The sequence below is a fragment of the Pseudoalteromonas sp. SG43-1 genome (assembly GCF_014164415.1).
In the GTDB taxonomy this organism is placed as follows: domain Bacteria; phylum Pseudomonadota; class Gammaproteobacteria; order Enterobacterales; family Alteromonadaceae; genus Pseudoalteromonas; species Pseudoalteromonas distincta.
Genome location: NZ_JACJFD010000010.1, coordinates 57,672 through 99,420 on the forward strand (window position 1 = coordinate 57,672; position 41,749 = coordinate 99,420).

General features: G+C 38.7%; 40 protein-coding genes and 6 tRNA genes (1 of these 46 running past the window's edge). 29 read left to right on the forward strand and 17 right to left on the reverse strand.

Annotated features, from left to right (window positions below; genetic code table 11):
* The 5 genes from H5159_RS09335 to H5159_RS09355 form a co-directional block, all read left to right on the forward strand.
* On the forward strand, positions 1–33 hold the 3' portion of the coding sequence (locus tag H5159_RS09335; protein ID WP_182780193.1) for a Na+/H+ antiporter NhaC family protein. 1,344 nt of this gene lie to the left of the window's left edge; the window shows 33 of its 1,377 coding nt (coding positions 1,345–1,377); the start codon falls outside the window, past its left edge; the stop codon is at positions 31–33.
* A gap of 103 nt (positions 34–136) precedes the next feature.
* On the forward strand, positions 137–1,003 hold the full coding sequence (locus tag H5159_RS09340; RefSeq protein WP_182780194.1) for a hypothetical protein: 867 nt from the start codon (positions 137–139) through the stop codon (positions 1,001–1,003).
* A 203-nt stretch (positions 1,004–1,206) separates the two neighbouring features.
* Positions 1,207–1,914, forward strand: a complete 708-nt coding sequence (locus H5159_RS09345) for a hypothetical protein (protein WP_024599053.1) — start codon at positions 1,207–1,209, stop codon at positions 1,912–1,914.
* Positions 1,915–2,217: 303 nt separating this feature from the next.
* Positions 2,218–3,960, forward strand: a complete 1,743-nt coding sequence (locus H5159_RS09350; RefSeq protein WP_182780195.1) for a potassium/proton antiporter — start codon at positions 2,218–2,220, stop codon at positions 3,958–3,960.
* A gap of 368 nt (positions 3,961–4,328) precedes the next feature.
* The gene (locus H5159_RS09355) at positions 4,329–5,096 is read left to right on the forward strand and encodes a hypothetical protein (protein ID WP_182695425.1); all 768 of its coding nucleotides are present in this window, start codon (positions 4,329–4,331) and stop codon (positions 5,094–5,096) included.
* Positions 5,097–5,259: 163 nt separating this feature from the next.
* Here the strand turns inward: H5159_RS09355 and H5159_RS09360 are convergent, their stop codons facing one another.
* Genes H5159_RS09360 through H5159_RS09370 form a run of 3 tightly spaced genes read right to left on the reverse strand, consistent with a single transcriptional unit; the run spans position 5,260 to position 7,107 of the window.
* Entirely contained in the window at positions 5,260–5,892 is a 633-nt protein-coding gene (locus H5159_RS09360; RefSeq protein ID WP_182695424.1) for a hypothetical protein, read from the reverse strand.
* A complete protein-coding gene (locus H5159_RS09365; protein WP_259395070.1) occupies positions 5,879–6,457 on the reverse strand; it encodes a sigma-70 family RNA polymerase sigma factor in 579 nt (192 codons plus the stop codon). The genes H5159_RS09360 and H5159_RS09365 overlap by 14 nt, the downstream gene beginning before the upstream one ends.
* A 14-nt stretch (positions 6,458–6,471) precedes the next feature.
* The gene (locus H5159_RS09370) at positions 6,472–7,107 is read right to left on the reverse strand and encodes an energy transducer TonB (protein ID WP_165724215.1); all 636 of its coding nucleotides are present in this window, start codon (positions 7,105–7,107) and stop codon (positions 6,472–6,474) included.
* Between the two features lie 156 nt (positions 7,108–7,263).
* Between H5159_RS09370 and H5159_RS09375 the strand changes: the two genes are divergently transcribed.
* From H5159_RS09375 to H5159_RS09385, 3 genes are all read left to right on the forward strand, one after another.
* Positions 7,264–7,770, forward strand: coding sequence for a DUF3087 domain-containing protein (locus tag H5159_RS09375; protein WP_002961927.1), 507 nt, complete (start codon positions 7,264–7,266; stop codon positions 7,768–7,770).
* Positions 7,771–7,804: 34 nt separating this feature from the next.
* Positions 7,805–8,254: a low molecular weight protein-tyrosine-phosphatase gene (locus H5159_RS09380; protein ID WP_182674006.1), complete on the forward strand. Its 450-nt coding sequence runs from the start codon at positions 7,805–7,807 to the stop codon at positions 8,252–8,254.
* A gap of 99 nt (positions 8,255–8,353) precedes the next feature.
* Complete coding sequence (locus H5159_RS09385; RefSeq protein ID WP_182749510.1) at positions 8,354–8,863, forward strand: hypothetical protein; 510 nt, start codon at positions 8,354–8,356, stop codon at positions 8,861–8,863.
* A 67-nt stretch (positions 8,864–8,930) separates the two neighbouring features.
* Here the strand turns inward: H5159_RS09385 and H5159_RS09390 are convergent, their stop codons facing one another.
* On the reverse strand, positions 8,931–10,046 hold the full coding sequence (locus H5159_RS09390) for an energy transducer TonB (protein ID WP_182780196.1): 1,116 nt from the start codon (positions 10,044–10,046) through the stop codon (positions 8,931–8,933).
* A gap of 249 nt (positions 10,047–10,295) precedes the next feature.
* Between H5159_RS09390 and ribA the strand changes: the two genes are divergently transcribed.
* The 6 genes from ribA (at position 10,296) to csrA (ending at position 16,368) form a co-directional block, all read left to right on the forward strand.
* Positions 10,296–10,919: a GTP cyclohydrolase II gene (gene ribA / locus H5159_RS09395; protein WP_182780197.1), complete on the forward strand. Its 624-nt coding sequence runs from the start codon at positions 10,296–10,298 to the stop codon at positions 10,917–10,919.
* Between the two features lie 81 nt (positions 10,920–11,000).
* Positions 11,001–11,789, forward strand: a complete 789-nt coding sequence (locus tag H5159_RS09400) for a BPSS1780 family membrane protein (protein WP_024595741.1) — start codon at positions 11,001–11,003, stop codon at positions 11,787–11,789.
* A complete protein-coding gene (locus H5159_RS09405; protein WP_002961933.1) occupies positions 11,789–12,241 on the forward strand; it encodes a regulatory protein RecX in 453 nt (150 codons plus the stop codon). Before H5159_RS09400 ends, H5159_RS09405 begins: the two co-directional genes overlap by 1 nt.
* Positions 12,242–12,260: 19 nt before the next feature.
* Positions 12,261–14,861, forward strand: coding sequence for an alanine--tRNA ligase (gene alaS / locus H5159_RS09410; protein WP_182780198.1), 2,601 nt, complete (start codon positions 12,261–12,263; stop codon positions 14,859–14,861).
* A 6-nt stretch (positions 14,862–14,867) separates the two neighbouring features.
* Entirely contained in the window at positions 14,868–16,085 is a 1,218-nt protein-coding gene (locus H5159_RS09415) for an aspartate kinase (RefSeq protein ID WP_024597680.1), read from the forward strand.
* Between the two features lie 91 nt (positions 16,086–16,176).
* Positions 16,177–16,368, forward strand: coding sequence for a carbon storage regulator CsrA (gene csrA, locus H5159_RS09420; protein WP_004587515.1), 192 nt, complete (start codon positions 16,177–16,179; stop codon positions 16,366–16,368).
* Between the two features lie 50 nt (positions 16,369–16,418).
* Here the strand turns inward: csrA and H5159_RS09425 are convergent, their stop codons facing one another.
* From H5159_RS09425 to H5159_RS09435, 3 genes are all read right to left on the reverse strand, one after another.
* Positions 16,419–16,886, reverse strand: coding sequence for a YcxB family protein (locus H5159_RS09425; RefSeq protein ID WP_165744115.1), 468 nt, complete (start codon positions 16,884–16,886; stop codon positions 16,419–16,421).
* Between the two features lie 133 nt (positions 16,887–17,019).
* On the reverse strand, positions 17,020–17,211 hold the full coding sequence (locus tag H5159_RS09430; RefSeq protein ID WP_002961938.1) for a hypothetical protein: 192 nt from the start codon (positions 17,209–17,211) through the stop codon (positions 17,020–17,022).
* A gap of 58 nt (positions 17,212–17,269) precedes the next feature.
* On the reverse strand, positions 17,270–17,443 hold the full coding sequence (locus H5159_RS09435; protein WP_002961939.1) for a DUF1328 domain-containing protein: 174 nt from the start codon (positions 17,441–17,443) through the stop codon (positions 17,270–17,272).
* 519 nt (positions 17,444–17,962) lie between these two features.
* On the opposite strand from H5159_RS09435, the gene H5159_RS09440 reads away from it, so the two are divergent.
* The 5 genes from H5159_RS09440 to H5159_RS09460 all read left to right on the forward strand — a co-directional run bounded on the left by H5159_RS09440 (position 17,963) and on the right by H5159_RS09460 (position 22,450).
* A complete protein-coding gene (locus H5159_RS09440) occupies positions 17,963–18,208 on the forward strand; it encodes an OadG family protein (protein WP_002961940.1) in 246 nt (81 codons plus the stop codon).
* 11 nt (positions 18,209–18,219) lie between these two features.
* Positions 18,220–20,001: a sodium-extruding oxaloacetate decarboxylase subunit alpha gene (gene oadA, locus H5159_RS09445; protein WP_149603191.1), complete on the forward strand. Its 1,782-nt coding sequence runs from the start codon at positions 18,220–18,222 to the stop codon at positions 19,999–20,001.
* A 13-nt stretch (positions 20,002–20,014) separates the two neighbouring features.
* On the forward strand, positions 20,015–21,145 hold the full coding sequence (locus tag H5159_RS09450) for a sodium ion-translocating decarboxylase subunit beta (protein ID WP_002961942.1): 1,131 nt from the start codon (positions 20,015–20,017) through the stop codon (positions 21,143–21,145).
* 143 nt (positions 21,146–21,288) lie between these two features.
* A complete protein-coding gene (locus H5159_RS09455) occupies positions 21,289–22,260 on the forward strand; it encodes an aldo/keto reductase family oxidoreductase (RefSeq protein WP_024597683.1) in 972 nt (323 codons plus the stop codon).
* A gap of 13 nt (positions 22,261–22,273) precedes the next feature.
* Complete coding sequence (locus H5159_RS09460) at positions 22,274–22,450, forward strand: hypothetical protein (protein WP_170072950.1); 177 nt, start codon at positions 22,274–22,276, stop codon at positions 22,448–22,450.
* Between the two features lie 74 nt (positions 22,451–22,524).
* On the opposite strand, the gene H5159_RS09465 is transcribed toward H5159_RS09460, so the two are convergent.
* On the reverse strand, positions 22,525–23,838 hold the full coding sequence (locus H5159_RS09465; protein ID WP_182711831.1) for a peptidoglycan DD-metalloendopeptidase family protein: 1,314 nt from the start codon (positions 23,836–23,838) through the stop codon (positions 22,525–22,527).
* Between the two features lie 323 nt (positions 23,839–24,161).
* On the opposite strand from H5159_RS09465, the gene tyrS reads away from it, so the two are divergent.
* Positions 24,162–25,361, forward strand: a complete 1,200-nt coding sequence (tyrS, locus tag H5159_RS09470) for a tyrosine--tRNA ligase (protein ID WP_007585427.1) — start codon at positions 24,162–24,164, stop codon at positions 25,359–25,361.
* Positions 25,362–25,425: 64 nt separating this feature from the next.
* On the opposite strand, the gene H5159_RS09475 is transcribed toward tyrS, so the two are convergent.
* From H5159_RS09475 to folE2, 4 genes are all read right to left on the reverse strand, one after another.
* Positions 25,426–26,370 (reverse strand): regulatory signaling modulator protein AmpE, encoded by a 945-nt coding sequence (locus H5159_RS09475; protein ID WP_182780199.1) that lies wholly within the window; start codon positions 26,368–26,370, stop codon positions 25,426–25,428.
* On the reverse strand, positions 26,371–27,078 hold the full coding sequence (gene mtnN / locus H5159_RS09480) for a 5'-methylthioadenosine/S-adenosylhomocysteine nucleosidase (protein WP_024597687.1): 708 nt from the start codon (positions 27,076–27,078) through the stop codon (positions 26,371–26,373).
* Positions 27,079–27,200: 122 nt separating this feature from the next.
* Positions 27,201–27,797 carry a DUF2726 domain-containing protein gene (locus H5159_RS09485; RefSeq protein ID WP_182780200.1) on the reverse strand — a complete coding sequence of 199 codons (597 nt, stop codon included), beginning with the start codon at positions 27,795–27,797 and terminating at the stop codon, positions 27,201–27,203.
* A 115-nt stretch (positions 27,798–27,912) separates the two neighbouring features.
* The gene (gene folE2, locus H5159_RS09490; RefSeq protein WP_182780201.1) at positions 27,913–28,833 is read right to left on the reverse strand and encodes a GTP cyclohydrolase FolE2; all 921 of its coding nucleotides are present in this window, start codon (positions 28,831–28,833) and stop codon (positions 27,913–27,915) included.
* A gap of 231 nt (positions 28,834–29,064) precedes the next feature.
* Between folE2 and arcB the strand changes: the two genes are divergently transcribed.
* On the forward strand, positions 29,065–31,383 hold the full coding sequence (gene arcB / locus H5159_RS09495) for an aerobic respiration two-component sensor histidine kinase ArcB (protein WP_182780202.1): 2,319 nt from the start codon (positions 29,065–29,067) through the stop codon (positions 31,381–31,383).
* A 16-nt stretch (positions 31,384–31,399) separates the two neighbouring features.
* Here arcB and arcA read toward each other — a convergent pair whose 3' ends face one another.
* From arcA to trmB, 4 genes are all read right to left on the reverse strand, one after another.
* Complete coding sequence (gene arcA, locus H5159_RS09500; protein ID WP_002962549.1) at positions 31,400–32,116, reverse strand: two-component system response regulator ArcA; 717 nt, start codon at positions 32,114–32,116, stop codon at positions 31,400–31,402.
* A 507-nt stretch (positions 32,117–32,623) separates the two neighbouring features.
* Complete coding sequence (locus H5159_RS09505; protein WP_182671521.1) at positions 32,624–34,228, reverse strand: sensor histidine kinase; 1,605 nt, start codon at positions 34,226–34,228, stop codon at positions 32,624–32,626.
* 151 nt (positions 34,229–34,379) lie between these two features.
* On the reverse strand, positions 34,380–35,405 hold the full coding sequence (gene rsmC, locus H5159_RS09510) for a 16S rRNA (guanine(1207)-N(2))-methyltransferase RsmC (protein ID WP_024605357.1): 1,026 nt from the start codon (positions 35,403–35,405) through the stop codon (positions 34,380–34,382).
* A gap of 62 nt (positions 35,406–35,467) precedes the next feature.
* Positions 35,468–36,193 (reverse strand): tRNA (guanosine(46)-N7)-methyltransferase TrmB, encoded by a 726-nt coding sequence (gene trmB, locus H5159_RS09515; RefSeq protein WP_007582957.1) that lies wholly within the window; start codon positions 36,191–36,193, stop codon positions 35,468–35,470.
* 161 nt (positions 36,194–36,354) lie between these two features.
* Here trmB and mutY point away from each other — a divergent pair, with 161 nt between their 5' ends.
* A complete protein-coding gene (gene mutY, locus H5159_RS09520; RefSeq protein WP_165744105.1) occupies positions 36,355–37,416 on the forward strand; it encodes an A/G-specific adenine glycosylase in 1,062 nt (353 codons plus the stop codon).
* A 35-nt stretch (positions 37,417–37,451) separates the two neighbouring features.
* Positions 37,452–37,724: an oxidative damage protection protein gene (locus H5159_RS09525; protein WP_002962543.1), complete on the forward strand. Its 273-nt coding sequence runs from the start codon at positions 37,452–37,454 to the stop codon at positions 37,722–37,724.
* A 47-nt stretch (positions 37,725–37,771) separates the two neighbouring features.
* On the opposite strand, the gene H5159_RS09530 is transcribed toward H5159_RS09525, so the two are convergent.
* Complete coding sequence (locus tag H5159_RS09530) at positions 37,772–40,549, reverse strand: hybrid sensor histidine kinase/response regulator (RefSeq protein WP_182715612.1); 2,778 nt, start codon at positions 40,547–40,549, stop codon at positions 37,772–37,774.
* A 331-nt stretch (positions 40,550–40,880) separates the two neighbouring features.
* On the opposite strand from H5159_RS09530, the gene H5159_RS09535 reads away from it, so the two are divergent.
* From H5159_RS09535 to H5159_RS09560, 6 genes are all read left to right on the forward strand, one after another.
* Positions 40,881–40,956, forward strand: a tRNA-Phe gene (locus H5159_RS09535).
* Positions 40,957–41,027: 71 nt separating this feature from the next.
* Positions 41,028–41,103, forward strand: a tRNA-Thr gene (locus H5159_RS09540).
* 51 nt (positions 41,104–41,154) lie between these two features.
* Positions 41,155–41,230 (forward strand) — tRNA-Phe (locus H5159_RS09545).
* Between the two features lie 57 nt (positions 41,231–41,287).
* Positions 41,288–41,363 (forward strand) — tRNA-Thr (locus H5159_RS09550).
* Positions 41,364–41,495: 132 nt separating this feature from the next.
* Positions 41,496–41,571 (forward strand) — tRNA-Phe (locus tag H5159_RS09555).
* A 102-nt stretch (positions 41,572–41,673) separates the two neighbouring features.
* Positions 41,674–41,749: transfer RNA gene (locus tag H5159_RS09560), tRNA-Thr, on the forward strand.

Sequence of the window (41,749 nt, forward strand, 5' to 3'; positions counted from 1 at the left end):
GCGTACTTAGTAACAAGCATAATTGTTTTGTAAGAGCGTACTATAGAAGTAATGCTTTAATAAACGAGCAATAATAATTACCTAAAAGCCTGCAACTATGCAGGCTTTTTTAGAGCATAAAACAAGGATTGTTTAAATGAAAAATAAAGCTTTTGTCTTTTTTAGTTTTTTATTATTTCTGAACGCATGCTCTTACCTAGAAAGTGAAATAGAACAAGCTAATAGACTAGCAAAAACATATCAGCTCGATATTAAGGCTGGCGATACTCGTTTATTTTTTCCTGAACAATTTTTAGGAATTGGAGGCAAGCCGCCTACACTTGAAATGGAAAGCACTTCTTTGGAGGATTCTTCAGAGTCACTTGATGGCATTGAAACCGCGCTGGAGGTTTATCCTGAAGGCTTTGTTTCCAAATTTATTAATGCTATTTATATTTCAGGACCAATGCTCATGGAGGGGGCTGAAGCGGGGGGAACATATTCAAGAAATTCTATAATATTATCAAATATCTCAGATAAGAACGGTACTAACTTCAATTATGAAAATTCGTTACGGGGAGTTCATCACGAACTTAGTTCTTTGATTTATTTACGCTCCCCTTTTGTAAATCTTGCATGGCAAGGTCTGTTGCCTGAAAGTTGGAGTCCTGCCTCCTCAAACTATGAGGCGTTAACGCAAGATAGGAATATAGGGCCTGATTATAAAAATGGCTTTCTATCTACCTACGGTAAAACTAATATTGAGAACGACTTTAATATTTTCGCTGAATTTGCTTTTTCTGAGCCTGAAAAGCTACGAGACCTTGCAGCTAAGTATCCAACTATAGCTAAAAAGCTGAGTTTATTTATTACTGCATATAAGCAGGTTCTTCCTGAATATCAGCAGGGCTTCGAAGAGTATTTCACTAATACGGGTTTAAGCGATATTGCTATAAAACCTGATAATGTAAAGATTACGATTAACAGTGATTTTAGTAATGTTAAGCCGCAGATAATTCACTAAGTTACCCTAGTGAAGGGCTTATTTTTACAGATAGTGATTGTTTAAATATAAGGTATTTCTCAGTTAAAGAAACTCAAGTTAAATACTCAAAAAGTAATTTTTCTTATACCTAAAATCATTACAGAAATTAACTTCTTAGGATTTCTCTACCTAACTTTAAATGATATGATTTCGACAATTAAATAATAAATAAGGACATTTTTATGGATATTATTATCGGTCAACATGCGCTAAAGAAAAAAACACAGCTAACGCAACTTTCTGAACGTGCAATTGGTAAAGCCTTTAAAGATCAAGCTGCTTTAGCAATACAAATGACGCAATGTAGTGCAGCTGTTTATCGTCGATTACAACGAACTTATAAATCAACTGTAACACCACGCGATGAAAAAAGAGTTAAAGCAGGTGGCTTAAGTACACAATCAGTTACTTTTTCAACAAGTAATAGTAGCCAAAAATCCTTTAATAGCTTACTTCCTGCAATGCGAGGAAGAGGTGCACCTACAAATACTTCAAAAACGTCAAATGATGTTGCAGTTGCTTCTAATCAGCCACAAGCAGTTAACTTGTTGGCTTTGCTACATCCTGTTATAAGCGGCGACATAATGAAGACAGGTAATGCTGTTGAAAAAACAGCGACTATATTAGGGCTAGTAACAACGACTGTTGGTTTTGTAGTTCCAGGCGGTGGAGCTGTTTCATCAATTGTTAGTTGGGTAGGAAGTGGTGCTACGTATTCAGGTTTTTCAATGTCTAGAATTCGCTCTGATGCGCCAGACCGAGCTTATCACCAACTAACAAATTATATTACATGGCTAGCCGCTTGGAATAAAAAAGCGTGTGAGTTAATTGATATAGCAGATCCTAATGGTCAATGGACCTTTAGGGATATCGAGCATGGACTTTCATAAGATTAGACTGTAAGCAGCGTTTTAAAAGAAAGTGTAAATACGTTATACCTGTAACTTACGATTATTGAAAAGCCTGCTTAATTGCAGGTTTTTTGTTTTTAAAAACAAATAAAATTAAGTTGAATGGAGCTAAGCTAAGTAATATTAAATTCAATAACACTCTCTCTATTATCTAAACCACTTAAATATAGACTTAAGTACCCGTATTTATATTTTTTAGGTTATTGTATAGCATGAGCTTTAAGCTTTTTGGTAGCTATAAATTCTTACTTTTTAACTCATATAAGGCTGTAAACCCACACTATGTTTGTAATTGATAATATCATTCTCGTTAGTGCCATTTTAATTTTACTTGGAGTGATCTCGAGCAAGTTATCTGCACGCGTTGGCTTACCGGTGCTGGTGCTATTTTTACTTGTAGGTATGCTCGCAGGTGAAGATGGTATTGCAGGTATTTCATTCGACAACGCAGAGGCCGCACATGCTCTGGGTACTCTAGCGCTTGCTATTATTCTATTTGATGGTGGCTTACAAACGCCCACCAGTTCAATTAAACAAGTGTGGAAACCCGCGTCTGCTTTAGCAACCATCGGGGTGTTATTTACCGCTGTAATTACAGGCCTTGTGGCCACTTATATTTTAGACCTACCCATACTACAAGGTGTATTACTTGGCGCCATTGTTGGCTCTACAGATGCCGCAGCAGTGTTTGCGCTCTTACGAAGTGCGGGCATTCACTTAAATAAAAAGCTTAAATCTACGCTTGAAATAGAAAGCGCATCGAATGATCCAATGGCTATTTTTCTAACGGTTGGATTGCTCGAAATGCTCGTTAACGACATGCCAATAGGGCTGGATTTACTACAGTTATTTGCTCAACAAATGGGTGTTGGCGCTATTTGTGGTCTTTTAATTGGTAAGGTATCGGTTTGGTTTATTAATCGAATTAAACTAAATGCATCAGGTTTGTATTTAGTGATGGTAACCGCATTTGGACTGCTTTCTTTTGGCCTTTCTGCAACGCTTGGCGGTAGTGGATTTTTAGCTGTATTTATAACGGGTGTTATTTTAGGTAACAGTAAATTTGTATATAAACGCGGTATTTTTCTGTTTCATGACGGCTTAGCCTGGCTTGGGCAAATAACCATGTTTGTTGTATTAGGACTCCTTATTAACCCGTCGTCGTTGGTTGACGTATGGTTAGAAGGGTTGCTTATTGCACTGGCACTTATTTTTGTTGCTCGGCCATTAGCGGTAGCGCCTATTTTAAAACTGTTTGGTTTTAACAATCGCGAAACCTTGTTTGTATCTTGGGTTGGGCTTAGAGGCTCAGTGCCCATTATTTTAGCTATATTCCCATTACTATTTGGTCTTTCAGGGGCTGAGCTTATTTTTAATGTTGTTTTTTTCGTGGTGTTAATTTCAGCCACGTTACAGGGCTCAACAATGCCGTGGATGGCTAAAAAACTAAATTTAGTAGAGCCGCCACCTGATTTGGCTGCTGCAACGCTCGAAATCACAGCACTAAACGATATTGATATAGAAATTGTAGAATACACTTTAAGTGACGTTTCTCGGGTTTCTGGGCGTAGCTTGTCACATGCTGCACTTCCTGAGAGTGTGGTTGTTGCTATGATCACACGGGGCCCGTCAATCATACCGCCACGAGGCTCAACTAAGTTAAAACCAAACGATCATTTATTTGTTGTTTTAAAACCAGATAACAGACCTTTTGTTGATTTAGTTTTTACAGCAACCGATAAAACAAACCATCAAGATAGCCACTTAGCCCACAACGAACTTAAAGTGAAAGGGGTAACGTTGGTAGGTGATATATTTTACTCTTACCATATGCACATAGACGCCCCAGAGGGCATAAGCTTGGAAGAAGTGATTAACCAAAAGCTTTCAGGAGAAGTCAGTAAAGGGGCTATTGTTGTTATTGGTAATGTGCAAATACGCGTTATAACAATGGTACATACACGCATAGTCACCATTGGCTTAAAGTATTTAAACAATCCAGAAAAGCGACTTTTAAAGCAGTAATCATTAACAGTGATTTGTTAGATGGTGACACCGCGTTTATAGCTAAGTAGGTTGGGTTGAGTGACACGAAAACAAACGGTTCTCCAATGCAAAGAGCACACCCAAAGCTAGTTATAGGTAGTGTTTTTTGTAGGCGCATAGCTTGCTGGCGCGTCGGGCGGTAGCCCGAAATCTATGCATAGCCTTAAGGCCAAAGTCATATTACATTTCTTAGCTAATAAGGTTAGACCCTCGGACTCAATTTATTCTTGGCAGTATTATAAATAACAACCGAGCAAGCACTGCTTTAATCTGGGTATTACTCTGCGTTTGACCAAAATGAATCTCTTAGGTAGGCTAAATATATAAAATCAACTCGAACTGATTAGATGAAAGATAATAAAAATATAAGGTTTATAGATTTAACCACTAAAAATTTGGGGGTTATTTCTACAATTATCTTCTTTATCTACACTATATTTTGTTATTTCTGGACAGTGATTTACTTTAATAATTGGGGCGTTTTTGCTTTTGATTATTTATCAAATACTGACATTTATAATTTCACTATAGTATCTAGCGGTCTCCCTTTTTCACTAACACTTATTCTACTGACTCTATCAATAATTAAAGCTACAAAGGATATTTTTCATCTATTAGAGGAAAAAGATCGTACCAAGGGAATAGTTTATAGTGATAAGCATACTGGGTATGAAAAAGAAACTAATATGCTATTTGTAAACGCTCTAACTATAGTGATTTTGATGTTAGTGTCATATGCGGCTTACGGTTATCACTTAAAGTCTATTTCATCTAAGATTGAGTTAGCCAAATATAAGATAATAATTAAAAATCGTGAAGATAATATGTGTGGTCATATTATTAGTAATGTAGGTGATAATATAGTTATATGGGATTACAGCTCTGATAAAGTTGTGGCTTTAAACAAGAGTGCAGTCGAAAGTTACAGTGAGATGAGGTTGTCTCCACCTCCATTTGAATACAAATTGATATACCCTGATGGAACCTCAACGCCGCGTAAACATGGCTGGACTTCACAACCCCCCAGAAATATAAGAATAGAAACTGAAGACACTAAAAAAGCACTTAAGGAGTGGAAAAATAGTTTCCTAAAGCAGTGCTCCCACTCAGGATGAAAATATATTTTTAGTGACTATTTAAACGCTAATTGCGCTAAGTTGGCTTCCTAAATAAGTTCTGACTGGTAAATTTTCTCTGTTAATCTTTAAAGTTATTGTCTAATAGTTGAATGACTTTTAAACCTTTGGGGGTTATTTTTGCTTAGTCGCAAACAGTTCATTAACCTCTACACATCTTAACCCCAGCTCCTGCATGTTTAAGCGCAATAATTTGCCCTTTGCCGTTATGCGCCATAGCCAGCATATCACCTGTGTTTATATTACTTTCTACCGCATGTTTACCCTTTAAATCACTGAGCAGTGAATGCTTAATTTGCACTAGCACCTCGTCATTACAGCTGGCTATGTACCAGTCGTTATCTACCTTCACTAGAGTGCCGTATTCTATGTGGCGTTGTTGGTGGCGGCGTAAATCGTTAGCTAATTGGCTATCGAGTGCGTGTTTTTGCTCTGTAAAGGTGCTTGCGTAGCTACCTGCTTGATTTATTTCGTGTGTTTTAATAATTGAATAGTCGTGAATGTCTATAGTGTTAAATACGCTATTAAGCACGGTTTTAGGCTCAGTATTTATTACGTTGTTATTATCAAACACAATAAAGGCGAACACACCGAGTGCGCAGGCAAGGCTGGTTAGCTGTAGCGTAAAACTAAACCTTGTGGGCTTTTTAGGCTTTGTGTGCGTGGCTGTATTAAGTAGCGCTTTTTGTTGATCGCTTGTAAGTGTTATGCGCTCTTTTCGCTCTTTGTAGTGTTGTGTGAGCTTTTGATCAAACGGCTCATCAGGCTTGTTCATTGTTTGCTCCTAATAAACGTTTAAGGTGTTGCTTGGCGTAGCGCAGCCTTGTTTTAATGGTCTCAAGGCTGCTTTGCGTTATAAGTTCTATGTCGGCAAGCGAAAAGCCTTCTTGTTGCAAGGTTACGGCTTCGCGCTGTACAAAGCTAAGTTGTTTTAGGGCGGCGTCGAACGCGTCGTAACTTATGTTTGAGCTGCCTATAGTTAAGCCACTTTCGCTTTTATCATTTTGTGCTGCTAAATGCGTGTTTTCGTCAAGCTCTACAAAGTGCTGTTGCCTGCGGTATTCGTCAATGAGTGTGTTGCGGGCAAGTTTAAATAACCACGCTTTGGGTGTGGTTTGTGCTTGGTAAAGGTGGCGTTTTTCGATTACTTTTAGCCATGTTTGTTGGCTTACGTCGTATGCTAAATGCGTATTAGATTGCGTAACAAGGTAGTGGTATAAGTCGTTACTGTAGAGGGCTATAAGCTGCTCTAAGTAACGATTGTCGCCACTTTTTGCGTAACTTGCCATGCAGTCCTTGCTTGGCGTTTCAAATAACCATGACTTAATACTTAGTAGCATAGGCGTTTAGTCCGTTAAATAGAGTTATCTAATTTAAAATCGAGCTGTACAGTTTGACCTGTTTGTAATTGTGCCACACCTTCAATTACTTTGGGGCGATATTTCCAGCGTTTAATGGCTCTTATTGCTTCGCGGTCAAAGGTACGTTTTGGCTCGGCGTTAATAACTACTGGGTCGATTACTTCACCGGTGGGCGAAATACTAAAGCTTAGTTGTACCCAACCTTCAATACCATCGCGCGCGGCTGTAGTTGGGTATTTAGGGTTTATGCGCACTATGGGTGTTGCATCCCCTGTAGGGCGATTAATGGTATTGTTAATGTCGCCACCAAAATCGTCAATTGTAACTGGCGTAAGGTCGCTAATTGCCAACACAGGATCGGCTGATGTATTAAGCGGTGGAGCTTTTTGCGGCACTTTAGGCATTGGCGGTGGCGGCTGTATTTTTTGTATATGCCTGACTTTTGAATCCTCAGGTGCCTGAAAAATCTCTACTATAATATCGCCCCCTGGTTTAACCGGTGCGCGTTGCTCGCCACTTATTAAATATTGCATAAACGCAAAAGCTGCAAAGGTCATTGCGGCGCCGCCGATAACGGCAGTCGATGTTTTAATAAATACTGGGTTGTTAGGTACTTCAAGTGTGTGCATAAGCCGCTCCAAATTTTATTGACCACTACTATTAGGGTGTTTTCAAAGCTATAACGGGTGGCAAATCAAAAAGGGGTGAAATAATTTTATAAAAAATGTGGGGTTTAGTTACAATAGCCATTCGCATTTTTTTACTTATTAACTTTTTAGGCTGTTATGCAACTCATTGAAATAAATAAAGCGCGTTACCGTAAACATTTAAACCGTGTTATTGCAGGATGCGGTATTGGTTTGGCTGTAGGCAGCTTGGCTATATCGCAAACGCTGATTGCTTTATTTCCTGATGAAAGTGGTAGCCACTTTCATTGGAACTTAATAGGCGTTGCTATTACAAGCGTTGGGCTTGCGTGGTTACTTAATAAATACCGTACACATACGTTTATGACAGAAGTTGTTTATGTGTGGGAGCTTAAAAAAGCACTTAATAAAATAACCCGTAAAATGGCTAAGTTAAAAGCCGCTGGCCGTGAAGGTAATGCCGATGCGTTATTAGCGATTCATTATAGCTACGCGGGCTCTCGGTTATTGTGGCAGCTAGACGATAATCTAATCACCATGGACGATTTAGCCATTAAACAAGCTGAGCTTGAATCTGTTGCAGCGCAACATAACGTAACGCTTAATGTTGAAGATTACGATGAAAGCATTTTAAAACAGTTTTAAAGCTTAGGTTTTTAAATTAGTTAGAGGAGCCTTAATGAAAAAAGTACTCATAGTGTGTTTAGGTAATATTTGCCGCTCGCCAACCGCAGAGGCGGTATTAAAAGCCCGCGCTAAAAAGCTAGGTGTTAACGTTAAAGTTGATTCGGCGGGCACTATTGGCTATCACGAAGGTAAAGCGCCTGATAGTCGCTCAATGGCAGCCGGGAAGAAGCGCGGTTACAGCTTTAAAGGTATTTATTCACGTAAAGTGCGTACAAGCGACTTTACTGAGTTTGATTTAATTTTAGCGGCCGATACGCAAAACTTAGCTGATTTAAAAGCCCAGTGCCCTGAGCATCTACAGTACAAATTAGCGCTGTTTTTAGAATATGGCGAGCAAGCCCAAAGCGCTATTCCCGATCCCTATTACGGCGGCGATGATGGCTTTGAAAATGTGCTCGATTTAATAGAAGCGGCTAGCGATAAAATACTCGCTAAAATTTAATCCCTATTTTATTACTAAAGCTAAATTTAACGAGCTTTTAGTCGTATTGCATGGCGTTCCTAAAGTAAGTACATTTTATACTTACTCAAAGGGAACTTTATGAAAATAAAAATATTACTACTCACTTTATCTATTGCTTCTTGTTCTACTTTTGCTAACGATGTTAGTTTTTCGATTGGGGGTGGCTATCCTTACTTAGTTATTCCTGAGGTGTCTTTGTCGGCTAACGACGACACACAGCGCTGGTATGCAAATTATAAACTAGGCCTTGATGATGGATTTTCTGCCGGTTTTGAACAAGCAGTTAGCGATAATAAAAAACATGCTTTTGGCGTACTTGTGGGCGCTATTGGTGCAAGAGATACAGACCAAGAGTGCGAAAGTTCAACTAATGATGTAGCAACTGACTTTGCTAATACGCTAGGTTGTGTAATTGGCGGTATTTTTGATGAAGAAACAACAAACGGTATAGGGCTTACGTACAACTACAACTTTAATGAACTGAACAGCGCTGGTTTTAGATTAGAGCTAGATGTGGGCTACGGTAAAGCAAGCGATAGCAATGAAAAAAGAGCCGATGGCGGAATTAGCGTAAGTTATGAATTTTAACTACGTAGAATTTGTATTAGTTGGTATTAAAAAAGACGCTTAAAGCGCCTTTTTTAATGAGCCGCTTTTAGTGGCGGTTAATTTTAAAGTCGAGTTGTACCTGAGAAATAGCGCTAACAGGTTTGCCATTTTCAAACTTTGGCGCGTAACGCCATTGCTCAAGCGCTGCTTTGGCTGATTTTTCAAATGCGCTGCCGCCTTCTGAGCTAAGTACTTTTGGGTTTTTTACAAAGCCAGCTGCGTCTACCTCAAACTCCATAACAACGCTACCATCGGTACTAAATCTGGCTTTGTTAACTGGGTATTTAGGATTAACACGGTAAAGCGGCGTTTGCTCTTGCGATTCTTTCCATGGCACCATTTGAGCGATAGCTAGGCAATGTTTAGTTGCTTCTTCGCTTTTACCTTGCTTTTCGTACAGGCCTACAAGCTTTGAATGAGCTGTTAGCTCTGCACTGTGATCAAAGTTTAAGTTACTATCGAATACAGTAACTATACGATTTAGCCTTTCAATCGCTTGATTGTATCTTTTACGACCCTCTGCGAATGAGGCCATTAAAAAATCGGCTTTTATGCGCTCTAGTGAGTTTTCAGGTAAGTTTTCTTGGTAGTATTCGTCGGCCTCTTCTAGGTAGTTTTTAGCCTCACGATATTTTTTAGAACTAAACTTTTTAGCCAGTAGCGTTGCAGCTTCAAGTTTCATGTCGGCTACAAACTTAGGGTTATTTTGTGTTTTAGCTATACCTATTACTTCTTCTAAAAAGTTAGCTGCTTTGTAAGCTGATGTTGTGTAGTTAGCTTTTCCGAGCAGTGCATCAACTGTTTCTATTGATTGTTTGCCGTGATTAGCCGCTAAAATAGTATGTGCTTCATCATAAAGTGCAAAACGTTGTTCGTATAGCTCATCGCCGTAGCCTTTAATAGCTTTAGCGTAGTTAATAGCTAAGTTAGCAGTATTGTCGTCGCTTTTACCGTAAACGGCTTTACCTGATGTGTAAGCAAGTTTGGCAGTTTGTTGTACGTTTTCGCCTGCTTTAACTGCTGCTAAATAGCTTTGGTATGCTTGGTTAAATACCGTTTGAGGATCGCTTGCTTGGCTGGCAAGTACTGTAGTGCTTAAAGTTGTTGCGCTTAAAGCAGACAAACCCAAGCCTATAAATAAAGCGAGTTGCTGACGTTTCATAATAATCCCTATCATTGTTTAAAATACAAAATACCAAACGTGCCTGTAGGTGTCACTGATTAAGGTAAATCAACGTAAATAATATTGGCGGTTATTTGTATTAATTTATTGCTTAACAATCATTGAAAATAACGCCTGTCGTCGCCATATATTTGCCATAAACAGTCTTGTACTACGGTGTATTTATCCTATTTTGTGATACTATCACTTTATTGTCGTGTCGTAGTTATTTAAATATTTGGATTTGTCGTGGCGAAAGTAAGAGCAAGAGTCCAGCTTAAAGTTGGCAGAAATAGTGATATCCCTGCAGAAATAATCTCATTTACTGATTTAAAAGATGGTAAAGAACATATTGCTATGGTGTTTAACAACGCCGATACAGAGCAAGATGTACCGCTAATTCGTATGCATTCAGAATGCCTAACGGGCGATGTATTTTACTCATCGCGTTGTGATTGCGGCGAGCAGCTAAATGAATGTATTGAAATGATGCACGAGCAAGGCGGTATTTTATTGTATTTACGCCAAGAAGGCCGTGGCATTGGTTTATACAACAAAATAGACGCTTACGTATTGCAATCGCAAGGTATGAATACCTACGAGGCTAATAATCATTTAGGCTTTGCTGATGATTTACGTGACTTTTCGGATGCAGTATTAATGCTCAATGCGCTTAATTTAAGTCACGTTAAATTAATGACTAATAATCCTAAAAAGCTTAATGCATTAAAAGATGCCGGTATTAATGTTGACTCGGTTGTGGGCACGCATGCGCACATTAAAGCGGGTGTTGCGGGTAATAAATCGTACCTAGAAACAAAAATTAAGCATGGCGCGCATATGTTAGATATTAAGAAAATTAAAAAACCTTAATCATTTAATTACGTTTCGTCTATTAATCCCCCCTCACGCCAAGTTATACTTGGCGTGTTTCGTTTTAAATTAAGAGCAAGTATGTCTACACAATTACGAATTTTTAAAGCCGATGCAGGGCTAAAGTGGTTAAAAGCCGGATGGCTTATTTTTAAAACCCAGCCAGCAACCTTTATTTTTATGCATTTATTTATTGGCATTGTAGGGCTGCTGTCTTTATTTTTACCGCTGCTGCAAGTAGTAGCAGCACTCGCTACGCCATTTTTAACCGCAGGGTTTTACCAAGCGGTGCTTAGTAAGCAACAGGGCGGAAAAATTATGCTAGCCGATATTCTCAAGCCATTTACGGCTAAAGGAAATCGTTTAGGGTTATTACGCTTAGCACTTTATCAAATGGGTGCGGGTATTTTAATGGCGTTACTTGCTAATGGCTTATTTGCCGATGCAGTGGCTGTTATGAGCCAACCAGGACTTGATCCAAACGTGGCGCTAGAACAAATGCTTGAGAGTATTTCGGGCGCGAATGTAATTTTATTTTTTATGGCAATGCTAATTTATTTAACGGCATTTGCGTACGCTGTGCCACTTGTTTATTTTAGTAAAGAAACACGCATTTTAACGGCGCTTAAAAAATCGTTAATGGTATTTTATCATAACATTTTGCCACTTGGCGTTTTTGGCCTTATTTGCGCATTATTTATGGCGCTTTCGATGTTCTTATCGTTCTTACCACTGTTGATTTTAATGCCGATTTGCTACATTAGCTTTTTTGTATCTTATCAAGCCATTTTTATGCCTGTTGTACCATTAAGTGACGACATTAATGTTAAGCCACTTAGCAGTGAAACAAGCGGACGTTTTGACGCTTAATGGATGATAAATTAAAGCAAAAACTAAAAAACTATGTACTTTGGTTACTAGGGCGCCAAGAATATTCGCGTCGTGAGTTAACGCTCAAATTACAGCAAAAAGAAGCGACAGAAGAGTTTATTGAAACGCTGCTTGATTGGTGCGAAAAGCACAATTTTATTAACGAGCAGCGATACTGTGAAGGCTTTGTAAGAAAACACATATTTAAATGCCACGGGCTTAAGCGAATACAAAGCGAAGCTATGGGCAAAGGGATTGATCGTTCGCTACTTGAAATGGTAGTTGAAGAGCTTGAAATAGATTGGTTTGAGCTTGCGCAGGATGCGTACAATAAAAAATATTCGAATACACCGCCAGATCTCGATTACAAAGATAAAGCTAAGCGCGTGCGCTACTTAATGTATCGGGGTTTTAGCTACGATGAAATTAATTTTGCAATGCAAGCACAGTAAATACAGGTGAGACTTTCAAATGCAGCACATGACTACCGCACAAATTAGGCAACAGTTTTTAGACTTTTTTGCCAGCAAGCAACATCAAATAGTACCTTCTAGCTCGCTTATACCGGGTAACGATGCCACGTTGTTATTTAATAATGCCGGCATGGTGCAATTTAAAGATGTATTTTTAGGCGCAGAAAGCCGCCCTTATACACGTGCGACAAGCTCGCAGCGTTGTGTACGTGCTGGCGGTAAGCATAACGATTTAGAAAACGTAGGCTACACTGCTCGCCACCATACATTTTTTGAAATGTTAGGTAACTTCAGCTTTGGCGATTACTTTAAGCAAGACGCGATTAAGTTTGCGTGGGAGTTTTTAACTGAGGTTGTTAAATTACCTCAAGAAAAACTGCTTGTTACTATTTATCACGATGATGAAGAAGCGTTTGAGTATTGGTCAAAAGATATTGGCTTAAGTGAAGATCGTATTATTCGTATTGCGACCTCTGACAACTTTTGGTCTATGGGCGATACTGGTCCATGTGGTCCGTGTTCTGAAATATTTTATGACCACGGCGAGCATATTTGGGGCGGACCTCCGGGCACTCCAGAGGAAGACGGCGACCGTTTCATCGAAATTTGGAACCTTGTATTTATGCAATACAACCGTCAAAGCGACGGTACTATGTTGCCTCTACCTAAGCAATCTGTTGATACAGGAATGGGCCTTGAGCGTATTTCTGCTATTTTGCAGGGTGTGCATTCAAACTACGAAATCGATTTATTCCAAGGCTTAATTGCCGCTGCTGCAAGTGTAACTAACGCGCAAGATATGGACGATAAGTCACTACGCGTAGTGGCGGATCATATTCGTTCGTGTGCGTTTTTAATCTCTGACGGTGTTATGCCATCTAACGAAGGTCGTGGTTATGTACTACGTCGTATTATTCGTCGTGCTGTGCGCCACGGTAATAAGCTAGGTGCACAAGGTTCGTTTTTCTATAAATTAGTTGCTGCGCTAATTGAGCAAATGGGTCAAGCGTACCCAGAGCTTGCTAAGCAACAAGAAATTATCGAAAAAGTATTACGCATTGAAGAAGAACAGTTTGGTAAAACACTTGAACGTGGCTTAGCTATTTTAGAAGAAAGCTTAAGTGACCTTAAAGGCGATATTATACCGGGCGACTTAGTATTTAAACTTTACGATACGTATGGTTTTCCAGCTGATTTAACGGCCGATGTTGCGCGTGAGCGCCAGATGACGATTGATCATCAGGGCTTTGAAGAATGCATGGCTGTACAACGTAAAACAGCGCAACAAGCGGGTAAGTTTGGTGCTGATTACAACGAGCAATTAAAATCAGAAAAGCTTACTGAGTTTAAAGGCTACGACAGCACACACCATAGCGCGACAGTGGTAGAAATTTTTGCTGGTGGCGAAGCTGTTCAGTTATTAGAAGATGGTCAACAAGGTATTGTAGTATTAGACCGCACACCGTTTTACGCTGAATCAGGCGGCCAAACGGGCGACACGGGTACTATTACAGTTGCTGGTGGCGAATTTAATGTTACTAATACCACTAAACTTGGTAATGCTTTTGCTCACCACGGTACTGTGCAAGGCCGCATTGGTGTTAACGATAAAGTGGATGCGACTATTGATGATGCACGCCGCGATAGCATTAAGAAAAACCACACAGCTACACATATTTTACACGAAGCACTACGTCAATTATTAGGCGACCATGTAGGCCAAAAAGGCTCACTTGTTCAGCCTGATCGTTTACGTTTTGACTTTTCGCACTTTGAAGCGGTTACTAAAGATGAGCTACGTGAAATTGAGCGTGTAGTTAATGACGAAATTCGTCGTAACTTTGCACTCAATACTGAGCTTATGGCTATTGATGATGCTAAAGCGAAAGGTGCTATGGCGTTGTTTGGCGAAAAGTACGATGACGAAGTACGCGTAGTTACTATTGGCGACTACTCTATTGAGCTTTGTGGTGGTACTCACGTTGAGCGCGCAGGCGATATTGGTTTATTTAAAATAGTGTCTGAAAGCGGTATTGCAGCAGGCGTTCGCCGTATTGAAGCGGTAACTGGTGCTGATGCAGTTGCTTATGTTAGCGAGCAAGAGCAACAATTACATGATGTAGCTGCTTTAGTTAAAGGCGATAGCGCATCGGTACTTGAAAAAGTAACTGCGTTGCTTGAAAAATCTAAAGGCCTTGAAAAGCAAATTGCACAGCTTAGCGATAAACTAGCAAGTGCAGCGGGTGCATCTTTACTTGATTCGATTGTTGAAATTAACGGCGTTAAGCTACTTGTAGCAAATGTTGAAGGTACTGAATCTAAAGCACTTCGCGGTATGGTTGATGACCTTAAAAACAAAATTGGCTCAGGTGTTATTGCTCTTGGTGTTGCCAGTGGCGACAAAGTAAGCCTAATTGCTGGTGTAACTAAAGACTTAACAGGCAAAGTAAAAGCCGGTGAGTTAGTTAACCACATGGCAGGCCAAGTAGGTGGTAAAGGTGGCGGCCGTCCAGATATGGCACAAGCTGGTGGTAGTGAGCCACAAAACCTTGCTGCTGCACTAGATAGCGTTACAGCTTGGTTAACTGAGCGTACTTAAGCCTAAGTGGCGCTTATTGTTCAAAAATTCGGTGGCACTTCGGTCGGCTCAATAGAGCGAATTGAAGCGGTCGCCGACCTTGTTGTAAAAACCAGACAACAAGGACATCAAGTGGTTGTGGTGCTCTCGGCTATGTCGGGAGAAACCAACCGCTTAATTAATCTCGCCAAACAAATTGATACTCGCCCGAGTAGCCGTGAACTAGATGTACTTATTAGTACCGGAGAGCAGGTTTCTGTATCACTACTTGCTATGGCTATTATAAAACGTGGTCACTCTGCTGTGAGCTTATTAGCCGATCAAGTCAATATTTTAACCGATAACATGTTTGGTAAAGCTCGTATTGCAGAGGTTGCTGCTACGCGTTTAAAGCATGAGCTTGAGCATAATCGTATTGCTATTATTGCTGGGTTTCAGGGGCGTGATGTTGAGGGCAACATTACAACGCTTGGGCGCGGCGGCACCGATACATCGGCTGTGGAAATAGCTGCGGCTATAAAAGCTGACGAATGCCAGATCTATACAGACGTTGACGGCGTATATACTACAGATCCTCGGGTTGAACCTAACGCGCGCAGAATGAGCCAAGTTACCTTTGCCGAAATGCTAGAACTGGCAAGTTTAGGGGCGAAAGTTTTGCATATTCGCTCAGTAGAAGCCGCAGGAAAACATAATGTGCCACTTAGGGTGCTTTCGAGCTTTAATCCCGATGAAGGTACATTAATAAGTTTTGAGGAGAACGATATGCCAAGCAAGGTTGTATCGGGGATTGCGTTTAATCGTGACGAATGTTTAATTAAGGTACAAGGTGTGCCAACGGGTACGCAATATCTTTCAAAAATATTGAAACTTTTTGCCGAAAATGGCATCGAAATAGATATGATTAATCAAGTTAATCATAACTTTGAAAAAATAGACTATGCTTTTACTGTGCACTCGAATGATTATCTGCAAGCACTTGAATTATTGAGTGAAGATCAAGCTCAGCTCAGTGCTCAAAATATAAGCGGATTGCAAGCAGTAGCTAAAGTTTCTGCTGTTGGCATGGGTATGAAATCACATTCTGGTGTCGCTAGTTTATTTTTTGATGCATTAGCACAGGAAAATATTAATGTGGTTTTAGTCTCGACTTCAGAGATTAAAATTTCAGTTTTAATAGATGAAAAGTACTTAGAGTTGGCTGTTCGTGCATTACACAAGGCATTTTTAACAGAAAATGGATAGATTGCGAGTTTTTACTTACTTTTCAGTCTAATTTTCATTAGTATGTTTAAGCGGAATCTTATAATTTTTATTGGAACATGGGAGCAAGAGAATGCTAATACTAACTCGTAGAGTAGGTGAAACCCTAATGATTGGTGACGAAGTAACAGTTACTGTTCTAGGTGTTAAAGGAAATCAAGTTCGAATCGGTGTTAATGCACCAAAAGACGTATCAGTGCATCGTGAAGAGATTTACATGCGCATACAAGCTGAAAAGTCGAACCCTAATCCGGGCAATGCTTAATCAACACGTATACGTAGTTGAGTAATTAACTCAACTAGACTAAAAGCCACTCACTGAGTGGCTTTTTTGTTTATAAAAGCGAGTGTTTCAGGACTAAGTATTTGTTTTGATATGTACTGCATGCCGCTTTTGTTTTTAATAATAATACCTTGTTGGGTGTCTATTACTTCGCTTATATTTTGCCATTCTAATTGATAGCTTTTGTAATGATTAGCAGATTTAATACCTTCTTCATCAAAGGTAAGTGTTACCTCAGAGCCTGATGCTCTGCTGAGCATTTGTCTGGTTACCCACCATGGTCTGCGATAGTAAAAAGCGACGCACTCGAGTACCGCTAACATGATCATAAACGATCCTAAGTAATGATCGTCTAAAACATAAATGCCAAATAAACCAAGCGCAACTAACAACACAAGTAAAAAGTATTTAGGTTTTGCACGCTTACTATAAGGGAGTGACTCATCAAAACACTCGTAAAAGTAGGGTTTATCTAATGTGTAGGTGGTTGTGAATGCCATTTTGCCTTGCTTTAAATATCGTTTTTTTTATTTTAACAAGCTAACTGCTAAATGAGCAGCTTTATAGTCAGTGATTTTATTACTGGCACAAAAAAACGGCTCGAAAGCCGTTTTTTTAGCGGTACAAGAAGAATTAACAGTTAGTTTCTTCAGCGTTCACGCCTTCTTTAACATTTTCACATGCATCTTCAACAGAGTTTTGCACATCAGTTACTGCTTCGTCGATACGTTCGCCAGCATCTTCTGCATGGTTGTCTTCACAACCCATCATGAAAAAACCTGCAAATACTGCGATTAGTGCTGCTTTTAAAGTTGTAGAGTTCATAGTGTAATTCCTTGTAAGTATTAATTAAATTTTAGTGTTTGTTAGTTGAATGCTTTATCTACCTGGGTGATTTACCACGTAGTGCACCTGAAACTAATGAAATCACTAAAAGTACTAAAAAGATAAAAAATATAATTTTTGCTATACCAGCTGCGGCACCTGCGATGCCACCAAAACCTAACACTGCAGCGATTAAAGCAATAACTAAAAATGTAATTGTCCAGCGTAACATTGTTTTCTCCTTGGTTATCAAATTTGCTCATAATAACTAATGCCAGTTATATGCCAAAGTTTATTTGGTATAAATATCAATTGGTTATGGTTTTTCGCTGTTGTTCTAGTTATTAGTTGGTTAGTAACTTTTACGCTTTGTTATGTAAGTTATTCACACTGTTGCAAATAACTGCTAAATGTTCACTAAATAAACTTATTTTGGTAAGACCAATTAACAATTGGTGTGTGGCTTTGCACTTTATATTAAGAATTAGTGTTTATTTTTACTTAGCTTGATAGTTAATTAACAAATTCCATATAACTATTAGCTATAGTCGTTATTTCTTGTATGTATTGTAGAGCGCGTGATTGCTGAGTTATAGCATGTAAATTAATTGAGTGTTATGTTGTTTATTGTTTAATTGGTTTTACCAATTTACAAGATGTAGACAAAGCGATTAGTTTTGTTATTATCCAGTGAATAAATATTTAATTAAATCGATTTTTTATTTTCGATATGGGTTTCAAGGGGAGAAAAATGGATATAGGTGCTCTACTCACAACGGCTGGTAACTTAATGCTTACTGGCATGGTTGGGGTGTTTGTATTTCTGTCGATATTAATTGGTGCAGTAACGCTTATGTCTAATTTGGTGACGCGCTTTAGCGAACCTGACGTGGCGACACCAGTTAAATCACCATCTTTTAAATCTCAAGGTGTGCCTAATGAGCACATCGCTGCTATTAGTGCTGCCATTGCTCAGTACAAATCAAATAATAAATAAGGGGCACACACATGGCTAAATTAAAACTAACAGAATTGGTATTACGCGATGCTCACCAATCATTATTAGCAACGCGTATGCGCCTAGACGATATGCTACCGATTGCTAGCAAATTAGACGATGCGGGTTATTGGTCTATTGAATCGTGGGGCGGTGCTACATTTGACTCGTGTATTCGTTATTTAGGCGAAGATCCTTGGGAGCGTATTCGTGCACTAAAAAAAGCGATGCCTAATACTAAACAGCAAATGCTATTACGCGGTCAAAACTTATTAGGTTACCGCCATTACGCTGATGACGTAGTTGAAAAATTTGTAGAACGTGCACATAAAAATGGCGTTGACGTATTTCGTATATTTGATGCAATGAACGATGTTCGCAATCTAGAAACAGCTATTAAAGCGGCTGTAAAAGTAGGCGCTCACGCTCAAGGTACTATTTCGTACACAGTTAGCCCAGTTCATACACTTGATATGTGGCTAACTCTTGCAAAGCAGCTTGAAGATATGGGTTGTCACTCAATTTGTATTAAAGATATGGCGGGTTTATTAAAGCCGTACGATGCTGAAAAACTAATTAAAGCACTTAAAGAAACTGTATCTATTCCAATTGCTATGCAGTGCCACGCTACAACAGGTTTAAGTACTGCTACTTACCAAAAAGCAATTGATGCTGGTATTGATATGCTCGATACCGCTATTTCATCAATGAGTATGACTTATGGACATTCCGCAACTGAAACTATTGTATCGATAGTTGAAGGGACTGAGCGTGATACTGAGCTTGATTTAAACCACCTAGAAGAAATTGCTGCTTACTTTAGAGATGTACGTAAAAAATATGCGGCATTTGAAGGTAGCTTAAAAGGGGTTGATGGGCGCATTTTATTAGCTCAAGTACCTGGTGGCATGCTTACAAACATGGAAAACCAACTTAAAGAGCAAGGCGCAGCCGATAAGCTTAATGAGGTTTTACTTGAGATCCCACGTGTACGTGAAGATCTTGGCTTTTTACCTTTAGTAACACCAACGTCGCAAATTGTTGGCACTCAAGCGGTACTTAATGTGCTAACGGGTGAGCGTTATAAAACAATTACTAAAGAAACTGCTGGCGTATTAAAAGGTGAATATGGCTTAACACCAGCACCAATGAATAAAGAGCTACAAGAGCGCGTGCTTGATGGAGCGGAAGTTATTACTTGTCGCCCTGCTGATAACATTGCACCTGAGCTTGCAACGCTTGAAGCTGAGTTATTAAAAGAAGCACAAGAGCAAGGTTTAACACTTGCTGATGATCAAATTGATGACGTATTAACTTATGCATTATTCCCACAAGTTGGTTTGAAGTTTATTAAAAACCGCAACAACCCAGATGCATTTGAGCCAGTACCTTCTGTTGAAGATAAAAGCAGTAAAGCACCTTCTAAATCAGTTTCAAATAATAACAAAGTGAAGGCTGAGCAATACAGCGTAAAAGTAGATGGTAAAGTTTATGACGTAGTCGTAGCGCAAGGTGGTGAACTTAAGGAAGTAACATTAAAAGACTCTGAGCACATTCCTCAATCTGCTTCGGTTGCATCAGGTGAAACACTTAACGCGCCTCTAGCCGGTAATATTTTTAAGATTAAGGTAAAAGCTGGGCAAGTTGTTAACGAAGGCGATGTAGTGATTATTATGGAAGCCATGAAAATGGAAACTGAAATACGCGCTACGCATACCGGAACAATTGCTGAAGTGTTAGTTAGTGAAGGCGATGCTGTAACTACCGGCGACGCTATGATTGCATTAGCTTAGGAGTAAATAGAGGATGGAAGGTATTTTAAACCTCTGGAATGCGACAGGCATTGCTAACTTTACAATCCCATCGTTAATAATGATTGCGGTAGGGTGTTTATTACTGTTTTTAGCGATAGCTAAAGGCTTTGAACCACTATTATTACTACCTATTGGTTTTGGTGCAATTTTAACAAATGTACCAGTGGCAGGTTTGTCAGACCCAGGTGGGCTTTTGTACTACGTTTATTATGTGGGTATTGATACGGGGATTTTTCCGCTGTTGATATTTATGGGAGTAGGGGCGCTGACCGACTTTAGCGCACTTATTGCAAACCCACGTATGTTGTTATTAGGTGCGGCTGCACAGTTTGGTATTTTTGCTACATTGTTTGGCGCTATATTACTTAACTATGTGCCAGGTTTTGAATTTACTCTACAGGACGCATCGGCTATTGCCATTATAGGTGGTGCCGATGGGCCAACAGCAATATTTTTAGCATCAAAACTGGCACCTGATTTACTAGGCGCAATAGCAGTAGCTGCGTATTCATATATGGCACTTGTGCCAATTATTCAGCCGCCAATTATGCGTGCACTAACAACCCCAGAAGAACGTAAAATAAAAATGCCAGAGCTTCGCAAAGTATCTAAAAAGGAAAAGATTATTTTTCCACTTATGGTGCTTAGTTTAACGGCTATGTTTTTACCGGCTGCTATACCGCTTGTAGGTATGTTTTGTTTAGGTAACTTAATGCGAGAGTCGGGTGTTGTTGATAGATTAAGTAACAGTGCTCAAAACGAAATCATCAATGTTACAACTATATTTTTAGGCTTAGCTGTTGGTTCAAAGCTTGCTGCAGATAAGTTTTTAACTGTTGAGACGATTGGTATTTTAGTGCTTGGCGCACTGGCTTTTGCAATTGGTACGGCATCTGGCGTATTTATGGCAAAAGGACTTAACCGAATATCTAAAACGCCTATAAATCCATTAATTGGGGCGGCAGGTGTATCGGCTGTGCCAATGGCTGCACGAGTGGTTAATAAAGTGGGCCTTGAAAGTAACCCACATAACTTTTTACTTATGCATGCAATGGGACCCAACGTAGCGGGTGTACTTGGTAGTGCAGTTGCTGCGGGTATTTTATTAGCACTTGTTGGCTAAAAATGTAATTTAAAATAGATTAACCATTAAGCGCAGTTTACTGCGCTTTTTTTTTGTTCTTAATTTGTTCACCGCTAAATGGTTTCTTGTTCAGCACTTTTTGTTTACAGTAACAGCTCTTCAACATTTTAAGGATAGTTATCATGCTTCACACGCCTTTAGCAAAGCACTTGCCTCACGTTAGTAAACTAGTATTTGGATGTATGGGTCTTGGCGGCGGTTGGAATAAAGACGCAATCACTGATGCACATGTTAAGCAAGCTCATGAGTGTATAGATAACGCCATTGAAGGCGGTATTAATTTTTTTGACCATGCTGATATTTATACTTTTGGTAAAGCAGAGCAGGTTTTTGGTAAAGCATTAAGTGAGCGGCCAGAGCTTAGAGAGCACATGTATATTCAATCTAAGTGTGGGATTCGATTTGAAGATGACTTAGGGCCAAAGCGCTATGATTTTTCCCCAAAGTGGATTGAGCAATCAGTTGAAGCATCATTAAAACGATTAAATACAGACTATTTAGACGTACTTATGCTGCATCGCCCTGATCCACTCATGGAAGTTAACGAAATTGCTCGTATATTTAGTTGCTTAAAAGAAAGCGGTAAAGTGCGCAATTTTGCAGTATCGAATATGCAGCAGCACCAAATGAACTTTTTACAGCACGCACTTGATATGCCGATTGTGGCTAACCAAATTGAGGCTAGTTTACAAAAACATCAGTTTGTTGATGAAGGTGTATATGCCGGTAACAGTGACGGTAAAGATCTTAATTTTACACCAGGTAGTATTGAGTACTGTCGCCATTTTGAAATTCAAATTCAAAGCTGGGGCAGTTTATGCCAAGGTTTATACAGTGGTAGTGATTTATCAAACGCATCTCAGGCAGATATAAACACCAGTCTTTTAGTTAATAAGCTGGCTGCACTTTATGAAACCTCTGCTGAGGCAATTGTACTTGCATGGTTGCTTCGCCATCCCGCATCTATTCAGCCAATTATTGGAACAACTAATGCTAAACGGATTAAAGCCTCTTGTGATGCTGTAAACGTAGAGCTAACTCGTGAGCATTGGTATGCACTTTATGTAAGCGCTAAAGGCCACGAATTACCATAAGTAGGGCGTTAATATGAACATATTCGTTATTTTAATTGGTTTGTTTGTTGCGCTGGCGATACTTATACCATTACTTGAAAAATATCAAAGTAAAATAGGGCTTGATGGCGCAACCAAATACAGTAAATATATTTGGCCGCTAGTGATGGTATCTTTAGTTATTCAGCTCATTTATGTATTAATGAATTGATGGTTTATAGCGTATACAAAAAAGCCTTTGCAGATTTAACCTGCAAAGGCTTTTTTAATGTTTATTAATAAGCTTTATTTTAGTGCTAACTGTAGCTCGCGATTGCGCTCAAGTTGGGCAATAAAGTTATCTGCAATCGGTTTAAACTTAGCAAGTTCTGAGCGAGGTAATGGCTCTGACTTAGGAAGCTTAACGGTTTTAGGATTACGATGAACGCCATTTACTAAAAACTCATAGTGTAAATGCGCCCCAGTAACACGACCAGTAGAACCTACAGTACCAATTTGTTGGCCCTGTTTAACTTTTTGGCCTGTTTTAACTAGTTTCTTATTTAGGTGTAAGTACTTAGTTACATATTGTGTGCCATGGCTGATAAATACGTAGTTACCGTTGTACTTGCTGTAACCCGCTTTAACTACCTTACCGTTACCTGATGCGACTACTGGTGTGCCAGTGCGTGCTGCAAAGTCGATACCACGGTGCGCTCTAACTTGCCCAGTAACAGGATGAAGTCGCTTAGGATTAAAGCTCGAACTAATATATTTAAAGCTTACAGGTGCACGTAAAAATGCTTTTTTCATGCTACGCCCTTCAGGCGTATAAAAATTGCCGTCGGTATGGCGAATAGCTGCAAAGCGCTGACCTTGGTTTACAAATTCAGCTGCAATAATTTTACCAGTACCAATAAACTCGCCATCAACATAGTGAGACTCGTAAATTAAGCCAAATACATCGCCTTTACGAATGTCGTTTGCAAAATCAACATCCCAACCAAATATGTCAGCAAAGTTCATTATTTGGCGTTCGCTTAAACCTGCTGCAATTGCTGAAGTCCAAAAATTGTTAGATATTTCGCCGCCAGCGGTTTTGGTTAGCGTTTCAATTTCTTTGCTATCAATAGCTGTATCGTAATTACCTTCTTCGTTTAAGGTAACAAATAAAGTATCGGTTTTTGAAATCACATAGCGCAGTTGAGCTAAGGAGCCATCTTCAGCTGTCGCAAAACTAAGTATTTCACCTGGGTGAATTTTAGTCAGCTTGCGAGTCTCAGCATTAGTGTTAATTAGTTTATGAAGCGTTTGAGCCGAAAAACCAGCACGCTTAAAGATAATTGCTAAATTGTCGCCATTTTTAACTTTATGATCGACAAAGTCGTATTCTGGTAACTTTTCTGCTGCTTGCTCTGAATTTAACTCAGTTAATTTTTCGTTGTTATCAACTTTAACTTGTAACTCATAGCGCTTACCAATTTCTAGTGCATTTGCACTATTGTCTTTGGATGCAGTGGCTTTTTCAGAAGGAAGAAAGGCTAAGCCAACAATAGCAGAAACCAAACCTAGAATAAGCAATTTGTGTTTTTTGGGGAGCGTGTGAACCACGTGAACCATAACGTGCCTTTTTCTGCTGTCAAGATAATAAATACATAATATTGCAGGATATACTTAATAATGTACGAATACTAGTGTTTTGTAGATTTAAACTGACCTTAAACTACGCTAAAATCGGGCTTAGAAAGCCTTTTTTAACGCTCTACCTAGCTAAGACTCAATTGATTTAGTTTAGTTGCATGAATCACTTAAAAAGTTGTTTTAATTAGGTAGAAATTTGTTATGTTAGCTACATCTATTTATTCGGTTTAAACCTTTATTAAACCGTGACTACGCAAGTAACTAGTCGCCCCTTCGTCGGCAGAATTTTGGAGTAATACACAGTGGATTTACAAACCGCTCTAGCAGAGATAAAACGCGGTGCAGAAGAAATATTAATTGAAGACGAACTAGTTGAAAAACTAAAGTCGGGCAAGAAGCTAAAAATAAAAGCAGGCTTTGATCCTACAGCGCCTGATTTACACTTAGGACACACTGTACTAATTAATAAAATGAAAACCTTTCAGGATTTAGGTCATGAGGTTATTTTCTTAATTGGTGACTTTACTGGCATGATTGGTGACCCAACGGGGAAAAACGTAACGCGTAAACCACTTACTCGTGAAGACGTACTAGCCAATGCCGAAACATATAAAGAACAAGTATTCAAAATTCTAGATCCTGCTAAAACCACTGTTGCATTTAACTCTACTTGGATGGAAAAGTTAGGCGCTGCAGGCATGATTAAACTTGCTGCAAACCAAACCGTAGCACGTATGCTTGAACGTGATGACTTTAAAAAGCGTTATGGAAGCGGCCAACCAATTGCAATTCATGAGTTTTTATATCCACTGGTACAAGGTTGGGATTCGGTTGCACTAGAGTCAGATGTTGAACTAGGTGGTACTGATCAGCGCTTTAACTTGTTAATGGGCCGTGAGCTACAAAAAGTAGAAGGTCAAAAGCCGCAAACAGTATTAATGATGCCATTACTTGAAGGTACTGACGGCGTTCAAAAAATGTCTAAGTCGCTTGGTAACTACATTGGTATTACTGATGCACCTAACGATATGTTTGGTAAAATAATGTCAATTAGTGATGTGCTAATGTGGCGTTACTACGACTTATTAAGTGCGCTTTCTATTGAAGAAATTGCAGCTCAAAAAGAACGTGTTGAGCAAGGTACGAATCCGCGCGATATTAAAATTGAACTAGCTAAAGAGCTAATTGCTCGTTTTCATAGTGAAGCTGATGCACAAGGTGCACATGATGATTTTATTCAGCGTTTTCAGAAAAAAGCGTTACCAGATGAAATCCCAGAGCTAACAATCACTATTGCAGAAGATACTATTTTAATTGCTAACTTGCTTAAAGAAGCAAATTTAGTAGTAAGTACATCAGAAGCAATGCGTATGATTAAGCAAGGTGCAGTTAAACTTAACGGTGAAGATAAAATCACTGATACCAAACTTGAAATAGCAAAAGGCACAACGGCTATTTACCAAGTAGGTAAACGTAAGTTTGCAAATATTACTGTAGCTTAAGCACAGTTTAAAAACTAAAAAACCAGCCTCGGCTGGTTTTTTTTGTGCTCGTATTTTGAGCCCTTTAAATCAATTTTAATATTTCAATGCTGGCTATTACTAACAACCAAAATACACGGGCCTGATTTAACCTATTAATTATTACAGGTACATCCTCGGGTGTAGGTAGTCTATCAGTGCCAATACGCATTTTATTAAAGCGAGTACCTAAATAAACTGCAGGCCCGCCCAGCTGCACGCCAAGTGATGCAGAACATGTGCTTAAGAGCCAGCCTGTATTTGTTTGATAAAAATGCCTGCCATAATGCTTTATATAATGCATGCTTTGTTTGCTTGCTCGACTTGCTGCAATAGTTAAAGCGAGTAAGCGCATCGGAATATATTCAATAATAAACAAGAGTGTTTTAAGCGGTTTTAAAAAGTAACTATTTGGGGGGATATCACTACGCCATGCTTGTTGTATTAAGGTAAGTAACCGATAGGCAAGGGCAGCTATAGGGCCAAATGCTAAAAATATAAATATGACTACGAAATAGTATCGAGCGGTGCGCAGTATTAAGCTCTCAATTAATGCTTTGATAATACCAGCAGATGAAAGTCTATTAACTTCACGGGCAAGCAGTGGCTTTAGTAATTCGCGCGCTGTGGATTTTTGATTTTGTTTAGTTAGCTTTGCAATGCGAAGTGCTTTTTTATCAATGATCTTACTTTCTAAGCATAAGTATAAAATAAGGCCAGCGAGTAATTCAGGATAAAAAGCAAACTCGAGTAGCAACACTACAATAATGAGAATGACACTTAAAATAAGTGAGCTTGCGAGTATAGCTGCCAAATATTGATAGCTTTTAGGTTCTTTGCTTTTGTATATACGTTTGCCAATAGCACTAAAAACAGCATTTAACGCCGTATTAGGATGATACCAGCTAATAAGGGGAATAAAGCGCTCAGCAAGGAGCGCTAGTATAAAGGCAATAAAGTCCAAGTGATTTTGAACAATATTGCTAAGCATTTACAGAGATACTGCTGTAAGCTTTTCTAAAAGTGCAACAACCATTTTAGATGAGTTGATTGATGCTGTTTCTAGGTATTCTTCAAATGATTGTGGTGACTCTTTACCAGCAATATCAGACATTGAGCGAATTACAACAAATGGTGTGTTTAGCGTAAAACACGTTTGTGCAATTGAAGCGCCTTCCATTTCAACAGCAAGCATTGTAGGAAAATCACTACGTGCTTTATCAATGCGTATAGGGTCACACATAAATGTGTCACCAGTACAAATTAAGCCAACGAGTGTTTTAACATCACTGATTTGTTCGATAGTTTGCTGTGCTGCTTCAACTAATTTAGGGTGTGCTGCAAAGCCTGCCGGCATTTGTGGTACTTGGCCAATTTCGTAGCCAAAAGCAGTTACGTCTACATCGTGGTGACGTACTTCTGACGAAATTACTACATCGCCAACACTAAGAGAAGGATCGAATCCACCGGCTGAGCCTGTGTTAATTATGCAATCAGGTTTGAAGTTATCGATCAGTAAGGTAGTTGCAATAGTTGATGCGACTTTACCAATACCAGATTGAACAAGTGTCACCGTGTTACCAGCCAACTCGCCAGTATAAAAAGTGAAACCTGCTTTAGTTAAAATTTGTGGGTTTTGCATAGCTTCACGTAAAATTTTAACTTCTGGCTCCATTGCGCCAATAATACCAACATTCATAAAGTTTAATTCCTGAGTTTGAATCACTTGATTATACGTGAAGTTAGCAATAAAAAACAAAAAAGCGAGCTTGTTTATGAGCTCGCTTTAAATACTTTTTAGGAGAGTATTTAATTCGTTTTTTAAATTTCAGCTAACGCGGTGGTTTGCGCTTTAGCTTGAGAAGGTGAAAGTACCGCTGGCTTATGTGAGCGATTACGAACAGGGCGCTGAGTTTGTGTTGCTGTAGGCTTACCAAGTTTAAACATAATTGCATCGCGTACTTCAGAAGGGCGGTAGCCCGATTTAACTTTCATACGAATATGTGGAATGCCTGCAGACTCTAGTGCACCGTTTACAAACCAGTCGCGTTGAGCTTTGTGGCCATCTTTGTTGGCATTGTTAACTAGGTCAACAGCAGCAATGATTGTTAGTTTTTCTTTATCGATTAAAACAAAGTCGAGTTGCTTATTTTTAGCTTTAGCTAAAGCAGCACGTTTAGACTTTATTGAAAGGCCTTGCTTACAGTCAATAACGTCGATTAACTTAACGCGACTAACAATTTTATATTGATCGCCTACAGCACGCTCTAGAAGATTTAAAAAAGCGCCTTCAACCTGCGTAAAAACAGTTTGCTTGCGAGTAAAAGGATACGGGTTTCCGCCATCGTCATTAAATTTTGACGCAACAACAGAGGCCCCGACAACTAATACTAGGATTAATAATAAAGCGAATTCCATACGGTAACTCCATAACAACAAATTGACACTGCTCAAACAAAGCAATTTACGTGCCTAAAAAGTATGGGTTATAAAATAATTACCGACTGGTTTACAAGCAATAGCTACACAGCGGTTAAGCTTTGTAGCCTCCTTTAATACCTTTTACTGCAATAGCTATAGCATCGTGTGCATGCAGTGATTCATAGTGGTTTATTTGCAGCCAATAATCACTGTAATTGTTTGCCTCTAGCAATGCTTTAATTTTACGCGCTGCATCTTCACAAAACATAAGGTTTTGACCATTCAAACGGGCAAATTCTTGCTCATCTTCACGTTTTACTGCCGCTTGTACTGGTGTTTTAAGCTCAGCTTCAAGAGTGTTAATTAGCGTAACTACGTCAAATTCTTGAATGTTGCTATCAAGCTTTACTTTTACGTTGGCAATAGAGCGCTGCGAGTGGGGAGTAGCTACAATGCCTTGTGTAGTGCCTAGCCATTCGTGCACATCTTTTTGGCTTAACGTTTTTTGGTTAAACTTTTCGTTAAACGCGTTTTGTATAAGCTGGCGCGCAAGTGCAGCAGAGCATGGGCACGTTGAAGAATAAGTAACATCTACGGTTAGCTCGTAGCTAATAACGTTATTTTCAATTGTACTGGTAAGTACAACTGGGTAGCTTTTCCAGCCCGCTTTACCACTTAATAGTGACTTACGGCGTAGCGGTAATTCAAATTTAAATTCAATTTGTGCTTTATCGCTCAGCCCTTCGTGGCTAGTTATAAAGGTATCGAGTGCTTGCGCTATCGTTTGCGGATTGACTTGCTGCTCGGTTGAAAGCAGATCAAGTGCCAAAAATAGACGTGACATATGAATGCCTTTGGCATCTTCTTTATGTAAATTTACAAATGCACGCGCTTTGGCGTTTACTGTAACTGGAGATAAGTCTCGGGATTCAAAAATAAATGGCAGTTCTATTTCGCCCATGCCAACCCAGTCTAATTTACCTGTTTGTAAAGCGGGTGCAGTGTCTGCTATATCTGGCATATTGGTTTGCATGTGCGCTACTCGTATTTTGGGGATAATAAAGCGGGGCATTTTACACTAAATAATTTATTGCTGAAATGATGAGTTTAATAGATGAGCTAAATCAAACATGAAAAATTCTGTTTTTATCGCACAACGTGAGTAGTGGTAGGAGAAAAATGCTAAAATCTGGGAAAATGGTATGTTTATACATACGCATTGCCTTCTTTATATTAAGTACACAGCTAAGAGATAAAATTACGTATGACCGATTATTCTTTGAGCCCTTGGGCTCGGGTACTTTCCAGCTCAATAACGCGATTTGGTGAATTTAAAACCGCTGCTATTTGTTACACTTTATTTTTAACTGTATCTCTTATTTTATCGAGCATGTTTTATTATGTGGCGATAGGCGAATTACACCTGGTTGATATTTTAGCCGTGGTATTTTTTACGGCTGTAGTTTCTCCTTTAATTATAAGTGTGTTGCTTAATTCAATTCGACAACTAGATGCCTCATATGCTTATTTAGATAGCGCCACCAAGCAAGAAAAGCTTTTAAATCAAACCCTAAAAGATAACATTAACCGTCTAAACATCGAAATTGATGAGCGTAAAATGGCATTTCATGCCAAGCACCGCGCTATCGAAGAACTACGACGAGAAATTGCTGAGCGTAAAAAAACACAACAAGAACTTGCTCAACAAAGCATGCTGCAGCGCTCAATAGTTGATTCATCTCCTGATTTATTTTATTACCGCGATAACAATGGCGTGTTTGCTGGTTGTAATAAAATGTTTGAAGAAGTAATGGGCAAATCAAGTAGCGAACTAATTGGCAAAACGGTTGAGCAGATATTTCCTAGCCACTTTTTATCTGAAGTTTTGAAAACCGATAAAGAAGTAGAGCAAAGCCATAAAGCACTAACCATTGATGTGGGTTATGAGGTAAATGGCGAAACGCGTTGGTTTGAGCTGCGTAAATTACCTTTTATAAATGATGAAGGTGATTACATTGGTCTACTGGGCTTTGGTCGTGATATCACAAGTCGTAAGGAGGCCGCTCAAGCGCTCGAAACGGCCTATAAAGACAAAGGTAAGTTTATTGCCACATTAAGCCATGAACTACGTACACCGCTCAATGGTATTGTTGGTTTAACACGAATGCTGCTTGATACTGACTTAAACAAACAGCAGCGTAGTTGGGGTAATACTATATTTTCGAGTGCTGAAACGCTCGGCAATATTTTTAACGATATTATTGATTTAGACAAAATAGATAGAGATCAGCTCGATATAGTGACCAACTCTATTAACGTATCAGACTTTATAAATGACGTTGTTAACTTTGCGGGCTTAATCGCGGAGCAAAAAGAGCTAGAGTTTGATATTAAGCGCAATGGGGTGCTGGATATTTACGCACAGCTCGACCCAACTCGCTTACGCCAAGTTGTTTGGAACTTAATTAATAACGCCGTTAAGTTTACACAGCAAGGAAAGGTAACACTTGAATGTAGCCGAGAAAACAGAGTTGAAGGCCCATGGTTAGTTATGAAAGTATCGGATACCGGCCAAGGTATTCCGCCAGAGCAGCTTGCTCATATATTTGATATGTATTACAAAGCGCCAGATTTAAAAGGGACTAACGCAATAGGTTCCGGTATTGGTTTGGCTGTAACTAAGGCACTTGTAAGTGCGATGAAAGGGATAATTACAGTAAATAGTACTGAGGGCGAAGGAAGTTGCTTTACAGTTCAAATACCGCTTAATTTATGTGTAGCACCAACAGAGCAAAGTTATGTTGGTCGTGGTTTGTATATTTTACTAGTAGAAGATGTACCTCTTAACGCCGAAATTGCTACAAACTTATTAGAGCAACGCGGGCATGAGGTGTTGTGGGCTGAAACCGGTGAAGATGCACTCTCGTTTGTCGAAACCGAAGATGACTTAGATTTAGTATTACTTGATATGCAATTGCCTGATATAAATGGTGACGTAGTTGCCAAGCAAATACGCTCAGATAGTCACTTTGATAAATTACCCATTGTAGCGCTAACGGCCAATGTTCGTAGTGCTGAAGAAGAGCTTGAAGGTATATCAATACAAGGGGCGCTTGCTAAACCAATTAACACAGTGAAGCTTGATAAAATGCTGGCTGATTTATTTGGAATTAAGCAAAGTGAATGCACAGAGCCACTGTTAAAAGTAAGTGAAGAAGCCCTTAAAGGCATTGATGCACACTTATTAGATATAGAAACAATAGAAGACTTTGTCAATTCAATGGGCTTAGTTGTGTTTAGACGCAGTAGTCAGCTATTCGAAAAACTAAGTCCACAATATCAGCAAGAGTTACTTACTTCATTAAATACTAGTGATAGAGAAGAGTATGAATCAGTAGCGCATAAACTCAAAGGTGCGGCTGGCTCAGTAGGTCTTAATGATGTGCAGCTTCATGCCAAAATAATGGAACATGGTGCGATTGATGAATCTGATGAGGTGTTAAAGCAGTGGTTAGATATTCTGGCAGATAAAATAAATGAAGGACAAAAAGCCCTTCATTTATTTTTACAGCAATTAGAGTGAAACTAATTAGCTCTAATTAAGCGTCAATTTTACCAATGAAACGGTAACCTTCACCATGGATGGTGCTGATTAACTCAGACGTTGAGTTATCACTTTCAAAATGCTTACGAATGCGACGAATAGTAACGTCAACAGTACGGTCATTTGCGCGAAGCTCACGGCCTGTCATATGCTTAATTAATTGCTCACGGCTGAAAATGCGACCTGGAGAATCAAGCATTAAACGAAGTGCTCTGTACTCACCTTTAGGTAAACGTTTAGCGTCGCCATTTGGAGAAGTAAGACAACGGCTGTTTTCATCAAGTTCCCAACCATTAAACGTAATAACACCATTTGTTTCTAGTGCTGACTCTTCGCCACCTAAGGCAGTACGAGTAATAAGGTTGCGAGCTCTGATAGTTAATTCACGCGGGTTGAACGGTTTAGTGACGTAGTCATCTGCGCCAATTTCAAGACCTAAAATACGGTCAACATCGTTGTCACGACCAGTTAGGAATATAAGACCTACTTTACGCTTTTGGCGTAATTCACGGGCTAAAATAAGACCGTTTTTACCAGGAAGGTTGATATCCATAACTACAAGATTAACGTCATCGTTATTTGTAAGCTTGTCATGCATATCATCGCCATCAATGGCTTCAATAACTTTGTACCCTTCAGCTTCAAATAAACTAACTAGGTTCAGTCGAGTTACGTCTTCATCTTCTACGATTAGAATGACTGGCGTTTGCATTATTAATTAACCTTTTGGAATATATTATTTATAAAAAATCGGTGACTAATTTATAACCGATTACTAGAGATTATAGGATTATACCCATTTGTTAACAAGGAAAAAACAAATTGGATAAAAATAAAACAGTAGGGTGTCCAAAGTCTACTAAAAAAGGGCAGTGCAAAAACTACTGTTTAATTGATATATACATGGATGTAGCTATTTGAATCATAAAGTCGAAGCCATTTTCCTTTGATAATTGACATATCATTCAATTAAACAAGGTACTTAAAATAATCAGACTAATTCAAAGCAAAACTATATCACTTTTTAACCTTTTAACCTTTTAACCTTTCATCAATGTATGTGATACAGCAAAGATAAAAAAGTTCATAAATCGCTTGGTAATATTTATTTAAAGCAATTAAATAATGTTACGCACTTATCACATGCCTCATTAATGAGGTCATTAAATGCTAATTCAAGGATAAATTTTAAATATATGCACTTTTTAATGATCTTTATTTAAGGAATAGTAATTATAAAGCGAGCACCGCGTTTTTCTTCAAGATCAAACATCACTCTTCCGCCAAGTGCTTGTGTTACTAGGTTATAAACTAAGTGCATGCCTAAGCCACTTGCGCCTTGCCCGCGCTTTGAAGTTACGAATGGGTCAAAAATTCTATTTTTAATGTTTTTGTCAACGCCCTGACCATTGTCAGAATAAACGATTGTTAATTTTTTCCCGACGAGTTCTACGTCAAAGCGAATTTCATTGTTTTCTTTACCTATAAATCCATGAATTACAGAGTTCATAAGTAACTGCTGAAAAACTTGTTGTAGAGGTTCAGACTTACTATGAATAGCCAAGTCGGTCGGACAGTTGATAGTTACAACAGGCTTTTTGGGCAATAATTCAGATTGAATCGATGTTAAAACATCACTTATTAATTTGTGCACATTAATATAGGTATTTACACCGTCATCTTGAATAACCGCTACTTTTTTAAAGTTAGATATAAGGTCAGCTGCACGATTTAAGTTGCGGTAAATTAAATCTAAGTTTTCAATACCTTCATCTATAAAGCGTTTTAGATGGCTTGAGGTAAGTTTTTTGTCATCAAAGCTTTGCTGTATGTCTGCTAGTTTATCTCTAAGTAACGTAGAACCGGTAATACCTAGCCCTATTGGTGTGTTAACTTCATGGGCAACACCTGCAACCATTTGCCCTAAAGATGCCATTTTTTCGTTTTCAACAATTTGTGTTTGGTATTGATGCATCCGCTCAAGAGTTGATAAAAGCTCTTGATTTGCCTCTCTAAGGGCGATTGTTCGTTGGTTTACTTTTTCTTCAAGGCTTAGGTTTAGTTGTTTGATTTCTTGCTTATCTTTTTCGTGGCGTTCAAGTTGTTTTTTTGTACGCGTAAGCATGATATTTAAACTATTTGAAAGAGCACTTATTTCTTTTACATCAGTTACTGGTGCGCGTGCATCGTAGTTATGATTTTTAGACACATCCTGCAATAACATGCTTAATTGCTCTATTGGCTTAGCTATACGTCGTTGAACTTTAATAGCAATAAAGTAAACAACCGCCAGAATTAATAATGTTAATAACACGTCTATTAATATTTTTCTCTCAATATAAACCTCTAAACTCTCGAGGCTTCCTCGCATATACACATAACCTACTACTTGTTCGTTATCGTAAATAGGGCGGGTTAGCTCAATATGGTCACTGGTAATTCGTGGTGTTTTTAGCTCTTCTACACTGTCTATTCTCAGTGGCACAGGAGGTGTTTTTTTAGCATTAAAACTAATAAAGAAAACAGGCTTTTGGGATGCTTTTTCTATTGAGTAAATATGTATGTTTTTTACAAGAGGGATCTTTTCAAATGACTTGAGGCGTTTTTCTTCTGTTTTACGATCATCTTCAATTACCGATTGCCCAGCATCAAAAGCTACAATTTCAGAAAGAATAACAAGCTTATTAACTATTAATTGCTTTTGTTCTTTCACGCTTAAATACGTAGAGATAGAAATAGATAACGATAAGCAAATAGCTGTAATAAGCATGATCAAATTAATGAGTGCTTTTCGAATGCTACTTTGATGAACTTTTTTAGGCATTATTTCATTATCGCCTGAGTTAATTTTAATTATTTAGAGTTTTAGTTTAGCAAAGACGTGGAAAAATGAAGGAAAAAAACTAAATTAATTCTTATATTTATTCGAAAGTTAGCTTGAGCACGTTTGTGCTCAATCATTTTACAAATTTAAATTAGCTGCTATATACAGCAAATTTATTGTTCTTAAATACAGTTTGATAGCTTTCAAACTGAGTTTCTAAAATAGGCGGGTACTTTAAAAAGCTGTTAGCAACAATATTTAGCTTCCCTAATTTAGTTAAATGCTGTTTTGCATTAGCTAAAAATGTTTCTGCTACTGTGTAGTCGGTTGCAATACCAGTATGAAAAGGTGGATTGCTAATAATTAAATCAAACTTGCCATTAATGCTTTTAAGGCCGTCACTTAATATAGCCTCACCATTGATGTTGTTAAGCTTTAGGGTTTGCTGTGTTGCATAAGTTGCCAGCGCACTTACATCACTACACACAAACTCAAGTGCTGGATTATGAAGCCCTAAAAAAGTTGCTATTAAACCTGCGCCACAACCAAAGTCGAGAACTTTGCCTTGCTTAATTGTCGGTGCGTTTTCCAGTAGAACTTTCGTTCCTATATCTAAACTACCGTGATTAAACACTCCAGGAACACTAATAGCTGTAAATTCAGTGTCGGCAACATTAACAACAAACTTTTTATGGTAAGTCGTAATATCAAAGTGAGGGTGCTTAGAAATTTCAGCAAATGAGTAAAGAACGCAGTGCTTAGCTGAATCAATCTTGTTACTAAACTCAGCCTTACCAGCTAATTGCTTTTCAATTGACTTAACACCACTTTTGTTTTCACCTACTACTAATAGTTCGGCATCATCAGTAATAGCAGATCGAATATTATCAAGTGCCATTAATAACTCTGGTTTTGATTTAGGGTAGTAAAGAATAACTAAATCGTAGTCGTTACCAGGTATTGTGTGGCTTACATGAACATCAACATCTTTGGTGTTTTTAGCAAACTCTCCGTTAGCATGGTTGTAGCTAAACGCAGTTACTTTGCTTTGCGGATTAAGTCTTTTAAGCTCTGTTAAAAAGCCATCTTGAACAAAGTTGACCACCAAGATAGATTTGCCCGTTAGTGCCTCGCTATTACGAAGTAACAGTAAACTTGGGTTGGTTAGTACGCTCATAAATGGCTTTGCCTTACAGTATATTTAGTTTTATAAAAGTAAAAGTGAGTAATTAAATTTAATTATTCTGTGCGCTCAAACATTAAATCCCACACGCCATGACCTAGGCGATGTCCGCGTTGCTCAAACTTAGTAAGCGGGCGCAAATCTGGACGAGGAACATAATCATTTGTTTCTGATTGGTTTTTAAAACCAGGAGCTACATTCATTACTTCGAGCATGTGCTCTGCGTAGTTTTCCCAGTCTGTTGCCATATGAAAAACGCCACCCATTTTAAGTTGGGCTCTTAGCTTTTCAACAAACTCAGTTTGTACAATACGGCGTTTGTGGTGACGCTTTTTATGCCAAGGGTCAGGGAAAAATAGTTGTAGTGTTGTTAAGCTTTCATTAGGTATGCAATCTGCAAGTACTTCAACTGCATCGTGTTCAAAAATACGTAAGTTGGTAATGCCTGCTTCATCGGCATCCATTAAACAAGCACCAACGCCTGGGCGGTGTACTTCAATACCGATAAAGTTTAGGTGAGGGGCATTTGTTGCCATTTCGACAAGCGACTTACCCATACCAAAACCAATTTCTACTACTACATCGTTGTTGTTGCCAAAAACTTCGCTTAAATCAAGCATACCGTTTTTATGCTCTAGGCCCATTGTTGGCCAGCATTTTTCGATTGCAGCGGCTTGGCCTTTGGTTAATCGACCTTCGCGTTTTACAAAACTACGAATGGTGCGGATGTATTTACCTTCTTGCTTAGCTTGCTCAAGGTTAGTGTTGCTTGATTCACTCATATTATTGGCCTGACAAAAACAATGTGTTTAAAAATGGTTGCATATTATCCCTGACCGAGGCCGCAATCACAAGTATTAGCTGGTTTTACACCCCGTATAGCTTGATCTTTTTGTTAACTGCAATAGACTGAGCCGCCATTGGGCATCAGTAAAAGTTAAAAATGTTGGATTTAAATAAAGAACAGTCACACTGGTTTTCTAATCAAGTTGTTGATTGGTATCACCTTCATGGGCGTAAAACACTCCCGTGGCAGCTAGGTAAAACACCTTATAAAGTGTGGGTGTCTGAAGTGATGCTGCAGCAAACCCAAGTTATTACTGTTATTCCATACTTTGAAAAGTTTATGCAAAGCTTTCCAGATATTATCGCTTTAGCTGATGCGGATGAAGACTTAGTACTGCATCACTGGACCGGTTTAGGGTATTACGCTCGTGCGCGTAACTTACACAAAACAGCTAAAATAGTGCGTGACAAATACCAAGGTGAGTTTCCGAAAACACTCGATGAAGTAATGGATTTACCTGGAATAGGGCGCTCTACTGCAGGAGCTGTTTTATCATTGTCGCTTGGGCAGCATCACCCTATTTTAGATGGGAACGTGAAGCGAGTTTTAGCGCGCTATTTTATGATTGAGGGCTGGTACGGCGTTAAAAAGGTCGAAAACCAGCTTTGGCATTTATCAGAGCAGTTAACGCCTAAAGATAATGTTACTGAGTTTAATCAAGCTATGATGGATTTAGGGTCGAGCGTTTGCTCACGCAGCCGGTTTGATTGCGAGGCTTGCCCATTAAACTCAGGCTGTGGTGCTTTTAATACAGGTAAAGTAAAAGAGTTTCCACATTCAAAACCTAAAAAAGCAGTTCCTAAAAAGAGTTGTCATCAGTTAATTATTCAGTGTGGTGATAAAGTGCTTATGGAAAAACGTCCTAACAGCGGTATTTGGGGCGGATTGTTTGGCTTTTTTGAATTTAATGAGTACGAAGAGCTTCAAATGTTTTTAGCTCAGCAAGGCCTAGAGGCTAGTTTAGTAGAGCTTGAAGCGTTTATTCATGTGTTTTCACATTTTGAGCTGAGGATTAACCCGCATGTGCTCAATGTTAAGAAAACTCCTGATGTGGTAAACGATAAGCAATTAATCTGGTATCCGCTTGATCAATCAATAGAGGTTGGCCTAGCAGCACCAACTAAAAAGTTGGTTAAACAAATTACAGCAATAGTATAGAATAGCCCCATATTTAGCGTTAGAGAGAATCAATCATGGCACGTACAGTATTTTGTCAAAAGTTACAAAAAGAAGCCGAAGGGCTTGGCTTTCAGTTATACCCTGGTGAAATTGGTGAAAAGATTTTTAATAACATCTCTAAAGAAGCGTGGGCTCAGTGGCAACATAAACAAACAATGCTTATTAACGAAAAGCATTTAAATATGATGGACCCAGAACACCGCACATTTTTAGAAGAGCAAATGGTTGGCTTTTTGTTTGAAAATAAAGATGTAGAAATTGAAGGTTATCGACCGCCTGAAAAGTAATGTTTTAAACATAAAAAAGGGCTATTAAGCCCTTTTTTTATGTTTATTTATTCATTTAACTCATCTTCTTGCTCAGATGTTTTAATTTGTTCCTTTAAAAATTGAGCAGCTTTAGAGTATTCAATTTCCAGCTTATCTCTTAACTCTATTAATTCATCGGTTGTGAGTTCACCTTCTTTACATTTATCTTCAAATGCACTTGAAAGTTCTGCCACCGTTTGGGCACCAATTGTCTTGGAGATCGATTTTAATTGATGACACCCCTCAATAATCTCATTTAAATCGTTAACCATAACGCCGGAATTAATACTCTTAATTAAGCCTTGGCTTTGTTCTAAATACATTTTGAAAAAACGAATTTGCTTAGCGTTATCACCGTTTACATATTTAGCAACAGCTTCCATATCAATAGGTAGTGCCATAGTTTGATGAATAACTACATTTGGGTTTTGGCTTTGTTTATCGCTCCAACGTTTTAGAGTTTCTTCTAACGCGTTTAGCTCTATAGGTTTGGTAATGAAGTCGTTAATACCTACTGCTAAACAGCGCTCTTTTTCGCCTTTAAGTGCGTTTGCTGTTACTGCAATAATGTAAGGCTGTGCATCAATCGATTCTAATAACTCTGCTTCATTACGGATTTTTTCGACCATATCGTAACCCGACATTTTAGGCATGTGTAAGTCGGTTAAAATAAGTGAGTAATCACCTTTTCTCCACATATCTAGACCTTCTTCACCGTTGTTAGCTATTTCAACGCCAAAGCCCAGTATATGTAGTTGATCGGTGAGGACTTGTTGGTTTAGAAGGTTATCTTCAACAAGTAGAACCAATTTGTTTGAATTACGTGCCTGCTCAACATTTAAATAGTTATTAAGTGTTTTGGTTTTTTTAATTTGCTTAGGTGTATGTAACCCTGCAGCCACCAATATAGAAAGCATAAAGTTAGATTTACATAGAGGAGAGGCATTAATATAAAAAATGTTTTTATGATTTATAGCTGCTTCATCAAGCTTACTTAGTACAACAACTTGTTGGTTATAATCCTCTAATGAATAAAATAAACGTCTTAGCAGCGCATTAGTTTTATCCATATTGTCTATGCCATCAGCTACCCAAATAATATCTTGTGAATGCTGGTGCTCTTCAATTTCTTCTTCTGTGTGTGCATAAATTATTTTAGCGCCCATGAACGATAAATAACGGTACATTGTTTTTTCACGTTCTAGGTGATTACTAACTACAACAATTTGCTTACCATTTAATGCACCTTTATGTGCGTACTTAATTTTACCCGATGTGCTAAACGGCAGCTCTACTGTAAACTCACTGCCAATTCCGGTATGACTAGTTACATGAATAGTACCTAGCATAAGCTCAGTTAAGCTTTTACAAATAGAAAGACCTAAACCGGTGCCACCATATTCTCGGGTAATTGAGTTTTCGGCCTGAATAAATGGATTAAATATTTCGCGAAGTTGCGTCTGCGACATGCCTTTACCGTTATCAGTTACGCAAAAGCGTAAGGTAAAGTGATCAGTCGTATTATGAACCACCTCTACTGATATTTTTACATGGCCTTGGGTTTTTTCATCAGTGCTAGTGAATTTAATTGCGTTGCTACATAGGTTATAAAGCACCTGACGTACACGCACACTATCACCGGTAAGGTTGACTGGAATATCTGGTGCTATTGCTAGTTCTAAATCAAGCTCACGTTTTTTAGCAACTGATGAGAGCACTCGAGCAACTTCTTCAATGGTATCGGTTACCGAAAATGGGATCGGGTCAATATTTAGCTTTCCAGCCTCAATTTTAGAAAAATCTAAGATATCATCTAAAATGCTCAATAAAGAAAATGCTGATTCACGAATAATTGTACTTAAACGATGTTGAGCGCCATCAAGTTCGGTCTGGCGCAGTAAATCAATAGTGCCTATAACACCATTCATCGGTGTTCTTATTTCGTGGCTCATTGTGGCTAAAAAGGTCGTTTTGGTTTCGCTTGCTCGCTCTGCTTTTAATGTGGCTTGCTCAAGCGCTATAGTACGATTTTGCACTTCGGCTTCTAGGCCATTTTGTAATTTATAAAGCTCTTTTTGTGCGGCGTCATTCTCACTCATCGCAGTCTGTACTTTTTGTAGCAGTAAGTTAATGTTTTTTGCCACTACACCTAAACCAATATCAAGCTGCTCATCAACACTACTATTGTAATTAGCATTTTCGGTGATTGCCTGCAGCTCTTGTGTAAGAGTGTCAGTACTTTTTCGTAAGCGACTATTAATGTACATATTAAACATTAAAGTAAATATAAATAATGCAGCTACGCTTGCTATCGCAATAATGTAGGCAATAACTTGAGAGTTTTGAGCGCTTAAAGGAGCGGTTGGTAGATTTTGCTTAATAATAAGCTCGCCAATAGGTTGATCGTTTAACAGCAGTAAGTGATGTAGGATGCCTTCTTCTACTAGATGCTTTTCAGTTTTAATTGAAGCGATAGCAGGTTTACTGCTGCTATATACCAACTGAGTATCTGATGTAGCATTGAAGCGATATAGAGTATATTCAAAGTCATCATCTAATAACGACGTTAAATCAAGTAACTGCCTTACTTTACCTTGACCATACATAGTTAATGCATCAACCATAGGTAAGTCTAATCTATCGGCAAGCGTTACAATATTAACAGATGATGCAGGTTGGGCTGTCTTAACTTCAGTTTGTGAATAAAATGAGTGGGCAATAATAGCAAGCGCTGTTACTGCAATATTTATGATTAAAAAAAGAGGTAATAAGCCTTTGACTGGCGATGAAAATTTACTCTGCATTGATTGTTTCCAATTGATGTGATTTTACTACGATAAGTCCCTATCGTACGTATCTAAGCTAATCGTAACATTTACAAAAAATAATTCACTACGGTTTTAGTCTGATTTATTTATATTTATAGTTCGATTTGTGGTAAAAATGAACGTTATTAATAAAAAACACACTGAGTTGTCTGAAAACCGTTCAAACAGTTATAAAGAATAAAAAAAAAGTTGACTTGTAAGGGCAAAACTCGTTTAATACGCCGCACGCCCAGATAGCTCAGTCGGTAGAGATGAGTGGGAATTGCATTAAAAATACTTTAAGATTTTTAATTAGCACTGTTTAAGTGCCTCGATAGCTCAGTTGGTAGAGCAGAGGATTGAAAATCCTCGTGTCCCTGGTTCGATTCCGGGTCGAGGCACCATTTATTAAAGTAGTGGTGTTTAATCAACAGTTTAAACATTATTACGCGTGCCTTAGCACACAGTTTTGTGTGCCGACTTAGCTCAGCTGGTAGAGCAACTGACTTGTAATCAGTAGGTCAACCGTTCGACTCGGTTAGTCGGCACCATTTATATAAAGTTAATTGTAAAGTATAACAATTAATTAGCACAGTTTATGTGCCTCGATAGCTCAGTCGGTAGAGCAGAGGATTGAAAATCCTCGTGTCCGTGGTTCGATTCCGCGTCGAGGCACCATTTACTTTAAGTTCTCAATCTTTAAAATTGAACGTGCCTTAGCACACAGTTTTGTGTGCCGACTTAGCTCAGCTGGTAGAGCAACTGACTTGTAATCAGTAGGTCAACCGTTCGACTCGGTTAGTCGGCACCATTTATTTAAAGTAGTTTGAAAAGAAAAACTGTAATCAGTAGTCTGTTCAAATTACCCGTCGACTCGGTTAGTCGGCACCATTTATTAAGTTAAAGGTTAATTTCGTTAATCTGTAACTAGAACAGTTTATGTGCCTCGATAGCTCAGTCGGTAGAGCAGAGGATTGAAAATCCTCGTGTCCGTGGTTCGATTCCGCGTCGAGGCACCATTTATTGAAAAGCCTTGCTTATGCAAGGTTTTTTTAGTTTAGGTGCTTTATAAAAGTTCTCAATCTTTAAAATTGAACGTGCCTTAGCACACAGTTTTGTGTGCCGACTTAGCTCAGCTGGTAGAGCAACTGACTTGTAATCAGTAGGTCAACCGTTCGACTCGGTTAGTCGGCACCA

What these genes read in the sequence shown, in the direction of transcription:
- H5159_RS09390 (WP_182780196.1), bottom strand. Translation starts at nt 10,046, where the DNA reads ATGAAACGTCAGCAACTCGCTTTATTTATAGGCTTGGGTTTGTCTGCT.
- H5159_RS09400 (WP_024595741.1), top strand. Translation starts at nt 11,001, where the DNA reads ATGTCTACACAATTACGAATTTTTAAAGCCGATGCAGGGCTAAAGTGG.
- H5159_RS09365 (WP_259395070.1), bottom strand. Translation starts at nt 6,457, where the DNA reads ATGCTACTAAGTATTAAGTCATGGTTATTTGAAACGCCAAGCAAGGAC.
- alaS (WP_182780198.1), top strand. Translation starts at nt 12,261, where the DNA reads ATGCAGCACATGACTACCGCACAAATTAGGCAACAGTTTTTAGACTTT.
- H5159_RS09460 (WP_170072950.1), top strand. Translation starts at nt 22,274, where the DNA reads ATGAACATATTCGTTATTTTAATTGGTTTGTTTGTTGCGCTGGCGATA.
- H5159_RS09345 (WP_024599053.1), top strand. Translation starts at nt 1,207, where the DNA reads ATGGATATTATTATCGGTCAACATGCGCTAAAGAAAAAAACACAGCTA.
- H5159_RS09450 (WP_002961942.1), top strand. Translation starts at nt 20,015, where the DNA reads ATGGAAGGTATTTTAAACCTCTGGAATGCGACAGGCATTGCTAACTTT.
- H5159_RS09360 (WP_182695424.1), bottom strand. Translation starts at nt 5,892, where the DNA reads ATGAACAAGCCTGATGAGCCGTTTGATCAAAAGCTCACACAACACTAC.
- H5159_RS09525 (WP_002962543.1), top strand. Translation starts at nt 37,452, where the DNA reads ATGGCACGTACAGTATTTTGTCAAAAGTTACAAAAAGAAGCCGAAGGG.
- arcA (WP_002962549.1), bottom strand. Translation starts at nt 32,116, where the DNA reads ATGCAAACGCCAGTCATTCTAATCGTAGAAGATGAAGACGTAACTCGA.
- H5159_RS09475 (WP_182780199.1), bottom strand. Translation starts at nt 26,370, where the DNA reads ATGCTTAGCAATATTGTTCAAAATCACTTGGACTTTATTGCCTTTATA.
- arcB (WP_182780202.1), top strand. Translation starts at nt 29,065, where the DNA reads ATGACCGATTATTCTTTGAGCCCTTGGGCTCGGGTACTTTCCAGCTCA.
- csrA (WP_004587515.1), top strand. Translation starts at nt 16,177, where the DNA reads ATGCTAATACTAACTCGTAGAGTAGGTGAAACCCTAATGATTGGTGAC.
- H5159_RS09430 (WP_002961938.1), bottom strand. Translation starts at nt 17,211, where the DNA reads ATGAACTCTACAACTTTAAAAGCAGCACTAATCGCAGTATTTGCAGGT.
- rsmC (WP_024605357.1), bottom strand. Translation starts at nt 35,405, where the DNA reads ATGAGCGTACTAACCAACCCAAGTTTACTGTTACTTCGTAATAGCGAG.
- mtnN (WP_024597687.1), bottom strand. Translation starts at nt 27,078, where the DNA reads ATGAATGTTGGTATTATTGGCGCAATGGAGCCAGAAGTTAAAATTTTA.
- H5159_RS09350 (WP_182780195.1), top strand. Translation starts at nt 2,218, where the DNA reads ATGTTTGTAATTGATAATATCATTCTCGTTAGTGCCATTTTAATTTTA.
- folE2 (WP_182780201.1), bottom strand. Translation starts at nt 28,833, where the DNA reads ATGCAAACCAATATGCCAGATATAGCAGACACTGCACCCGCTTTACAA.
- trmB (WP_007582957.1), bottom strand. Translation starts at nt 36,193, where the DNA reads ATGAGTGAATCAAGCAACACTAACCTTGAGCAAGCTAAGCAAGAAGGT.
- H5159_RS09485 (WP_182780200.1), bottom strand. Translation starts at nt 27,797, where the DNA reads ATGGAATTCGCTTTATTATTAATCCTAGTATTAGTTGTCGGGGCCTCT.
- H5159_RS09425 (WP_165744115.1), bottom strand. Translation starts at nt 16,886, where the DNA reads ATGGCATTCACAACCACCTACACATTAGATAAACCCTACTTTTACGAG.
- H5159_RS09340 (WP_182780194.1), top strand. Translation starts at nt 137, where the DNA reads ATGAAAAATAAAGCTTTTGTCTTTTTTAGTTTTTTATTATTTCTGAAC.
- H5159_RS09355 (WP_182695425.1), top strand. Translation starts at nt 4,329, where the DNA reads ATGAAAGATAATAAAAATATAAGGTTTATAGATTTAACCACTAAAAAT.
- H5159_RS09375 (WP_002961927.1), top strand. Translation starts at nt 7,264, where the DNA reads ATGCAACTCATTGAAATAAATAAAGCGCGTTACCGTAAACATTTAAAC.
- H5159_RS09505 (WP_182671521.1), bottom strand. Translation starts at nt 34,228, where the DNA reads ATGCCTAAAAAAGTTCATCAAAGTAGCATTCGAAAAGCACTCATTAAT.
- mutY (WP_165744105.1), top strand. Translation starts at nt 36,355, where the DNA reads ATGTTGGATTTAAATAAAGAACAGTCACACTGGTTTTCTAATCAAGTT.
- H5159_RS09465 (WP_182711831.1), bottom strand. Translation starts at nt 23,838, where the DNA reads ATGGTTCACGTGGTTCACACGCTCCCCAAAAAACACAAATTGCTTATT.
- H5159_RS09440 (WP_002961940.1), top strand. Translation starts at nt 17,963, where the DNA reads ATGGATATAGGTGCTCTACTCACAACGGCTGGTAACTTAATGCTTACT.
- H5159_RS09530 (WP_182715612.1), bottom strand. Translation starts at nt 40,549, where the DNA reads ATGCAGAGTAAATTTTCATCGCCAGTCAAAGGCTTATTACCTCTTTTT.
- H5159_RS09370 (WP_165724215.1), bottom strand. Translation starts at nt 7,107, where the DNA reads ATGCACACACTTGAAGTACCTAACAACCCAGTATTTATTAAAACATCG.
- H5159_RS09405 (WP_002961933.1), top strand. Translation starts at nt 11,789, where the DNA reads ATGGATGATAAATTAAAGCAAAAACTAAAAAACTATGTACTTTGGTTA.
- oadA (WP_149603191.1), top strand. Translation starts at nt 18,220, where the DNA reads ATGGCTAAATTAAAACTAACAGAATTGGTATTACGCGATGCTCACCAA.
- H5159_RS09380 (WP_182674006.1), top strand. Translation starts at nt 7,805, where the DNA reads ATGAAAAAAGTACTCATAGTGTGTTTAGGTAATATTTGCCGCTCGCCA.
- H5159_RS09455 (WP_024597683.1), top strand. Translation starts at nt 21,289, where the DNA reads ATGCTTCACACGCCTTTAGCAAAGCACTTGCCTCACGTTAGTAAACTA.
- H5159_RS09385 (WP_182749510.1), top strand. Translation starts at nt 8,354, where the DNA reads ATGAAAATAAAAATATTACTACTCACTTTATCTATTGCTTCTTGTTCT.
- H5159_RS09435 (WP_002961939.1), bottom strand. Translation starts at nt 17,443, where the DNA reads ATGTTACGCTGGACAATTACATTTTTAGTTATTGCTTTAATCGCTGCA.